34 protein-coding genes are annotated in these 41,472 nt (G+C 64.1%); 26 read left to right on the plus strand and 8 right to left on the minus strand.

The features are described from left to right. Positions 1–139: 139 nt before the first annotated feature. The 4 genes from ACVOLV_RS12330 to ACVOLV_RS12345 form a co-directional block, all read right to left on the minus strand. On the minus strand, positions 140–2,314 hold the full coding sequence (locus ACVOLV_RS12330) for a TonB-dependent receptor (protein ID WP_481554647.1): 2,175 nt from the start codon (positions 2,312–2,314) through the stop codon (positions 140–142). 411 nt (positions 2,315–2,725) lie between these two features. Further along, positions 2,726–3,607 (minus strand): LysR family transcriptional regulator, encoded by an 882-nt coding sequence (locus tag ACVOLV_RS12335; protein ID WP_481554648.1) that lies wholly within the window; start codon positions 3,605–3,607, stop codon positions 2,726–2,728. Between the two features lie 135 nt (positions 3,608–3,742). Then, on the minus strand, positions 3,743–6,151 hold the full coding sequence (locus ACVOLV_RS12340; protein WP_481554649.1) for a sodium:solute symporter family protein: 2,409 nt from the start codon (positions 6,149–6,151) through the stop codon (positions 3,743–3,745). A gap of 51 nt (positions 6,152–6,202) precedes the next feature. Continuing rightward, the gene (locus ACVOLV_RS12345) at positions 6,203–7,054 is read right to left on the minus strand and encodes an HpcH/HpaI aldolase/citrate lyase family protein (protein ID WP_481554650.1); all 852 of its coding nucleotides are present in this window, start codon (positions 7,052–7,054) and stop codon (positions 6,203–6,205) included. A 372-nt stretch (positions 7,055–7,426) separates the two neighbouring features. Here ACVOLV_RS12345 and xth point away from each other — a divergent pair, with 372 nt between their 5' ends. Further along, a complete protein-coding gene (gene xth / locus ACVOLV_RS12350; RefSeq protein ID WP_481554651.1) occupies positions 7,427–8,200 on the plus strand; it encodes an exodeoxyribonuclease III in 774 nt (257 codons plus the stop codon). A gap of 56 nt (positions 8,201–8,256) precedes the next feature. Here the strand turns inward: xth and ACVOLV_RS12355 are convergent, their stop codons facing one another. Beyond that, the gene (locus tag ACVOLV_RS12355) at positions 8,257–8,511 is read right to left on the minus strand and encodes a GlsB/YeaQ/YmgE family stress response membrane protein (RefSeq protein ID WP_481554652.1); all 255 of its coding nucleotides are present in this window, start codon (positions 8,509–8,511) and stop codon (positions 8,257–8,259) included. Between the two features lie 102 nt (positions 8,512–8,613). Between ACVOLV_RS12355 and ACVOLV_RS12360 the strand changes: the two genes are divergently transcribed. The 19 genes from ACVOLV_RS12360 to uvrD all read left to right on the plus strand — a co-directional run bounded on the left by ACVOLV_RS12360 (position 8,614) and on the right by uvrD (position 29,313). Further along, positions 8,614–9,204 carry a 4'-phosphopantetheinyl transferase family protein gene (locus ACVOLV_RS12360; RefSeq protein ID WP_481554653.1) on the plus strand — a complete coding sequence of 197 codons (591 nt, stop codon included), beginning with the start codon at positions 8,614–8,616 and terminating at the stop codon, positions 9,202–9,204. A gap of 249 nt (positions 9,205–9,453) precedes the next feature. After that, on the plus strand, positions 9,454–10,095 hold the full coding sequence (gene rsmG, locus ACVOLV_RS12365) for a 16S rRNA (guanine(527)-N(7))-methyltransferase RsmG (RefSeq protein ID WP_481512799.1): 642 nt from the start codon (positions 9,454–9,456) through the stop codon (positions 10,093–10,095). 684 nt (positions 10,096–10,779) lie between these two features. Beyond that, on the plus strand, positions 10,780–11,577 hold the full coding sequence (locus ACVOLV_RS12370; protein ID WP_481554654.1) for a ParA family protein: 798 nt from the start codon (positions 10,780–10,782) through the stop codon (positions 11,575–11,577). Beyond that, the gene (locus ACVOLV_RS12375; protein ID WP_481554655.1) at positions 11,577–12,491 is read left to right on the plus strand and encodes a ParB/RepB/Spo0J family partition protein; all 915 of its coding nucleotides are present in this window, start codon (positions 11,577–11,579) and stop codon (positions 12,489–12,491) included. Before ACVOLV_RS12370 ends, ACVOLV_RS12375 begins: the two co-directional genes overlap by 1 nt. A gap of 34 nt (positions 12,492–12,525) precedes the next feature. Further along, positions 12,526–12,834 (plus strand): helix-hairpin-helix domain-containing protein, encoded by a 309-nt coding sequence (locus ACVOLV_RS12380; protein WP_481512802.1) that lies wholly within the window; start codon positions 12,526–12,528, stop codon positions 12,832–12,834. Positions 12,835–12,873: 39 nt separating this feature from the next. Further along, positions 12,874–13,605 (plus strand): suppressor of fused domain protein, encoded by a 732-nt coding sequence (locus ACVOLV_RS12385; protein WP_481554656.1) that lies wholly within the window; start codon positions 12,874–12,876, stop codon positions 13,603–13,605. Beyond that, the gene (locus ACVOLV_RS12390) at positions 13,602–14,567 is read left to right on the plus strand and encodes an NAD-dependent epimerase/dehydratase family protein (protein WP_481554657.1); all 966 of its coding nucleotides are present in this window, start codon (positions 13,602–13,604) and stop codon (positions 14,565–14,567) included. The genes ACVOLV_RS12385 and ACVOLV_RS12390 overlap by 4 nt, the downstream gene beginning before the upstream one ends. Positions 14,568–14,639: 72 nt before the next feature. Further along, a complete protein-coding gene (locus tag ACVOLV_RS12395; protein ID WP_481554658.1) occupies positions 14,640–15,362 on the plus strand; it encodes a glycosyltransferase family 2 protein in 723 nt (240 codons plus the stop codon). Between the two features lie 2 nt (positions 15,363–15,364). Continuing rightward, positions 15,365–15,700 carry a lipid-A-disaccharide synthase N-terminal domain-containing protein gene (locus ACVOLV_RS12400; protein ID WP_481554659.1) on the plus strand — a complete coding sequence of 112 codons (336 nt, stop codon included), beginning with the start codon at positions 15,365–15,367 and terminating at the stop codon, positions 15,698–15,700. A 109-nt stretch (positions 15,701–15,809) separates the two neighbouring features. After that, positions 15,810–17,594, plus strand: a complete 1,785-nt coding sequence (locus ACVOLV_RS12405; protein ID WP_481554660.1) for a DUF885 domain-containing protein — start codon at positions 15,810–15,812, stop codon at positions 17,592–17,594. 242 nt (positions 17,595–17,836) lie between these two features. After that, positions 17,837–18,220 carry a hypothetical protein gene (locus ACVOLV_RS12410; protein WP_481554661.1) on the plus strand — a complete coding sequence of 128 codons (384 nt, stop codon included), beginning with the start codon at positions 17,837–17,839 and terminating at the stop codon, positions 18,218–18,220. 55 nt (positions 18,221–18,275) lie between these two features. After that, positions 18,276–19,556 (plus strand): TolC family protein, encoded by a 1,281-nt coding sequence (locus ACVOLV_RS12415; RefSeq protein WP_481554662.1) that lies wholly within the window; start codon positions 18,276–18,278, stop codon positions 19,554–19,556. Continuing rightward, positions 19,553–20,557, plus strand: a complete 1,005-nt coding sequence (locus ACVOLV_RS12420; RefSeq protein WP_481554663.1) for an efflux RND transporter periplasmic adaptor subunit — start codon at positions 19,553–19,555, stop codon at positions 20,555–20,557. The genes ACVOLV_RS12415 and ACVOLV_RS12420 overlap by 4 nt, the downstream gene beginning before the upstream one ends. A gap of 32 nt (positions 20,558–20,589) precedes the next feature. Further along, positions 20,590–23,757, plus strand: coding sequence for an efflux RND transporter permease subunit (locus ACVOLV_RS12425; RefSeq protein ID WP_481554674.1), 3,168 nt, complete (start codon positions 20,590–20,592; stop codon positions 23,755–23,757). A 394-nt stretch (positions 23,758–24,151) separates the two neighbouring features. Continuing rightward, positions 24,152–24,769: a cation efflux transmembrane domain-containing protein gene (locus ACVOLV_RS12430; RefSeq protein WP_481554664.1), complete on the plus strand. Its 618-nt coding sequence runs from the start codon at positions 24,152–24,154 to the stop codon at positions 24,767–24,769. Positions 24,770–24,993: 224 nt separating this feature from the next. Then, positions 24,994–25,230, plus strand: coding sequence for a 50S ribosomal protein L28 (gene rpmB, locus ACVOLV_RS12435; protein ID WP_057630274.1), 237 nt, complete (start codon positions 24,994–24,996; stop codon positions 25,228–25,230). A gap of 10 nt (positions 25,231–25,240) precedes the next feature. Continuing rightward, positions 25,241–25,408 carry a 50S ribosomal protein L33 gene (gene rpmG / locus ACVOLV_RS12440; RefSeq protein ID WP_172675037.1) on the plus strand — a complete coding sequence of 56 codons (168 nt, stop codon included), beginning with the start codon at positions 25,241–25,243 and terminating at the stop codon, positions 25,406–25,408. Between the two features lie 153 nt (positions 25,409–25,561). Next, the gene (locus ACVOLV_RS12445; protein WP_481554665.1) at positions 25,562–26,938 is read left to right on the plus strand and encodes an FAD/NAD(P)-binding protein; all 1,377 of its coding nucleotides are present in this window, start codon (positions 25,562–25,564) and stop codon (positions 26,936–26,938) included. Positions 26,939–27,117: 179 nt separating this feature from the next. Beyond that, a complete protein-coding gene (gene uvrD, locus ACVOLV_RS12450) occupies positions 27,118–29,313 on the plus strand; it encodes a DNA helicase II (RefSeq protein ID WP_481549065.1) in 2,196 nt (731 codons plus the stop codon). Positions 29,314–29,377: 64 nt separating this feature from the next. Here uvrD and ACVOLV_RS12455 read toward each other — a convergent pair whose 3' ends face one another. Continuing rightward, positions 29,378–29,968, minus strand: a complete 591-nt coding sequence (locus ACVOLV_RS12455) for a hypothetical protein (RefSeq protein WP_481554666.1) — start codon at positions 29,966–29,968, stop codon at positions 29,378–29,380. A 169-nt stretch (positions 29,969–30,137) separates the two neighbouring features. Further along, positions 30,138–31,757, minus strand: a complete 1,620-nt coding sequence (rtcR, locus tag ACVOLV_RS12460) for an RNA repair transcriptional activator RtcR (protein WP_481554667.1) — start codon at positions 31,755–31,757, stop codon at positions 30,138–30,140. 187 nt (positions 31,758–31,944) lie between these two features. Between rtcR and ACVOLV_RS12465 the strand changes: the two genes are divergently transcribed. The 4 genes from ACVOLV_RS12465 to ACVOLV_RS12480 all read left to right on the plus strand — a co-directional run bounded on the left by ACVOLV_RS12465 (position 31,945) and on the right by ACVOLV_RS12480 (position 37,022). Then, on the plus strand, positions 31,945–33,492 hold the full coding sequence (locus ACVOLV_RS12465) for a vWA domain-containing protein (RefSeq protein WP_481554668.1): 1,548 nt from the start codon (positions 31,945–31,947) through the stop codon (positions 33,490–33,492). A gap of 700 nt (positions 33,493–34,192) precedes the next feature. Continuing rightward, positions 34,193–35,419 (plus strand): RtcB family protein, encoded by a 1,227-nt coding sequence (locus tag ACVOLV_RS12470; RefSeq protein ID WP_481554669.1) that lies wholly within the window; start codon positions 34,193–34,195, stop codon positions 35,417–35,419. Between the two features lie 48 nt (positions 35,420–35,467). Beyond that, positions 35,468–36,484 (plus strand): RNA 3'-terminal phosphate cyclase, encoded by a 1,017-nt coding sequence (gene rtcA / locus ACVOLV_RS12475; RefSeq protein ID WP_481554670.1) that lies wholly within the window; start codon positions 35,468–35,470, stop codon positions 36,482–36,484. An 88-nt stretch (positions 36,485–36,572) separates the two neighbouring features. Next, positions 36,573–37,022 (plus strand): universal stress protein, encoded by a 450-nt coding sequence (locus ACVOLV_RS12480; RefSeq protein ID WP_481512820.1) that lies wholly within the window; start codon positions 36,573–36,575, stop codon positions 37,020–37,022. A gap of 343 nt (positions 37,023–37,365) precedes the next feature. Here the strand turns inward: ACVOLV_RS12480 and ACVOLV_RS12485 are convergent, their stop codons facing one another. Beyond that, positions 37,366–37,647, minus strand: a complete 282-nt coding sequence (locus ACVOLV_RS12485; protein WP_481554671.1) for a DUF2782 domain-containing protein — start codon at positions 37,645–37,647, stop codon at positions 37,366–37,368. A gap of 78 nt (positions 37,648–37,725) precedes the next feature. On the opposite strand from ACVOLV_RS12485, the gene polA reads away from it, so the two are divergent. Beyond that, a complete protein-coding gene (polA, locus tag ACVOLV_RS12490; RefSeq protein WP_481554672.1) occupies positions 37,726–40,494 on the plus strand; it encodes a DNA polymerase I in 2,769 nt (922 codons plus the stop codon). 400 nt (positions 40,495–40,894) lie between these two features. Continuing rightward, positions 40,895–41,377, plus strand: a complete 483-nt coding sequence (locus tag ACVOLV_RS12495) for a DUF421 domain-containing protein (RefSeq protein WP_481554673.1) — start codon at positions 40,895–40,897, stop codon at positions 41,375–41,377. The last annotated feature ends 95 nt before the right edge of the window (positions 41,378–41,472 follow it).

Here is a 41,472-nt window from a genome sequence, read left to right on the forward strand (position 1 = left end):
TCGGGTTGTCGGTGGGGGGGGGTGCGTTTTTTTTCTCCCCCTCGGCGCCGAACCCCCCGCGCCCAAAAACAACAAACAACAAACAGCAAACAAAAACGGCGCCACAGTTGCCTGTGGCGCCGCTTTCAAACTGCAGCTATCAGAACTTGAACGTGTGGGTCAGCGACACCATCCGGCCACGGCCGGAGAAGAAGTTCTGCCAGCCCGGCAGCTGCGACCAGGTCAGCACGTACTGCTTGTCGAACACGTTCTCCACGCCCAGTGCCAGCTGGCCATAACGGCCGATGTCGTAGTTCACGCTGAGGTCCCACAGCGCGTAGCCATAGGTGTTCTCTTCGTTCTTGTAGACAGCATTGTTGGCCGGGTTGACGAAGGTCTCGCGCAGGTCGCGGCTGAAGGTCTTGCTCACGCCCAGCGTTGCGCTCAGGTCATCGTTCGGGGTCCAGGTCACCGAGGCATTCACCTTGTCCGGCGAGATGTCGAGGATGCCCATTTCCTTCTTCAGGCCCGAGCCCGGGTAGTACTGGGTCTGGCCACGGATGCGCGAGTACAGGAAGCTGGCCTTCCACTGCTCGTTGAAGGTCCAGGCGCTGTTCAATTCGAAGCCTTCGATCTCGACCGGTGCGCGGGTCAGGATGAAGTCCTCGGTTACCGGGTCAATGGTCAGGCTGGAACCGAAGTCCGAGGTCGAGCGGTACACGGATGCACCCAGCTGGCCCTTGGCACCGCGCCAGTTGAAGCCGATTTCCTTGTTCTCGGTGATCAACGGCTGCAGGTCGGCGATGCAGGACACGGCCTTGCACGGGCTGCTGGCCTGGATGTTGCGCAGCGGGATGCCGACGTTGGCGATGCCGAAACCTTCGGAGTACGAAGCGAACACCGACCACTCATCGGTGATGCGCCAGATCGCACCGAAGTTGGGCATGTTGGCCTTGTAGTCCATCTTGCCGCCCTGCACCGGGGTGTGGTCGCGGAAGGCAACGGTGGTGTAGCTGTCGATCTCCAGCTGGCCGTCTTCACGACGGACGCCAGCGTCCAGCGTCACCGGACCGATGTCCCAGCTCAACTGCGCGTACGGCGCGATGCTGGTGTACTTCATCGGCGGCACCCACAGGCGGTTGGTCAGCGCCAGGCGCTGTTCGGCGGTGTCTTCGACCAGGTCCAGGCCGGCACGCAGGCGCAGGCCTTCAACCTTGAACAGGTCGCCGTAGGCGTAGCCGAAGCGCAGGCCCTTTTTCTCGCTGTTGATTTCCGACTGGTCCCAGATGCGCAGGGCGTCATCGGTCGGGGCCGGCTTGGTCAGCTGGCGGTCGTCGCCGTTTTCCGGCACGTAGCGCATGGCCTGCTCGGCCCAGTACGCGTCAACGCTCAGGTCGCCGCCGAAGAAATCGGCATTGGTGTACTTCACCGCGAACTGTTCGAAGTCGTTGAACTCGGCCAGCGAACCAGCAATCGAGCCCTTTTCGGCGGTATTGGTGGTCGGGTTCGGACACTTGATTGCATCAAAGCGGCAGCCATCAACCGGAATGTAGTTGTGCTTGCCGCCGATGTGGAAGTTGCTGTAGCTGGCCTGGATGCGCTGCATCTGGCCTTCGCCGAAGTTGTAGCCGCCCTTGAGGAACAGGTTCTTGCTATACGAATCGGACAGCGAACCGGAGGTGTTCAGGCCAACGCGGCGACCGTCGCCGTCATAGGCGATGCCGCGGTCGATGTAGGCACCGCTGATCAGGTAGTCGACCGCGTCGCCCTTGAAGGTGTGGGTGACGCCGATCTTGGACTGGCCGCTGTCGTCCTTGAACTGGGTGCCGTAGCGGGTGGTGACTGTGGTTTCGTGGCCAGCCACGTCCGGGTTCTTGGACAGGTAGTTGATCACGCCGCCGGCGCCGCCGATGCCTTCAGCAGCGGACGGGCCGTTGATGACTTCGATGCGGCCGATGACGCCCATGTCGGTGAAGGTGCCGTTGCGGCTGCCTTCGCGCAGCGGCGAGCCCTGCGGCACGCCGTCGAACAGGCGCAGCGCGACGCGACCACGCAGGGTCTCACCGGAGTTGCTCATCGCCTGCGAGGATTCGGAATAGCCCGGCACCGTGCGTGCGAGCACGGCAGTGGCGTCTTCGGTCAGGTTCAAGGTGCGCTGCACCTGCTCCGGGCTGATCAGGGTGACAGCACCCGGGACCTTGTCGATGGCAACCGGCGTGCGGGTACCGGTGACGATCACCTGGTCCAGCGTGGTTGCAGCGTCTTGTGCAAAGGCCGGGCTCATCGCGCTGGCGAGCAGCACGGCGCTGATGGCGGCCGAAAGTGGCTTGATCATGTTGTTCTCTCCCCCAGGTTTGAATGTGTGACGCGACCGGACTGGGAGCCGGCAGAGCCAGAAAGCGACGGGGACTAGCGCCCCTTTGATCCTGCCGTTTGCTGTTTTCGGTCCCCGACCAGGCGGGCACCGGGCGCAACTCCGACGTTGGGCGAAGCCTAGGCGGGCCCTTGGCGCGATAGAAGCGCACCTGTGTATGTTCAAAGCCTAGGGTTTGTTGCGATTGGGTGACGGCGCCTGCAGCGGCATTGCCGGACAACCGACCTGTAGTGCCGAGCCATGCTCGGCAGAGGCCTTGCCAGGAAATCCAACAGGACCGGGAAGGCCCCTGCCGAGCATGGCTCGGCACTACAGGGGCTCTACGGGTAACGCCCCTGCCGAGCATGGCTCGGCACTACATGGGCATTGCGCTCAGTCGGTAGGCTGCAACAACGCCGTGCGCGCCTCGTCCAGCAGCACGTTGACCTGACGCAGGCGCACCGAGGAGCGCGACCAGACCATGCCGATACGGCGCGGCTCGCTGGGTTCAGGCAGGGGAATGCGCACCACCGAGATCCCTTCCGGCCACGGCTTGGCCCAATCCGGCACCAGCGACACACCCAATCCACGATCCACCATCACCGCGATCGCATTCAGCGCATTCAGCTCGAACCGTTCACGCGGCACGATGCCGGCCTTGCGCAGGTACTCATCGGCCTGGCGGCCGCCCCATTCGTGGCGGTCGTAACGGATCAGGGGCTCTTCGCGCAGCAGTTGGTGCGGGTCGGCACCGGCCAGGCGCGCCGGTGCCAACACCACCAGCGGCTCTTCACGCAGCAGCTGCCAGTCGCAGGTCTTGGGCAGCGAGAACGGTGCCTGCAGCACCATCGCCGCATCCAGATCACCCGCTTCCACCGCGCCGTACAGGTCAGACGAATAGCCGGGTTTGATGAAGACGTTGATCTCGGGGAACTTGGCCACCATCCGCGCCAGGATGTCCGGCACCAGCCCGCCCAGCGCGGTCGGGCAGGCGCCCAGCCGCAGTTCGCCGGCCATGCCGCTTTCGTTGGCGACGCTGCGCAGATCGGCCACGCCACGCAGCAGGTCACGCGCGCGCTGCAGGATGCGCGCACCTTCCTCGGTGACGCTGACGGTGCGGCCGGCGCGGGCGATCAGCGGAGCGCCCAGCTCGCGTTCCAGCGTGCGGATCTGCTGGGCAACGGCGGCGGGGGTGATGTGCAGCATGCGCGCCGCCGCGGCCATGGAGCCACGGTCGACCACGGTGACAAAGGTATTGAGAAACTGGGTTTCCACGCGATTAGACCTCTCAGCTGCGCGCCAAACTACACCAGCGGGCGTGGCGGCGCGATCCGACCAACGTCATGGTCTTTGCTGAAGCTGGCTTCACGCCGCCGCGGAACCGGCCCGCAGCGGCGTGCAGACGGGTCTTCACACCGCGTCCTGCTTGTAGATGGTCAGGCCCTTCAACGAACGGTTCGGGGCCGGGAAGAAAAGGCTGGCCACGTAGCCGATCACGATGCACAGGAAGATCGAGATGGCCAGGTAGAAGTACGGATGCACCAGGCTGTACCACCAGGCAACGAAGGTCAGCACGATGCTGGAGGCGACGCCGATCGCCACGCCGGCCGAGTTGGCGCGGCGGGTGAACATGCCCAGCGTATAGGCACCGGCAAAGCCACCACCGAGCAGGCCGGCCAGTTCGATCGACACGTCGAACAGCGAGTGGATGTCGTAGCGGGTCATGATCAGCGCCAGGCCAATCGCGGTCAGGCCGACCAGCACCGTGGAAATCTCGGCGAACAGCACGCTCTTGCGTGGGGTCGGGTTCTTGGCCAGGCGCTCGTAGAAGTCGACCGAGATCAGCGTGGAGACGCTGTTCATGATGCTCGACAAGGTCGCCATCGCCGCGGAGAACACGCCGGCGATGATCAGGCCGGTGACGCCGGGCGGCAACTCGGCGGCGATGAACAGCGGGAAGGTCGCATCGATCGGCAGCAGCGGGTCAAGGCGCTGCGGGTTGTTCTTGTAGAACACCCACAATGCAGTGCCGATGCCGTAGAAGATGAAGCCGCCCGGGATCATGATCGCAGCGAAGGCCCAGATCGAACGGCCGGCTTCTTTGTCCGACTTGGTGGCCAGGGTGCGCTGCATCAGCACCTGGTCCTTGGGGAAGGTCAGCACCACGTCGAACACGACCAGGAAAATGAAGCCCCACACCGTGGCCTTGGTCAGGTCGAAGCTGAAGTCGAACAGTTTGGTCTTGTCTTCCATCGCCGCGGTGGCGACGAATTCACCGAAGCCGCCCTTCAGCGTCCACACGATGAACAGGATCGCGAAGATCGCGCCGCCCATCTTCACGATCACCTGCACGAAGTCGGTCCAGATCACCGCCTTCATGCCGCCCATCGCGGTATAGAGGATGGTGAACACGCCCATCATCATAATGCTCCACACCACGCTGATGCCGGTGATGGTGGCGATGGCCAACGCCGGCAGGAACAGCACCACGCTCATGCGCGCGCCGATCTGCATGACGATGCACAGCGCGCTGGCGAGCATGCGGATGGCCGGATGGAAGCGGGTTTCCAGGTAGGAGAACACGCTCATCAAATCCAGGCGACGCAGCAGCGGCACGATCCACACCGCCACGAACATCAGGCCCAACACCGCGATCAGGTTATTGGTCAGGTACTGCCAGTTGGTTTCGAAGGCCTTGGCCGGAATGGCGATGAAGCTGATCGAACTGGTGTTGGTGGCGTACAGGCTCACGCCGGCTGCCCAGAACGGAATGCTGCGGCCACCGACGAAGAAGTCGGCGGTGCTGGCGCGCTTCTCGCGGAAGTAGAAGTAGGCGCCCATGCCCAGCATCGCGCCGAGGTAGATGATGATCACCGTCCAGTCCATCCAGCCCAGCAGATGCTTGCCGCTCTGCAGTTCAAAGGTGTGCAGACTGCCATCGGCGTTTGCCCAGGCAAGGCCATTGCCCCAGCTGGCGCTGGCCAGCGGTGCATTGGCATCGGTATCGGCCAGATCAGCCCAGGCGCTGGTGATGGTGTGGAAGGTGCGCGCGTGGCTGCTGCCAACCGCGTCGGTCACCTGCATCAGCAAGTGCGCCTGGCCGAGTGCACGCAACGAACCCGGGACAACGTCGCCACCGATGGCGGGCAGCTCGTGCCAGCCCTTCTCTGCGTTCCAGCGCAGCAGTTGCTGCGCGCCGTTGTTGCCGACCACCGCATACAGCGCGCCTTTCTGCGCCTGCAGGGCGACAACCGCGGCAGCGCCCGGCCAGATCGGCTGCGGCTGCCATTGCGCGGCATCAGCCGGCCTTTTGTACAGCTGGATCACGCCGCTGTCGTCGACACCGGCTACGAATAGTGCGCCGTCGAGCGCGGCTGCGTGTGCATTGCTCAGTGGTGATGGCAGTGCCAGCGACTGCCCCTTGCCGAGGCTTTCGCCCTTGAGGGTGAGCTGCTGCAGCTGATTGCTGTGGCTCGCATCCGGGCCGGTCAGCACCCAGGTTTTGTCGCCGTTGCGGACGATGTCCTGCACCACCTCGTTGCTGATGCCGGTAGCCGGCGTCCACGCCTTGCCATTCTTGTCGAGCAGCCAGGCCTTGTCGCCTGAGCGCGCCAGCAGGCGGCCATCGACATCCAGCAGCTGCTGCACCGGCGCGGTCTCCGGCAATGCCGGCAGCGAGCCGGGCTTCACTGCATTCAAACTCTCGTCGGCAGCCGCGGTGCCGGCCAGTGCCAGCAAGGTGGTGACAACGAGCAGGCGGAAGCCGAGCGAGAAGCGGTGCGACAGCGCGGCGAGCGCAGTGGCCATGGGCGTGGGCATGGATGGAACCCCGGTAATGAACGGCGTGGCGGCGAACCGCCGGTGGAAAGATCAGGCGCGCAGGGCGCCGGCGAGCAGGGCTTCGGCCCGGCGCAGGTAGGGCACATCGATCATGCGGCCCTCGAACAGGAACGCGCCGCGGCCAAGGTCGCTGGCCGCCTGCGCGGCGGCAACAATACGCCGTGCTTCGTCCAGTTCGGCCTCGGCCACGCTGAAGATCACATTGGCCTGGCCTACCTGGCGTGGATGGATGCAGCTCTTGCCGATATAGCCCAACTGCTGCGCGAGCATGGCCTCGGTGCGGAAGCCCTCGGCATCGGCCACATCCGGCCAAGCCCCGTCACAGGCGAACACGCCCGCTTCGGTGGCGGCCATTTTCACCGCGAACAGCACCGCATGCACATTGGCCGGGGTGCGGGCGATGCCATTGGGCGCGAACAGATCGCCCAGCCCCAGCTGCAGGCCAGCAACGCGCGGATGCGCGCCAGCCAGTTCAGCGGCCAGACGCAAGCCACGCGGGGTTTCGATATTCAGCAGCAGGCCGATCGGGCGGGTGACGCCGTTGGCGGCCTCGGCCCGTTCCAGCGCGACAACCACCTGACGCACCTGCGCGGCCGATTCCACCTTGGGGATATTGAGCAGCCACAGGCCGGGCACTGCCATCGCAGCCAGATCGGCGGCGAAGTGCGGGCTGTCGGTGGCATTGCTGCGCACGATCAGCAGCTTGTTGCTGGCAAGCACGTCGGCGCGGGCAAGGAAGCTGGCGATGGCCGCACGTGCCGCCTGTTTGCCAGCCTCGGGGACGGAATCCTCCAGATCGAAGGACAGGGCATCGGCCGCACTGGCCAAGGCCTTGTCGAACAGTTCCGGACGTGCGCCGGGCACAAACAGCTTGCTACGCATTGCTTCCCCTCACTTTGAGAGGCAGTCTGCGCGAATCGGAACGCTGAAAAAGTGTATTCCCCGACATTCACCCGATAGGTTTTGTTGTGGTTTGCGGGGTTTGGCGGGTGGGGTGACTCACGAAGCGCGGGAAACCATCGCCGTTCCCTCTCCCGCCTGCGGGGGACTGCCCCGAAGGGGTGGGTGGGGGGAGCTTTTGATCTTGCTCATGCTGTTGGCTGCAAGCCAAAGCCAAAGCCAAAGCCAAAGCCAAAGCCAAAGCACCCCTCCCCAACCCTCCCCTGCGCCTTCGGCGCAAGGGAGGGGGCTGGTTGCTGCGGCCTTCAGCTGAAAGGAGGGTCTTTGTTCCCAGCCCCGGCTAGAATCCCCTGCATGAAAATCGCTTCGTGGAACGTCAATTCGCTCAATGTCCGCCTGCCGCACTTGGAACAGTGGCTGGCCGACTTTGCCCCCGACGTGGTCGGCATCCAGGAAACCAAGCTGGAGGACCACAAGTTCCCCGATACGCGGCTGCTGGAACTGGGCTACCGCAACGTGTTCGCCGGGCAGAAGACCTATAACGGCGTGGCGCTGCTGTCGCGGCATCCGATCGAAGACGTGCAGATCGGCATTCCCGATTTCGAGGACGAGCAGAAGCGGGTGATCGCCGGCACCGTCAACGGTGTGCGCATCATCAATCTGTATGTGGTCAACGGCCAGGACGTGGGCACCGACAAGTACGCCTACAAGCTGCGTTGGTTGGAGGCTGTGCACAGCTGGATCGCAGCCGAGCTGCAGAAACACCCGCAGCTGGTGGTGATGGGTGATTTCAATATCGCGCCGGATGAGCGCGATGTGCCCGATACCAGCGTCTGGAACGAGAACCACATTCTCACCTCCACCGCGGAGCGCGCCGGCCTGCAGAAGCTGCTTGATCTGGGTCTGCACGATGCTTTCCGCCTGCACAACGACGAGGCTGGCATCTTCAGCTGGTGGGATTACCGTGCCGCGGGTTTCCGCCGCAATCTGGGCCTGCGCATCGATCTGACCTTGGTCTCCGATGCGCTCAAGCCGCGCGCTGTCGCCTCCGGTATTGACCGTGAGCCGCGTACCTGGGAACGCCCCAGCGATCACGCCCCGGCTTGGGTGCAGCTGGCACAGGGCTGAAACAACAAGGCCCGGCTGTTGCCAGCCGGGCCTTGGTCGAATCGGCGCCAGAGCGTTTAACGCACGCTTTTGCGTGTGAACAGATTGACGATGGCAAGCAGTATCACCGCGCCAACCAGTGACAACAGGAACGAGCGCAAGGTGATCGCGCCATTGATGCTGCCGCCGCTGAAGAAGAAGCCGGCGATCATGGCGCCGATGATGCCCACCACGATGTTCAGGATGATGCCCTGCTGCGCATCGCGGCGCATGATGATGCTGGCCAGCCAACCCACGACGCCACCAATAATCAACCAGATGATGATGCCCATGCGCGAACCTCCCTGCCATGAAGCACCCCGAAAGGTGCGGTGGCGACAGTCAACGCGTAGTGGCGTTAAGAACATGTTTGTCCGGGCAGGAGCCTGTTCAGCATGAGCACGGCGGGTAGCGATTGGCAGTTTGGCCAGGTCGACGTGTGGCTGTTGCCGCACACCCCGGGCACCCGCGGTGAGCCGCAGGCCCGCGAGCTGCTGGCCGGTGTTTTCGACACCACGCCGGCGGCCTTGCCACTGACCCGCGATGAGCGCAGCCGGCCCTGGCTGATCGGCGAGCTGGCGCATTACGGCACCGGCTGGAGCCACAGCGGAGGCCATTTGCTGGTGGCGCTGGGCGAGGGCGCACGCCTGGGCGTGGACCTGGAGCGGCAGCGGCCACGCAAGCAGATGCGCGAGGTGATCCGCCGCTATTTCCATCCGGATGAGATTGCCTGGCTGGATGCGTTGGACGACAGCGGTTGCGAGCAGTGGTTCTTCCGTGTGTGGTGTGCCAAGGAGGCATTGCTGAAGGCACACGGGCATGGCATTTCGTTCGGGCTGAACAAGCTGCGCTTTGCGCCGGACGCGGCGGGGGCCTTGCAGCTGGTGTGGTGCGACCCGGGACTTGGTGATGCGGCCCGCTGGCATCTATATGAGTGGCAGGCGACGGAGGATTTCCGCGCCGCGCTGGCGTGGTATCCGCTGTAGCTTTCGCCCCCCCCTTTCGACGAAGTCGAAGGGGAGGGTTGGGGAGGGGTGGTTTTGCTCCCTCCCTTGCGCGAAGCGCAGGGGAGGGGTAGCTGTCGCCGTTGCTCTTGCCCTGCGCGACAGATCAAAAGCCAGATCCAGAGCACCCCTCCCCAACCCTCCCCTGCGCTACGCGCAAGGGAGGGGGCAAAGCTACGCTTCGGCACAAGGGAGGGGGCTCAAGCAGTCACTCCTGCGATAATCCCCGCCATGAACGACACCACTCTCCCGCGCGAAGTCGCCAGCGACCTCGACCACGGCTTGAAGGCCATGGGTCTGGACGCCGCTTTGGCCAAGCCCCTGCTGGCTTACCTGACCCTGCTGGTGCGCTGGAACCGCACCTACAATCTCACCGCCATCCGCGATCCGCGCGAAATGGTCACCCGCCATCTGCTCGACTCGCTGGCCATGGCCGAGCATGTCAGCAGCGGCAGCCTGGCCGATCTGGGCACCGGCCCTGGCTTGCCGGGTATTCCGTTGGCCATCACCCATCCGCAGCTGCAGGTGACCCTGGTCGAGAGCAACGGCAAGAAGGCCCGCTTCATGCGCGAGGCCGTGCGCCAGCTCGGTTTGAGCAATGCCCGCGTCGCCGAATCCCGCGCCGAAGCGCTGGACGAGCCGGGTGCTTATGACAATCTCACTGCCCGTGCCATGGATACGCTGGCCGGCATCATCGAGGTTGGCGGTCATCTGCTGCGCCCCGGCGGCCAGCTGTTGGCGATGAAGGGTGTGTACCCGCACGAAGAGATTGCCCAGCTGCCCGCCGGCTGGCAGGTGCTGGAAGTACGCCCGCTGCAGGTGCCGGGGCTGGTTGGTGACCGGCATCTGGTGGTGGTGGAGCGCAAGGGCTAGATCGGTAGTGCCGAGCCATGCTCGGCAAGGGCTTTACCGGCCAAGGCCAAAAGCTGCCCTCACCCCAACCCCTCTCCCGCAAGCGTGAGAGGGGCTAAAGCGTAGTGCCGAGCAATGCTCGGCAGGGGCTTTACCAGCCAAAGCCAAAAGCTGCCCTCACCCCAACCCCTCTCCCGCAAGCGTGAGAGGGGCTAAAGCGTAGTGCCGAGCCATGCTCGGCAGGGGCTTTACCGGCCAAGGCCAAAAGCTGCCCTCACCCCAACCCCTCTCCCGCAAGCGTGAGAGGGGCTTTGAGCAAGGGCGGAGCGTAGTGCCGAGCCATGCTCGGCAGGGGCTTTAGCGGCCAAGGCTAAGAACTGCCCTCACCCCAACCCCCGCTCCGCGCCCCGGCCCTTGCGCTGGCGCAAGGGCGTTCGATGGGCAGCGAACCGGTGGTTCGCAAGCTGCCCCTCTCACCCCGTAAACGGGAGAGGGGCTAAAGCAGTAGTTCCGGGCAATCCCCGCGGCCAAGGCCAAAAGCGCCCCCTCCCCAACCCTCCCCTTGGCTGCGCCAAAGGGAGGGGGTATGGCCAAATCAGGGCACATTCCCACCCCAAAGCCGCCCGTTACCCGGAAACCGATTTCCGCCTGCGCGCCGCTACCCCCATAATGACCAGTCCAACTTCGCCAACGAGGCTCTCCTGCATGGCTCGCATCATCGCCATCGCCAACCAGAAAGGCGGCGTCGGCAAGACCACGACGGCTGTCAATCTGGCTGCTTCCCTTGCCGCCGCGCCCAAGCGCGTGCTGCTGGTCGACCTGGACTCGCAGGGCAACGCGACCATGGGCAGTGGTGTGGACAAGCGTGAGGTGGCTGCGTCCACCTGTGACCTGCTGCTGGGCGAGATCACCGCCGCCGAAGTGCGCGTCACCACGCCGGAAGGCTTCGACCTGCTGCCAGGCAACATCGACCTGACCGCGGCCGAGATCCAGCTGATGGACCAGGGCGAGCGCGAACAGCGCCTCAAGCGCGCGCTGGCGCCCATCCGCGATCAATACGACTACATCCTGATCGACTGCCCGCCGGCGCTGTCGCTGCTGACGCTCAATGCGCTGGCCGCCGCCGACTCGGTGATCGTGCCGATGCAGTGCGAGTATTACGCGCTGGAAGGCCTGAGCGCGCTGGTCGAGACCATCGACGCGTTGAAGATCAACCTCAACCCGGCGCTGGAAATCGAAGGCGTGCTGCGCACCATGTTCGATGTGCGCAACAACCTGGCCAACGCGGTGTCGGCGCAGCTCACCGAGTACTTCGGCGACCGCGTGTTCCGCACCATCGTGCCACGCAACGTGCGCCTGGCCGAGGCGCCCAGCCATGGCCAGAGCATCGTCGGCTATGACCGCGCCTCGCGCGGCGGCGTTGCCTACCTGGGCCTGGCCGGCGAGATCATCCGCCGCAACAACGAACGCAAGCAGCCCTCCCGGGCCGTGGAGGCTGTCTGATGAGTGCAGCGAAAAAGCGCGGTCTTGGCCGTGGTCTTGATGCATTGCTGGGCCCGAAGGGCGCAGTCACCCCGGTCACCGTCGCTGCCGTCGCCGAGCCGCAACCCGGCGAAGTGCTGCGCAAGCTGCCCATCGACCAACTGCAACCCGGCAAGTACCAGCCGCGTCGCGACATGGACGAGGGCAAGCTGGCCGAACTGGCCGACTCGATCAAGGCGCAGGGCATCATCCAGCCCATCCTGGTGCGCCAGATCGAAGGTGGCCGCTACGAAATCATCGCCGGTGAGCGCCGTTGGCGCGCCTCGCGCCTGGCCGGGCTGGACGAAGTGCCGGCAGTGGTGCGCGAGCTCGAAGATCGTACCGTCATCGCGATGGCGCTGATCGAGAATATCCAGCGCGAAGACCTCAATCCGCTGGAAGAAGCCGAAGCACTGGCACGGCTGGTCAGCGAGTTCACCCTGACCCACGCCGAAGCCGCGCAGGCGGTTGGCCGCTCGCGCGCCTCGGTGTCCAACCTGCTGCGCCTGATCGATCTGCCGATCGGCGTGCGCGTGCTGCTGGAAACCCGCCGCCTGGAAATGGGCCATGCCCGCGCGCTGCTGACGCTGGCGCCGGAACTGGCCACCAAGCTGGCCGAAGAAGCCGCCGAGCAGGGCTGGTCGGTGCGTGAAGTCGAGCACCGCGCGCAGCAGTTCGCTGCCGGCAAGGTGCCGGGCGCACGCAAGGCCAAGCCGTCGCCGAGCGCGCCGCAGGCCGATATCGCATCACTGGAAACCGAGCTGTCCGAATCGCTGGGCGCGAAAGTCGCCATCAGCCACGGCCGCGGCGGCAAGGGCAAGCTGGTCATCCATTACACCGATCTGGACACGCTGGACGGCGTGCTGGAGCGGTTGCGCGTCCGCCAGAACGGCTGACGCAGTTCTTCCCCAACGAGGTGCACGCAAGGCAATGAACCCAACCAAGGTCGACCGCAATCATCTATTGCGTCTGACCGACCTGCCGAATGTCGGGCCGGCCTGTGAAAAGGATCTCCGCTTGATCGGAATCCGGGTTCCCGCGCACCTGCGCGGGCGTGATGCCTACGATATGTATGCACAGCTATGCCTGAAAACCGGCGTGGTGCACGATCCCTGCGTGATCGATGTGTTCCTGTCGGTGGTGCGCTTCATGGGCGGCGACGCGCCGCAGCCGTGGTGGGCGTACAGCAAGGAACGCAAGGAAACCCTGGCCAAGGACGCGCCGCTCACCCTGTGGTGAGGCAGGGGCGATGCTCGTGGCCACCAACCGGAGCAGTGCATGAGCAACACAGGTGACGAAATGAGCCCCGGCGGCAGCCGCATGCTGGGTCACGGCCATGCCAGTGATTTTCAGCCCGCACGCGGCCATTCGCATGTTGGGGCGATCAGCGCACACATCGAGCACCATCTCGGGCCGATAGCCAGCGTGCTGCATGAAATCATCTCCGACACCGTGCACGTGGACATCCATGTGGTGCCGCCGTGCGGGGACTGCCCGAATACGCGCCTGGTCACCTCCGGCATGAGCGATCTGCCGATGCAGCTGCCGGATGATGTTGAGGTCTCGCCCTATCTGGAGCTGATGCTGACCTTGCAGGGCGATTGGCCGCTGGAGCATGCCCAGCTGCAGGACGAGCGCAATTACTGGCCCATCCGTCTGCTCAAGACGCTGGCGCGGCTGCCGCACAAGCACAACACCTGGCTGGGCTTGACCCACACGGTACCTAACGGCGATCCGGCCCAGCCGTATGCGCCCGGCGTGGAGTTCGATGGTGCGATCCTGTTGCTGGCATTGTCGGCACCGGAGGATTTCGACACCCTGGTGATCGATGACGACACCAGCATCGAGTTCCTTTCCGTGGTGCCGTTGTACCCGCAGGAAATGGCCTTGAAGCTGCGCGAAGGTGCCGATGCCTTGATCGACCTGCTGAGCGACAACGACATCGGTGATGTCATCGAGCCGGGCCGGCATAATCCGGCCCGCGAACACCTGTCTGGACTTCCTGCATGACCATACTCGTCACTGGCGCCGCCGGTTTCATTGGTGCCTATACCTGCCAGGCCCTGATCGCACGCGGCGAGCGTGTGGTCGGGCTGGACAACTACAACGACTACTACGATCCGCAGCTCAAGCGCGATCGCGTGGCCGCGCTGTGCCCGCAACTGGACCTGCGCACACTCGACCTCACCGACCGCGATGGCCTGGCTGCGTTGTTCGATGAGATCCAGCCGACGCAGGTGATCCACCTGGCCGCGCAGGCCGGCGTGCGTTATTCGCTTGAAAACCCGCACGTCTACGTCGAAAGCAACCTGGTCGGCTTCGTCAACATGCTGGAGCTGTGCCGGCACCGCGGCGTGCAGCATCTGGTCTATGCGTCCAGCAGCTCGGTGTATGGCAACTCGGCCACGCCGCCGTTCTCCGAAGACCAGCGCGTGGACCAGCCGCGCTCGTTGTACGCGGCCACCAAGGCCGCCAATGAATTGATGGCCTATACCTATGCGCAGTTGTATGGCCTGAAGGCCACCGGCCTGCGTTTCTTCACCGTCTACGGCCCCTGGGGCCGGCCGGACATGGCACCGCTGCTGTTCTCGCGCGCGGTGCTGGCCGGACGCAGCATCGACGTGTTCAACAACGGCCACATGCGGCGTGACTTCACACATGTTTCTGACATCGTCGCCGGTATCCTCGGGGCGCTGTCGCATCCCTCCGCCCAGGCCACACCCCACCAGGTGTTCAACCTGGGCAACCACACCCCGGTGGAGCTGGAACACTTCATCGACGTGATTGCCTCGGCCGCGGGGCACCCGGCGCACAAGGTCTACAAGCCGATGCAGCCGGGCGACATGGTGGAAACCATGGCCGACACCTCGCGCGCCCAGGCCGCCTTCGGCTACGTGCCGGACACGCCGATCGAACTGGGCCTGCCGCCGGTGGTGGAGTGGTGCCGTAGCTACTTCGGGTCAAGCGCCTGACTCACCTTCCGCTAAGTTGAGTTTTGGAAAATGCGTGACCTTTCTTCAAATGCACAACCTGCGGAACCAGCAATGAACCAGCCCAGCCTCTCGGTGGTTGTTCCCGTCTTCAACGAACGCGACAACGTCGCGCCGCTGGTCAATGAAATCACCGCCGCGCTGCGTGGCCAGATCGATTTCGAGATCGTCTACGTCGACGACAACTCCAAGGACGACAGCCTGCAGGTGCTGCAGGCGTTGAAAACCGCCAACCCGGAACTGCGGGTGCTGCACCACGTCAGCCAGAGCGGGCAGAGCACGGCAGTGCGCACCGGCGTCAAGGCAGCTCGCGCGCCGTGGATCGCCACCCTCGATGGCGACGGCCAGAACGACCCGGCCGACATCCCCAAGCTGTTGGCCGCCCGCGCCAAGGCCGAACCGCAGGTCAGGCTGTTCGCCGGCTGGCGCGTCAACCGCCAGGATTCGGGCAGCAAGCGCTGGGCCAGCAAGTGGGCCAATGCCATCCGCGCGCGCATGCTGCGCGATGACACCCCGGACACTGGCTGCGGCATCAAACTGTTCGAGCGCGCTGCCTTCCTCGACCTGCCGTACTTCGACCACATGCACCGCTACCTGCCGGCACTGATGCAGCGTGCCGGCTGGCAGACGGTCAGCGTGCCGGTCAACCATCGTCATCGCACCGCCGGTGTGTCCAAGTACAACAATCTTGGCCGGGCGCTGGTCGGCATCCGCGACCTGCGCGGCGTGGCCTGGCTGATCACCCGTTCCAAGCGCACTGCGGTGGAAGAGGTCTGAGCATGGATTTCATGAACCAACCGCTGGTGTGGCTGGAGTGGACCGGCGTGCACATGTCGCCGTGGAAGCTGATCGGCCTGACCGGCGCGTTGATGTTCGGTGGCCGCTGGCTGGTGCAGTTCGTCGCCTCGCGGCGCGCCGGCAAGCCGGTGATCCCGCGCCTGTTCTGGTACATGAGTGTGCTCGGCAGCCTGATGACGCTGAGCTACTTCCTGTTCTCGTCCAAACAGGACGCGGTAGGCGTGGTGCAGAACCTGTTCCCGGCATTCACCGCCTTGTACAGCCTGCGCCTGGACATCAAGCACCGTGGTTGGCAGCGCGACAAGGCCAGCCACTGAGCGGGTGACTGTGCCCAAATCCGGCGGTTTGCCGCCCGAATCCGTCTAGGTCGGGTGGCAGCTTCAATGCGATGATCGGGGTGAATGAATCACCTGGGGAATACCGATCGTGAAATCACCGTTGACCGTTGCGCTGCTGCTCACCCTTGGCCTGAGCGCCACCCCGGCCTTTGCCGCCGCACCGTCGGCCCCGGCCACGCTGGCCACCCAGTCGCTGGATGAGCAGTTCAAGGCCATCTACGAGAAAGAATGGGCCTGGCGTCAGACCGGCGGCGGTGAAGCCAGCGAAGACAGCGACGCACCGGCCAACAGCACGCGCCTGCCCGACGTCAGCGCCGCTGCACAGCAGGCACGCCTGAAGGTATGGGACGAGGTGCTGGGCCAGCTCAAGGCCATCGACCCGGCCAAGCTCTCGGCCGAAAACCAGATCAGCTACGCCATCTATCACTACCAGGTCGAAAGCCTGGCCGATGAAGTGCGGCTTGGTAGCTACGAGATGCCGTTCAATTCGGATTCCTCGTTCTGGTCCAACCTCAGCTTCATGGCCCGCCGTGAGATGAAGACCGCGGACGACTACCGCAACTACATCGCGCGCTTGAACGATGTGCCGCGCTACTTCGACCAGCAGATGGTCAATATGCGCGCCGGTCTTGCCCGTGGTTTCAGCGTACCGCGTGCGGTGCTGGAAGGCCGCGATGTGTCCATCTCGACCGTGGCCGAGTTGAAGGACCCGACCGAGTCGCCGTTGTACGAGCCGCTGAAGAAGCTGCCCAACAGCATTCCTGCCGCCGAGCAGGCCAAGCTGCAGGCCGAGGCCAGGCAGGCCATCAGCGGCAGCGTGGTGCCGGCGTTCGGCAAGCTGCTGACCTTCTACCGCCAGGAATACGTGCCGCAGTCGCGCACCACCCTGGCCGCCGAGAAAATGCCGGGCGGCAAGGAGTTCTACCGCCAGCAGATCCGCGAATACACCACCCTGGACCTGAGCCCGCAGCAGATCCATGCACAGGGCCTGGCCGAGGTGAATCGCATCCAGCAGGAAATGAACGCCATCATCGACAAGGTCGGCTTCAAGGGCAAAAGCGAGCAGACCCGCTTCGCTGACTTTCTCGAATTCCTGCGCACCGACCCGCAGTTCTACGCCAAGACGCCGGACGAACTGCTGTGGCGTGCGGCGTGGATTTCCAAGCGCGTGGACGGCGTGATCGGCAAGTTCATGACCTTGCCGCGTGCGCGCTTCACCATCGTGCCGGTGCCGCCGGATATCGCCCCGTTCTGGACCGCCGGCCGTGGCGGCATGGGCACCTACTGGCTCAACACCTACAACCTGCCGGCGCGCCCGCTGTACAACCTGCCGGCACTGACCCTGCACGAGTCCGACCCGGGCCACGCCCTGCAGGGCGCGCTTGCCGCCGAGCAGACCGGTCAGCCCGAGTTCCGCCGCACCGCGTACATCTCGGCCTATGGCGAAGGTTGGGGCCTGTACACCGAGAAGCTCGGCGTCGACATGGGCATCTACCAGACCCCGTACGAAGACTTCGGCCGCCTGACCTATGAAATGTGGCGCGCCTGCCGGCTGGTGATCGATACCGGCGTACACCACTACGGCTGGGACCGCGACCGCGCGATTGCCTACCTGCGTGATCACACCGCGCTGAGCGAGCACGAAGTCACCACCGAAGTGGACCGCTACATCTCCTGGCCGGCACAGGCGCTGAGCTACAAGCTGGGCGAGATCACCATCGTCAAGCTGCGTGCGCAGGCCGAGAAGGAACTGGGCGACAAGTTCGACATCAAGGGCTTCCACGACGCCGTGCTCAAGCAGGGCTCGGTGCCGCTGCCGGTACTGGAACAGCAGATCCAGGCCTACATCGCCGAGCGCAAAGCAGCGAAGTAAGGCCTTGCTCCCTCCCTTGCGCAACGCGCAGGGGAGGGCTGCTTCTGGCTCCCTCCCTTTGGCGTAGCCAAGGGGAGGGCTGGGGAGGGGTGCTCTTCGCCGTGACCCAAAGCCACAAGAAAAGCCCCCCCTCCCAACCTCCCCCTTGGCTGCGCCAAAGGGGAGGGGCAACAGCCTTCAGCTGAACCACCCCGCAGCTCTTGCGATTGTGTAACCCCACAAGCACCCGCTAACCTGCGCCGATGCTGCACGCCCTGCGCCACCGCCGCCTCCACCTGCTACGCCTGCTGATGCTGGCGCTGGTCGGCATAGGCGTGTTCGGCACGTCGCTGGCCGCAGCACTGACCGACATCCACATGCTGGCGCACACCGACATCGGTGCCGACGTGCATGAGCACGACGACGCCAAGCTGGCGACTGCCCCGGATGCCGAGGACAGCGCCAATGCATTGCTGCACGCGCTTGTGCATTGCGTAGACTGCCACGGTCACGGCGGCGTGTTGCCCACCGTCACTCCCGCCTGGATCGTGGCATCGCCGCCTGCACAGCAGGCCGTCGCCATCCTGGGCACGCAAGCGGTCTCGCACCCGACCGAGAGTCTGTTCCGCCCCCCGATAGCCGTCTGACGTCCCGGCCCCTTGGCCGGTCCCCACGTCTGAACCTGCTATCTGGAGAAACCCCATGTGGATGCGCCTGGCGGCTGTTGTCGCCTTTGCGCTGGTGCCGCGCGTGTATGCGCAGGTGCCGGCGTCTGCTGTGCCGTTGACGCTGGACGATGCCATCGTTCGCGTTGCCCTTGATCACCCCGAACTGCGCCTGATCGACGCGCAGCGCCCCGTACTTGAAGCCCGTCGCGATGCAGCGCTGCTGCGCCCGCCGATGCAGCTGGGCGTGGAACTGGAGAACCTGCTCGGCAGCGGTGATACCCGCGGCGTGCAGGGCGCCGAAGCCACGGTCAGCCTGTCCGGCGTGCTGGAGCGCGGCGACAAGCTCGACGCCCGCCGCATGCTGGCCCAGGCCAATATCGATGCCTTGGCGCCGCAACGTGCCACCGCCAGACTCGATCTGCTGGCAGAGACCGCGCGACGCTATCTCGCCGTAGCGCAAGCGCAGTCGGCATTGCAGATCGCCAACACCGATATCGAGCAGCGCCGCCGCGCGGTTGCCGCTGCTCGCCTGCGGCTACAGGCTGGCGCCTCGCCGGAGTCGGTACTGTTCACCGCGCAGGCAATGCTGGCGCAGGCCGAACTGGATCGCGATCGCGCAATCGAAGAAGCCAGCGCAGCGCGGCTGTCGCTGGCCGCGTTGTGGGGCGCACGTGCGCCAGACTTCAAGGCGGTGAGTGGCGATGCGCTGCAACTGCCCGCACTGCGCGATTTCGCATTGCTCAATGAAGAGCTGCAACGCGCACCGGAACTGGCCGAACTGCTCGGCGAACAACGCATCCGCGAAGCCCAGCTGCAGCTGGTGCGTACCCGCAGCCGTCCGGATTGGAACTGGCAGGTTGGCGTGCGCAACAGCCGCGCCGACAATGCGACGTCACTGGTCGGTGGCTTCAGCGTTCCACTGGGCAGTGCCCGCCGCGCCGCGCCTGAAATCCGCGAGGCAGAAGCCGATCTCGCCCTGCTGCCGTATCAACGCCAGGCCCGCCAGCAGCAGCTGTACGCCACCCTTGCCGAAGCACACGGCCGCTATGTCGCCGCAAGACTGGAAGTGCAGCGCATGCAGGCCGATGTTCTGCCGCAGCTGCAGAAGGCCGAGCGCGCCGCCGAACGCGCCTGGCGCGCCGGTGCCGCCAGCTACATGGAGTGGGCGCAGCTGCAGGCCATGCGCATCGAGGCGCGCCAGCGCCAGTTGGATGCAGCCATCGCCGCACAAACCGCGCTGATAGAGATCCAGCGTCTTACCGGCCAGGGAATGCTGGCCACCGATGCAACCGTTGCCGTGGAGAACGCACGATGAGCCGTCCGATGAATGTTGTAGCCGCCGGCGTGCTGGCAATGAGTTTGTTGTTGGTGGGCTGCGGCGCAAAGCCGGCAGCTGAAGCCGGCGCGGGCGCCGCGGAAGAAGCTGGCCACGGCCATGACGAAGAGAAGGGTGGTGAAGCAGCGGGCCACGCCCACGAAGAGGGCGAGGAGGCCGAAGCTGAAAGCACCACCATCAAGGCCGCCATGGCCGAGCAGGCCGGCATCCGCAGCGCTGCCGTGCAGGCCGGTACCATCGCCGATGAGCACGAAGTGCAGGGCTTGTTGACGCCGGTCGATGGTCGCGTCGCGCAGGTGACGGCGCGCTTTCCTGGGCCGGTACGCACACTGCGGGCCAATGTGGGCGACCGCGTCAGCGCCGGCCAGGCCCTGGCCAGCATCGACAGCAATCTCAGCCTGACCACCTACAGCGTCAGCGCGCCGATCAGCGGCGTGGTGTTGTCGCGGCAGGCCCAGGTGGGTGCTGTGGCGGGCGAGGGCGCGCCACTGTTCGAAATCGGCGACCTGTCCGAGTTGTGGGTGGACCTGCATATCTTCGGCAAGGACACCCAGCACATCACCGCCGGTGTGCCGGTCACGGTGACCCGCATGACCGATGGCGTCAGCCAGACCACCACGCTGGAACGCGTGCTGCCAGGCACCGCCACCGCAAGCCAGAGCACCGTGGCCCGCGCCAGCGTGCGCAATGACGATGGCCTGTGGCGGCCCGGCGCCGCGGTGAAGGCACGCATCGTGGTGGCGATGCAGCCTGCGGCGGTTGTGGTGCCGCTCTCCGCACTGCAGACCATGGAAGGCAGCGATGTGGTGTTCGTGCGTGACGGCGATACCTATACCGCGCGCCCGGTGGTCTTGGGCGCACGCGATGCCGGCAAGGTCGAGATCAAGGACGGCCTGCGCGTTGGCGAGCAGGTCGTGGTCGAGCAGAGCTATGTGGTCAAGGCCGATATCGGCAAGGCGGGGGCCGCGCATGAACATTGATCATGGCCGCAAGCAACGCGGAGGACGCCGCCATGCTTGAGCGCATCATCCGCAGTGCCATCGCCCATCGCTGGATGATGATGGTGCTTACCTTCGCGTTGATCGCGATCGGCAGCTGGAGCTTCACCCGCCTGTCCATCGACGCCACGCCCGACATCACCAACGTACAGGTACAGATCAACACCGCTGCCGACGGCTATTCGCCGTTGGAGACGGAACAACGCATCACCTATCCAGTGGAAACGGTGATGGCGGGTCTACCGAAACTCGAACAGGTGCGTTCCTTGTCGCGTTACGGCCTGTCGCAGGTGACGGTGGTGTTCAAGGATGGCACCGATCTGTACTTCGCCCGCCAGCAGGTGGCCGAGCGCCTGCAGCAGGTGAAGTCGCAATTGCCGGAAGGCCTGGACCCGCAGCTGGGGCCGATCGCCACCGGTCTTGGCGAAATCTTCATGTACACCATCGACGCCGATCCCAAGGCGCGCAAGCCCGATGGTTCGCCGTATACCGCCACCGACCTGCGCACCTTGCAGGACTGGGTGGTGCGGCCGCAGCTGCGCAATGTGCCCGGTGTTACCGAGGTCAATACGATTGGTGGCTACCAGCGGCAGATCCACATCACCCCGGATCCGGCCAAGCTGCGTGCACTCGGCTTCACCCTGGATGATGTTGCCGAAGCGGTGGAAGGCAACAACCAGAACATCGGTGCCGGCTATATCGAGCGCAACGGCCAGCAGTTCCTGGTGCGCGTGCCCGGGCAGGTCGCGGGACTGGAGGAAATCGGCAACATCGTGCTGGCCCGCCGCGAAGGCGTGCCCATCCATGTGCATGACGTTGCCGATGTCGGCGAAGGGCCGGAACTACGCAGCGGTGCCGCCACCCAGAATGGCCACGAAGTGGTGATGGGTACGGTGGTGATGCTGGTCGGGGCAAACAGCCGCGAGGTGGCACAGGCCGCTGCGGCGAAGCTGGAACAGGCGCAGCGCAGCCTGCCCGAAGGCGTCACCGTCACCGCAAGTTATGACCGCACCGCGCTGGTCGACCGCACCATCGAAACCGTCGCCAAGAACCTGCTGGAAGGCGCGTTGTTGGTGATCGTGGTGTTGTTCCTGTTGCTGGGCAACTTCCGTGCGGCGCTGATCACCGCGGCGGTGATTCCGCTGGCGATGCTGTTCACCCTGACCGGCATGGCGCGTGGCGGTGTCTCCGCCAATCTGATGAGCCTTGGCGCATTGGACTTCGGCCTGATCGTCGATGGCGCGGTGATCATCATCGAGAACTGCCTGCGTCGCTTCGGCGAACGCACGCACGCGCTGGGCCGGGCGATGACCCGCGAGGAACGCTTCGCCGAAACCGCCAGTGCCACTGCAGAAGTCATCCGGCCGAGTCTGTTCGGGCTGGGCATCATCACCGCGGTGTACTTGCCGATCTTCGCGCTGACCGGTGTCGAAGGAAAGATGTTCCACCCGATGGCGATTACCGTGGTGCTCGCACTGAGCGGCGCGATGCTGCTGTCGCTGACCTTCGTTCCTGCGGCGATTGCAATGTTCCTCGGTGGTCGCGTGGAGGAGAAACAAAACCGGCTGATGGCATGGCTGCGTGCACGCTACGAGCCGCTGTTGGCTTGGGTGATGCGGCGAGGGCGTCTGGTGGTTGCCGGTGCCTTGCTGCTGGTGGTTGGTTGCGGTTTGTTGGCGACGCGGTTGGGCAGCGAGTTCGTGCCCAATCTTGATGAAGGCGATGTCGCCATGCACGCGATGCGCATCCCCGGCACCAGCCTCACCCAATCGGTGAACATGCAGAAGCAGGTGGAAGCGCGCCTGCAGCAGCTGCCGGAAGTGGAGAAGGTGTTCTCCAAGATCGGCACGCCGGAAGTCGCCTCCGACCCGATGCCGCCCTCGGTCGCCGATACCTTCATCATGATGAAGCCGCGCAAGCAGTGGCCGGACCCGCGCAAGCCGCGCAGCCAGCTGCTGGCCGAACTGGAAGCTGCGGTGGAGGAGTTGCCCGGCAACAACTACGAGTTCACCCAGCCGATCCAGATGCGCATGAATGAGTTGATCTCGGGCGTGCGTGCCGACGTGGCGGTGATGCTGTTCGGCGATGACATGGAGACCCTGGCGCAGGTCGGCCAGCGCATCGTCGTGGTCGCCAACAAGGTGCCGGGTGCGGCTGATGTGCGGCTGGAGGAAACCAGTGGCCTGCCACTGCTGACGGTTACGCCCAATCGTGCGGCTTTGGCCGGTTACGGACTCAACCCGGGCCAGCTGCAGTCCACGGTCTCCACCGCGGTTGGCGGGCGCGTGGCCGGGCAGTTGTTCGAAGGTGATCGTCGTTTCGACATCGTCGTACGCCTGCCCGAAAACATCCGCCAGGATCCGGCGGCACTGGCTGATCTGCCGGTGTCGTTGGAACCTGCGTTGGCACAGGACAGCGCCGACGAATCCAGCCGCGCGGGTGGCTGGCGCAGTGGTGATGCGCGCACGGTTCCGTTGCGTGAATTGGCGAGCATCGAAAGCAGCGAAGGTCCAAACCAGATCAACCGCGACAACGGCAAGCGCCGCATCGTGATCACCGCCAACGTGCGTGACCGCGACCTCGGTGGCTTCGTCAGCGAGTTGCAGCAGGCCATCGATGCGCAGGTAAAGGTGCCGGCTGGTTACTGGGTGGAATACGGCGGCAGTTTCGAGCAGCTTATCTCGGCCAGCCAGCGTCTGGCGGTAGTGGTGCCGGTGACCTTGTTGCTGATCTTCGCCTTGCTGTTCTGGGCCTTCGGCTCGGCGCGCGATGCCAGCATCGTGTTCAGCGGTGTGCCTCTGGCACTGACTGGCGGCGTCTTGGCGCTGGCGTTGCGTGGCATTCCCCTGTCGATCTCGGCTGGCGTCGGCTTCATCGCGTTGTCCGGTGTGGCCGTGCTCAACGGGCTGGTGATGATCAGCTTCATTCGCCATCTGCGCGAGCAGGGCCGCAGTCTGGATGTGGCGGTGCGCGAAGGCGCGCTTGGCCGCTTGCGACCGGTGCTGATGACTGCGTTGGTGGCATCGCTGGGCTTCGTGCCGATGGCCTTCAACGTAGGCGCGGGTTCGGAAGTTCAGCGGCCGCTGGCAACGGTGGTGATCGGCGGCATTGTCTCTTCCACGTTGTTGACGTTGTTGGTGTTGCCGGTGCTGTATCGCTGGCTGCATCGGAATGGAAAGTAGCGCCTGCTTGGCTTGAGGCTTTTGCTTTTGCTTGAAGCCTTTGCTCCGCTTGTAGCCCCTCTCCCGTTTACGGGAGAGGGGTTGGGGTGAGGGCAAGCTTTTCGCTGGCAAGGCCTCTGCCGAGCATGGCTCGGCACTACCGTTTCCGCCCCTCTCCCGTTTACGGGGTGAGAGGGGCAGCTTGCGAACCGCAGGTTCGCTGCCCATCGAACGCCCTTGCGCCAGCGCAAGGGCCGGGGCGCGGAGCGGGGGTTGGGGTGAGGGCAGCTCTTGCTGGTAAGGCCCCTGCCGAGCATGGCTCGGCACTACCGCTTCAGCTTTTGCTGTTGCTTCACCTGTATCTACAAGCCCACATCAGCGCGATAATCCAGCAGAACATTCTTCCGGAACCAAGATGAGCGACTGCTGCGGCTGCGGCAAAACCCTGGAAGTCGAACGCATGCAGGCGCAGCAGCGTCGCGTGCTGTACCAGGTGCTGGCGATCAACCTGATCACCTTCGTGATGATGATGCTCGCCGCCTGGCATAGTGGCTCGGCCTCATTGCTGTCCGGCAGCCTGGACAACCTCGGTGATGCGCTCACCTACGCACTCAGCCTGGCCGTGGTCGGCGCCAGCCTTGCTGCCAAGGCGCGCGTCGCCATGCTCAAGGCGGTCTTCATTCTGTGCGCGGCAATCGCGGTCGCCGCAGGCATCGCCTGGAAGCTGGCCCATCCACATCTGCCCTTGTTCGAGAGCATGGGTATCGCCGCCCTGCTCAACCTTGCCGCCAATCTGTTCTGCCTGCGCCTGCTGTGGCCGTACCGGCAGGGCGACATCAACCTGGCCTCGGCCTGGGCCTGTTCGTTGAATGACGTCTACGAAGGCAGCGCGGTAATCCTGGCCGCACTGGCGGTATGGGCCTTTGGCGCCGGCTGGCCGGACCTGCTGATTGCCGTGGCCTTGCTGCTGCTGTTCCTGCGCTCGGCCTGGAACGTGGCGCGGGCGGCATGGCGGGAGCTGCGCTCAGCCTGAATGGGGCAAGGGCCGCCCGCACGGGCTTGGATTTGCAAGCCGGGCCTGGTCTGGGCATAATACGCGGCTCGCTGTGTCCGGAATTCTCCGGATCGGTGGCCGGGAACACGTCATCTGGCCATCCTCGTCAGCGTAACCCTTTGATTCCCATGACGCGTGGCGGGTAACCGCCGGGGCCGCCGTCTTCCTGGCTAAGGAAGTCATCAACATTACCGAGGTGCGCAATGTCCCGCGTATGCCAAGTTTCCGGCAAGCGAGTGCAGACGGGTAACAACGTCTCGCACGCCAACAACAAGACCCGTCGTCGTTTCCTGCCGAACCTGCACGAGCGCCGTTTCTGGGTTGCCAGCGAAAACCGCTGGATCAAGCTTCGTGTTTCCGCGCATGCACTGCGCACCATCGACAAGAACGGTATCGATTCCGTTCTGGCTGAGCTGCGTGCGCGCGGCGAAAAGGTCTGAGGAGTAGACGATCATGGCAGGCAAGCGCGATAAGGTCCGTATGATTTCCTCGGCCGGTACTGGCCACTTCTATACGACCGACAAGAACAAGAAGAACACCCCGGGGAAGATGGAATTCCTCAAGTACGATCCGGTTGTTCGTAAGCACGTGATGTACAAGGAAGGCAAGATCAAGTAATCCCCAGGGATTGTTTGAGCTGCTGTTCCAAGCAGAACCCGCCGAAAGGCGGGTTTTGTGTTTCAGCTGTGTGAAAAAGTTCCCGCCCTGCCAGCATGAATACATGCCCGTGCAGCATCAGGCAGGGGTACGGCATCGCCTACAATCGGGCAGATGAGTGTTATCGATACCCCCGCATTGTGTGATCTGGCCATCATTGGTGGTGGCGCAGCCGGCGTACTCGCCGCCATCGGCGTACTGCGTGGCGCAAGCCAGCCGCTGCGCCTGCTGGTGATTGAACCGAACCTGCCGTTGGCCCGAGGCGTGGCCTATGCCACCACCCGCGAGGAGCACGTACTGAACGTGCCGGTCGCGAAGATGAGCGGCTTCCCTGAACAGCCCGATGACTTCCTCGATTACCTGTGCGACGCGCAGGCATTCCCCGCGCTGACGCGTGAGCAGATTGCGCCGATGTTTGTGTCGCGTGGTCTCTACGCCGCCTATCTGCGGCAACGGCTGCAACAGGCCGTGGATGCCAGCCCGGTGCAACTGGAGATCGTCGCCGCGCGCGTGCAGGCGCTTGAGCCTGGTACGGGCGGCGTGCTGCTGACCTTGGATTCGGGCCGGCCGTTGCGCGCCGGCCGCGTGATCATTGCTGTTGGCAATGCGCTGCGGCCATTGCCTGCGCGTGGCGCCAGCAGCCTGGCTGCGGACAAGCGTGTGGAGGCCTGGGATTACGAAGCGCTTGCCGGTATTGCCGGCAATGTCGACGTGGCGATCATCGGTTCCGGCCTGAGCATGGCCGACACGGTGGCGAGCCTGCGGGCGAGCGGCCATCGCGGAAAGATCCACGTACTGTCGCGGCACGCCTTGTTGCCGTTGCCACACGCCAAGGGCGCAGCGGCCGACTACGATCCCGAGCCCTTGCTGGCGATGAACCTGCGCCAGCGCCTGCACGCGCTGCGCCGTCATGCAGCCGAGGCTGCTGCGCGCGATATTCCCTGGCAGAGCGTGATGGAGCGTATCCGTCCGTTGGGCCAGCAGCTGTGGCAGACGCTGTCCGAAGATGACCAGCGCCGTTTCCTGCGGCATGTGGTGCGGTACTGGGATGTGCATCGGCATCGGATTGCGACGCATCTTTACGCACAGTTGATCGAACTGCAGCAGCAAGGCCGCCTGCAGCTGCATCGTGGTCGGCTGGAGACCGCTGTCGCCGAGGGCGCCTGTGTCTGCCTGTATGCGCAGGACCGCAAACGTCGCCCGCTGCAGCTGGAAGTGCAATGCGTGGTCAATGCCACCGGCGTGGAGATGCGTGCACAGGCGATGCGCAATCCACTGCTGCAGCAGTTGCTGGGCAGTGGCGTGGGTCGTGCCGGCCCGCATGGGATTGGTCTGGATACAGCGCCGGACGGCAGCTTGATTGATGCCGATGGCGTGGTTGAGCCGCGCGTGCAGGTGCTCGGCAGTCTGCGCATTGGTCGCCTGTGGGAAAGCCTGGCGATTCCTGAATTGCGCGGGCAAGCGGCAGTGGCGGCAAAGCAGGCGCTGTAATGCTGTTGCCCCCTCCCTTTTGCGCAGCAAAGGGGAGGGTTGGGGAGGGGTTGGCTCTTAAGGCCTTTCCAACACTGCCGGCTTCGCGGCTTACGCCGCTCCTACAAAACGGGTTCCTGGTAAAGCCCCTGCCGAGCATGGCTCGGCACTACCGGGACGCCTTCCCGTAAAATGGGCGCATGGATGTCTCCCACTTGCTCGACGGGCTGAACGCAGCCCAGCGCGAGGCCGTTTCCGCGCCTCTTGGTCACCACCTGATTCTTGCCGGCGCCGGTTCCGGCAAGACGCGCGTGCTTATCCATCGCATCGCCTGGCTTACCGAAGTCTGCGGTGTGCCCGCGCACGGCATTTTTGCAGTCACCTTCACCAACAAGGCGGCCGGCGAAATGCGCCACCGCATCGACCTGCAGCTGAGCAAGGGCAGCCGCGGCATGTGGATCGGTACCTTCCACGGTCTGGCCCATCGCCTGTTGCGCCTGCACTGGGCCGATGCCAGGCTGCCCGAAGCCTTCCAGGTGATGGATTCGGACGACCAGCTGCGCATGGTCAAGCGCGTGGTCCAGCAGCTGGAGCTGGACGACAGCAAGTACCCGCCGAAGCAGGTGATGTGGTGGATCAACACGCAGAAGGATGAGGGCCGCCGTCCGCAGCACATCCAGCCCGAACCGCATGATCAATGGGGCGAAACCCTGCGCCAGGCCTATGCGGCCTACCAGGAACGCTGCGACCGTGCCGGCCTGGTCGACTTCGCCGAGCTGCTGCTGCGCGCGCACGAACTGCTGCGCGACAACCCGGCGCTGCTGGCGCATTACCGCGCCCGCTTCCGTGAAATCCTGGTCGACGAGTTCCAGGACACCAACGCCATCCAGTACGCCTTCGTGCGCGTGCTGGCCGGCGACAGCGCGCATGTGTTCGTGGTCGGTGACGATGACCAGGCCATCTATGGCTGGCGCGGCGCCAAGGTCGAGAACGTGCAGCGCTTCCTCAAGGATTTCCCCGGCGCGCAGACCATTCGCCTGGAGCAGAACTACCGCTCCACCGCCAACATCCTTGGCGCCGCCAATGCGGTGATCGCGCATAACCCGGACCGTATCGGCAAGCAGCTGTGGACCGATAGCGGCGACGGTGATCCGATCGATCTGTTCGCCGCCTACAACGAAATGGACGAAGCGCGTTACCTGGTCGAGCGTGCGCGGCAGTGGGTGCGTGACGGCGGCAGTTACGGCGACGTTGCCGTGCTCTACCGCAGCAACGCGCAGTCGCGGGCCTTCGAAGAAGCGCTGCTCAGCGAGCAGGTGCCGTACCGCGTCTACGGCGGCATGCGCTTCTTCGAGCGTGCTGAAATCAAGGACGCGCTGGCCTACCTGCGCTTGATGACCAATCGCAACGACGATGCGGCCTTCGAGCGTGCGGTGAATACGCCGACGCGCGGCATCGGTGAGCGCACCCTGGACGAAGTGCGGCGCATCGCGCGGCAGCAGGCGCTGCCGTTGTGGGAAGCCGCGATGCTGGCCACGCAGGGCACCGACCTGACCTCGCGCGCGAAGAACGCTCTGGCCGGCTTCATCAATCTGGTGCAGCAGATCACCGCCGAAACCGGCGAAATGGATCTTTCCGAACGTATCGATCACGTATTGTCACGTTCGGCATTGCGTGAGCATTGGGGCAAGGAAAGTCGCAACGCGCTGGATTCGGAATCGCGTACCGACAACCTCGACGAATTGATCTCGGTGGCTTCACGCTTCGTGCGTCGCGAAGACGATATCGAAGAAGGCGCCGAGGACATGAGCGAGCTGGTTGCGTTCCTGTCCTACGCCTCGCTGGAAGCTGGCGAAGGCCAGGCGCAGGCAGGAGAGGAGGGCGTGCAGCTGATGACGTTGCATTCGGCCAAGGGCCTGGAGTTCCCGCTGGTGTTCCTGGCCGGCATGGAAGAAGGATTGTTCCCGAGCGCACGTTCGCTGGAGGAAAGTGGGCGTCTGGAAGAAGAGCGCCGTCTGGCTTACGTCGGCATCACCCGCGCACGGCAGAAGCTGGTGCTGGGCTATGCCGAGTCGCGTCGCATCCACGGCCAGGACAACTACAGCTTGCCGTCACGCTTCCTGCGCGAGATCCCGCGCGAGCTGCTCAACGAAGTTCGCCCCAAGGTGCAGGTCTCGCGCCCGGCCTCGCTTGGTGCAAGCCGGTCGATGGGCGGTCACGCCAATATCGAAGCGCCGCCGATCAAGCTCGGTGCCTTGGTCAATCACCCGAAGTTCGGCGAAGGCATGGTCACCGACTACGAAGGCAATGGCCAGCATGCACGCGTGCAGGTCGAGTTCGCCGACGCCGGCAGCAAGTGGCTGGTGATGGCGTATGCGAATTTGACAGTTATATAGGGGCGACGCGGGCCTTGGGGTCCGCGTCGCCAGATGAGAGATTTTGATTGGATCTACTTGGAGGCTAGTCAACTGCGTCGTTGCTGTTGTAGTCCTCGCCCTGGGATGCGCGCCGAATGACGTGGATGGGGACGTTCTTGGCAATCAAATGTTCTTTGTCGAAGATCCGTGAGAAGTTTTCTTTCGCCAGGTCTTCACGGATGTAGGCCTTTGATCCCCATATGGCGCGCCAGGCGATCAGCTCTCGCTTGGATTCGATCACATATATGGGAAAGCTGGAGATCAATCTAAGTGGCTCAACTGATGCGCTCCCTGAAAGAGGGCGTGGCACCCGAACCTCCTTGCCGTTCCTGTCCCATCCAATCCAATGGCTGTAATGGCCAATGCCTGATGGAAGGACTTGCATCTCATAATAGGGAAGCCGGTCATGAGCAGGGGCTTTCGTTGCGCAAATTTGTCGCATCAGCTTTAGCGAAAAATTGGCAAGTTCATCCCTCGGCATCCTTTCCAGTTGGATCCGAAAATCAACGAAGCTTCGGAACCCCAATGCCTTTGCACGGACATTAAGCATCTGGCAGTGACTCTCGGAATGAGAGGTCGCAATGCTCTGTGACGCACTTTTGAAATTGGTGATGAGTTCGCTGGCTGTGTACATCGCAGACTCCAATAGGGCCGCCACCAGGGTTGCTGGCTTTGTCGGCACGCTGCTTGCCGAATGGCGACATGGGTCTGGAAGTTGAGAGTTGGGCTGAGTTTTCCCTTGCAGCGGGGAGGCGTTCAGCGGCCCGATGTGGACGCTATCAACTCTCTCGCCTTGTGTAAAGTCAGTCCAACATGGAACGGGTTGTTCCCACTGTCAGGTTTTGCAGCTGCTCCCAATCCAGATCGAACTTGGCCAGGTATTTGCGCAGGCGGTCGGCGTCGTTGGTGCTGGCACGCTGGGTGCGGGATACCGCGAACAGTTCACGGCCGGCTGCAGACAGGCTTTTTGAGCGCAGGCAGACGCGCACCACTTCTTCCAGCTGCACGCGATCGAAGCGGTCCAGCTGGTTGGCCGCATCACCCAGCAATGCCTGCAATGGCGATGCATCATCGCCGCCATGCCACTGCGTGCGCAGGCGGTTGATCTCTTCATCTACGCCATCGGTCTGGATGCGGCCGGCATTGGCCAGCGTCGCCATGCGCACCACGCTGGCGCCGAGGTCGCGGAAGTTGCCGCGCCATGCCGCTTCGTTGCTGGTGGCAAAGCTCAGGTAGCGGCTGCGCGCTTCGGCGTTGAAGCGCACGCGTTCGTGCTGTTCGCGCGACCAGCGCTCCAGTTCGAATTCCAGGTTGGGCTCGATATCCTCGCTGCGCTCGGCCAGGCTGGGCAATTGGTAGGTCCACAGGTTCAGGCGCGCCAGCAGGTCTTCGCGGAAGCGGCCTTGGCGGACGTCGTGCTGCAGGTCGCGGTTGGTGCCGGCAATCAACTGGAAATCACTTTCCACCTCGCGGTCACTGCCCACCGGCAGGAAGCGCTTCTCTTCCAGTGCGCGCAGCAGCATGGCCTGTTCGTCGGCGCCGAGTTCGCCGATCTCGTCCAGGAACAGCAGGCCCTGATGGGCCGAGCGCAGCAGGCCGGCGCGGTCGCTGCTGGCGCCGGTGTAGGCGCCCTTGGTATGGCCGAACAAGGTGCTCATCGCGCCATCGCCACGCAGGGTGGCGCAGTTCACTTCGACGAAACGCCCGGGCAGCTGGTGCTTGAGCTTCTTCAGCTCGAACACGCGCTTGGCCAGTTGGCTTTTGCCGGCGCCGGTGGGGCCGGTCAGCAGCATCGGTGCGCGCGAGCGCGTGGCCACTTTCTCGATCTGCTCGATCATCCGGTTGAAGGCCGGGTTGCGGGTGGCGATGCCGCTCTTGAGCAGGTCGCGGTCCTGCAGCTGCTGTTGGGCGAAGCGCTGGGCGATGTGGTCGTAGCGCGACAGGTCCAGGTCGATCACCGCATGGCTGCCGGGGTCGCCATTGGCCTGTTTGCGCGGCGGTGAGGTCTGCAACAGGCGGCCGGGGAAGTGGCGGCTCTCGGTCAGCAGGAACCAGCAGATCTGGGTGACGTGGGTGCCGGTGGTGATGTGGACGTAGTAGTCCTCTTCGTCCGGCTGGAACGGGTACGCCGCCAGGAAGTCGTGCATGCGGGCGTATACGCCCTCGAACTCCCAGGGGTCGATCAGGTAGGTGTCATGCAGGCGCACCTCGGTGGCTGGAGATACCAGTGCCAGGTCTTCCTGTACCTGCGTGGCCAACCGGTTGAAGCGGCGCCGGTCCAGCATCAGCTCGATGCGGTCGGGCTGGAAGTCCTCGTGCATACCCAGGGCAACCGTGGGCCGCCATTTCTCCCAGCGGCCGGGGCCGCTGCCCAGGTCGAGCTGGGTGCCGAGCATGCCGAAGACTACCTGGCGCTTAGTCATATCAATTCCTATAAATGACGCGCTGAAAGTATACGTAATATCCGATTGTGGATGCGCGATCGTTCTTCTGAATCACATAAATATCTTTATGAATCAATGAATTGATCCGGTTCTCGAAAAGTTGGCACGGCCATTGCGTTGTATAGGGCCAAGAGAGAGGCGGGCTGTTCCCGCCAAGGAGTACGAAATGGCCAACGCAAACCTGTTCGCATCCTTCCGTGGCGCCCTGCTGCCGAAGGCGACGGTCCGCAACGAAGCCGGTGGATCGGCCTATGCCCGTGACCCGCGTGCGGCCTTGGCCCTGTTCGCTGCCACCGGTTGCCTGAACAGCACCTTCTACGCCAGCGCTGATGCGCAGTTGGAGCAGGTGCAGGCGCTGTGCAGCGAAGTCGATGCCGGCTTCATTGCCCGCACTGCTGCCTATGCTCACGGCGTGGCGCATATGAAGGACGTGCCGGCACTGCTGTTGGCGATGCTGAGCGTGCGTGATGGCGAGGCGTTTGCCGCGGCCTTCCCGCATGTGATCGACAACGGCCGCATGCTGCGCACCTTCGTGCAGATCATGCGCAGCGGTCGGGTGGGTCGCCGTTCGCTGGGCTCGTTGCCGAAGCGCCTGCTGCGGCAGTGGCTGGAGCAGGCCTCGCCGAAGGCGATCATCCGCGCTGCGATCGGCAACCAGCCGTCGCTGGCCGATGTGATCCGCATGGTCCACCCCAAGCCGCAGGACGCCGCGCGTGAGGCGCTGTATGCCTGGGTGATCGGGCGGCCCTACGACGAGGCGCTGTTGCCGGCAGAACTGCGTGCCTACGAAGCGTTCAAGCGCGATCCGCGCGGGATGCTGCCGGACCTGCCGTTCCAGTACTACAGCGCGCTGGCATTGGATGCGGCGCAGTGGTCGGTACTGGCACGCAACTCAAGCTGGCAGCAGCTGCGGATGAACTTGAACACCTTTGCCCGTCATGGTGTGTTCGAGAACGAATCCATGGTTGCCGAAGTGGCGGCGAAGCTGCGTGACCCGCAGCAGATCGCCCGCTCGCGGGTGCTGCCCTACCAGCTGCTGATGGCCTACCACGCCGGTGCGGCACTGCCGCGTCCGATCCTGGACGCGCTGCAGGACGCGATGGAAGTGGCGACCGCTTCGGTACCGGCATTGCAGGGCAAGGTGGTGGTGGCGGTAGACGTCTCCGGTTCGATGCAGTGGCCGGTGACCGGCTATCGCAAGGGCGCAAGCTCGGCGGCGCGGTGCGTCGACGTCGCGGCCCTGATCGCGGCCTGTGTGTTGCGCGGTCACCCACAGGCGCAGGTGTTGCCGTTCGATACCGAGGTGCATCCGCAGCAGTTGAACCCGCGTGACAGCGTGATGACCTTGGCACAGCAGTTGGCGATCAATGGCGGCGGCACCTCGGTAAGCGCACCGCTGGCCTATCTCAACCGCAAGCGGGCGCAGGTGGATCTGCTGGTGTTGGTGTCGGACAACGAGAGTTGGCGTGACACCCGCGGCAACCGTGAGACCGCAACCATGCGTGAGTGGGCCGCGCTGAAGGCGCGCTGCCCGCAGGCGCAGCTGGTCTGCATTGATCTGCAGCCGGTGTCCAGCAGCCAGACGGTTGAGCGCGAAGACGTGCTGCATATCGGTGGCTTCAGCGATGCGGTGTTCGAGTTGCTGGCCAATGCCAGCCTGCCGGCGGCACAGCGTCCGCGCTGGGTGGAGCGGATCGCGGCAATGGATTTGTAAGGGCGATACGGATGTCGCCGCAGTGATGCCCGGCCGGCAATGGGGCCGGCCGGGCCTGGAGAATTCTTTCATGGGAGAAGGCGGATGCCGGCCTGACTACATTGGTTGTTCACTCCGGTTCGAATCCGGAGGGTCAGTCCAACCCTTGCCGTCTGCTCCCCCCCCTCAATGTCGGCGTGTACGAATGCCGATGGAACTACAGCCAAGCACGCTCCAGGTCGCGGGTTCGATTCCCGCCCGATGCCGCAATGCATCGGTAGCTCAGTGGATAGAGCAGGATCGCCGCCTTGCCCTCGTGGCACAGCGGTGAAACGTTCCATCATTCTTGTCGTACAAGCCGGCACCTTATTCGCAATGCCTCATGCCTCGGCATGAACACGTTTCAACGTCGGCACGCACGAATGCCGAAGGAACTACAGCCTATTAAGCTCCGGGTCGCGGGTTCGAATCCCGCCCGCTGTGGAAACGCAGCGGTAGCTCAGTCTGGTTAGAGCAGGATGTTCCTTCAAACCTCGTCGTGCAGGCCGGCACCTTTCGTAGCTGTTTCATGCGGTGAATGCAGGTGGAATTACAAAGGCAGCCCTGCGGGGTCGGGTTCGACTCCCGGCCGCAACGCCAGAAGTTGCTTCTGGCGTTGCGGACACTTCCACCACTGTTTGTCACCGCACCTTTGGATTTGAAGATGACAGGAAAGCCATCAATGAACGACACCAATTACAACGTCATCCAGGAGCCGGGTGCGGCACCGATCAAGCTGTGGACGCGCGGCGTGCCACTGGAAGATGAAGCCCGCGAACAGCTGAAGAACATCGCGCGCCTGCCCTTCATCCATCAGTGGGTGGCAGTGATGCCCGACGTCCACCTGGGCAAGGGCGCAACCGTGGGCTCGGTGGTACCGACCATCGGTGCCATCATCCCGGCAGCGGTCGGCGTGGACATCGGCTGCGGCATGATTGCCACCCGTACCACGCTGACCGCCAGCGACCTGCCGGACAATCTGTCGGCGCTGCGCAGCGCGATTGAACGGGCAGTGCCGCACGGCCGCAGCGTGACCCGTGGTGGCCGCGACAAGGGCAGCTGGGACACCGCGCCAGAGCTGGCAGTTGAAGGCTGGTCGCAGCTTGCTGCCGACTTCGCCCTGATCTGCGAGCGCCACCCCAAGCTGAAGAACACCAACAACCTCAAGCATCTGGGAACGCTGGGCACCGGCAACCACTTCGTCGAGGTGTGCCTGGACGAAGACCAGCGCGTGTGGTTCATGCTGCACTCCGGCTCGCGTGGCGTCGGCAATGCCATCGGCACCTACTTCATCGAGCTGGCCAAGCAGGAGATGCGTCGCTGGATGATCAACCTGCCGGACCAGGACCTGGCGTACCTGCCGGAAGGCAGCGCGCATTACGGTGACTACGTGTTCGCGGTGGATTGGGCACAGCGCTTCGCCCGCATCAACCGTGAGGTGATGATGCGCAACGTGGTGGCCGCCGCACGTACGGTGATCAGCAAGCCGTTCGAGGCGCAGGCCGAGGCGGTCAACTGCCACCACAACTACGTCAACCGTGAGCACCACTTCGGCAAGGACGTGCTGGTGACGCGCAAGGGCGCAGTGAGTGCGCGCAAGGGCGAGATGGGCATCATTCCCGGCAGCATGGGCGCCAAGAGCTTCATCGTGCGCGGGTTGGGCAACGCGGACAGCTTCCACAGCTGCAGCCACGGTGCTGGCCGCGTGATGAGCCGCACCAAGGCGCGCAAGCTGATCAGCGTGGATGACCACATCAAGGCCACCGCGCACGTGGAGTGCCGCAAGGATGCCGAGGTGGTGGATGAGTCACCGGCCGCCTACAAGCCGATCGAGGCGGTGATGGAGGCGCAGCGCGATCTGGTTGAGATCATGCATACCCTGCGTCAGGTGGTGTGTGTGAAGGGATAAGACAAAATGGCGCTCCACTGCGGTGGGGCGCCACAGGAAGGCAAGACAATGGAAATGATTGAAATCGATGGAAGCCAGGGCGGCGGGCAGTTGCTGCGCTCTGCGCTGAGTTTGAGCCTGTGCACCGGGATTGGCTTTGCCATGCAGGACATCCGTGCCAAGCGCTCACGGCCCGGCTTGATGCGCCGGCATCTGACCGCGGTCAATGCTGCGGCACGGATCAGCACTGCGCACGTAGAGGGCGCAGCCCTGGGCGCGACCACGCTGCGCTTCGTGCCGGGAGCTGTGCAGGCCGGTGACTACCACTTCGCCATCGGTAGCGCCGGTTCGGCCACGCTGGTATTGCAGACGCTGCTGCCTGCCTTATGGCAGGCAGCAGCGCCATCGCGTGTGCGGTTGGAGGGCGGTACGCATAATCCGATGGCACCGAGTGCTGACTTCATCAGCAGCTGCTATCTGCCGGCATTGGCGCGCATGGGCGTGCAGGCGGAGTTGCAGTTGCATGTGCCGGGCTTCCATCCGGCCGGTGGTGGGGTGCTGGAGGCGACCGTGCAGGCATGTCCGCAGCTGCAGGCACAGGAGTTCAGCGTGCGCGGGCTGGTGTGGGCGCTGGAAGCGCAGGTGCTGGTGTCGGGCCTGCCCGCCGCCATCGGCCAGCGCGAGCTGGATGTGCTGGCCAAGCGCTTCGGCCTGGACGCGCATCCACGCCATGTGCGGGTGGTGCGGCCGGCGCTGGGACCGGGCAACGTCGCCTCGATGACGGTGCGCCATGACAACCACGTCGAGCATTTCGACAGCCACGGCGAGCGCGGGCTGGCTGCCGAGGGCGTGGCGGGTCGGCTGGCCGACACCGTACAGGCCTATCTGGATGGCGGCGCCTGTGTGGGCGAGCACCTGTCCGACCAGTTGCTGCTGCCGATGGCCCTGGCAGGCGGCGGTCGCTTCACCACCGTCACGCTCAGCGACCATCTGCGCAGCAATGCCAGGCTTATCGAGAAGTTCCTGCCGGTGGAGTTCGACTGGCAGCAGCGTGGACCACACTGGGAGGTATGGGTCAGCGCCTGATCGGCCCGGTTTGATCTTGCGCAAGGCATGGGGGCAACATCGGGTGTGCAATGGTGTCACCACCACCCTTCATCCAAGGAGAACTGCCATGTACAAGCGCATCCTGATCGCCACCGACGGTTCCGAGCTTTCCGCCAAGGGTCTGGCCAAGGGCTTGGAGCTGGCCGCGCAGCTGGGCGCGCATGCCGACATCGTCACGGTTTCCGAGCCGTGGGCGGTGGGCATGTACGACGCCATGGGCTGGAGCGCCGGCTACGAGGCCAGCCCGGAGTACAAGAAGGACCGTGAGGATGCCGCGCAGAAGATCCTGCAGCCGGCGCTGGCCGCCGCACACGCGGCCGATGTGGCCGACGTGCAGACCCATCATGTGCTGGATCGTTACGCCGCCGACGGCATCATCGATACCGCCAAGGCCTGCAACAGCGACCTGGTGGTGATGACCTCGCACGGCCGCCGCGGCGTCACCCGGGTACTGCTGGGCAGCCAGACCTCCGAAGTGCTGGCCCGCAGCACAGTGCCGGTGCTGGTGATCCGCTGAGGCTTTCACCCCCTCCCTTTCGCGCAGCGAAGGGAGGGCTGCGGAGGGGGCTCTTGGCTGGAAGCACAAAAGCCCAAAGCAAAACCACCCCCTCCCAACCTCCCCCTTGGCTACGCCAAAGGGGAGGGGCAAAGCTTGGCTCCCTCCCTTTCGCGTAGCGAAGGGGAGGGCTGTGGAGGGGTGCTTGTTGCCGTGTCCCCAAAGAAACCAGCAAGCAGAATCAACAAAGCCCTCGGTCGAGGGCTTTTCTGCAGGTGTAGGGATGTTGGCGCTCATATCTGGCCGCTAAAAGCACCCCTCCCCAGCCCTCCCCTGCGCTTCGCGCAAGGGAGGGAGCGGAAGATCACCAGCTATACAGCTTCCAGTACACCGGCTTGGTGCCGTCCTTGTCGCTGTCCATGCGGCCGTCGCCATCGCGGTCGTACATATAGAACGGGGCGCCACGGGCCGGGGTCACCTTGACCATGCGCAGGGTGCCGCCGACGCGGTATTCCTCGATGGTGTCGCCGTTGTCCATCGCCTTGCGCGTGATATCCGCACCTTTGACATCTACTGGAGGCGAGCCGCCGCCGAGGGAGGCGCAGCCGGCGAGGGCCAGCAGGGGAATCAGCAGCAGGGATTTCATGGGGTCGCTTCCTTCGGTGGGAATGGTTCGATTATGCCTGTCCACATGCGGCAACGGTCCGCCGCGTAGAATCAGCGCATGAGCAGATTAGTCCTTATAGACGGTTCCAGTTACCTGTACCGCGCGTTCCACGCGCTCCCGCCACTGACCAACGCCAATGGCGAGCCGACCGGTGCGCTGTTCGGCGTGGTCAACATGCTGCGTTCCACGCTGAAAGAGAAGCCCGAGTACGTCGCCTTCGTGGTCGATGCGCCGGGCAAGACCTTCCGCGACGACATGTATGCCGAGTACAAGGCCAACCGCCCGCCGATGCCCGATGACCTGCGTTCGCAGGTGCAGCCGATGTGCGACATCGTGCAGGCGCTGGGCATCGACATCCTGCGCGTAGACGGCGTCGAAGCCGATGACGTGATCGGCACGCTGGCACTGGCCGCCGCCGCCGATGGACTGGAGGTCACCATCTCCACCGGCGACAAGGATTTCGCCCAGCTGGTGCGCCCGGGCGTGGTGCTGGTCAATACCATGACCGGCAGCCGTACCGATTCGGACGCAGCGGTGATCGACAAGTTCGGTGTGCGCGCCGATCAGATCATTGATTACCTGGCGCTGATGGGGGATACCGTCGACAACGTACCGGGCGTGGAGAAGTGCGGCCCCAAGACCGCCGCCAAGTGGCTGGCCGAGTACAACGATCTGGATGGGGTGATTGCTGCCGCACCTTCCATGAAGGGCAAGATCGGCGAGAATCTGCGCGCCGCGCTGCCGCGCCTGCCCTTGAACCGTGATCTGGTCACCATCCGTACCGACGTGCCGCTGGAACAGGGGCCGCGCGATCTGCAGCTGCGCGAGCAGGACGTGGAGTCGCTGCGTGGCCTGTATGCGCGTTACGGCTTTACCCAGGCGCTGCGCGAGCTGGGCGGGGTTGCCGCGCCGGATGTTGCCGGCGACAGCAAGCCCAGTTTGCGTGGCACTGCCGCCGGTTACGCCAAGGCAGCCGACAGTGAGCCGGTTGTTGGCCTTGATCCAGCGATGGCGGCAATGGGGGAATATGAAACGGTATTCACCAGCGAACAATTGCAGGCCTGGGTTGACCGTCTGCAGGCCGCCAACGAGTTTGCCTTCGATACCGAAACCGATGCGCTGGATGCGATGCGTGCCAACCTGGTCGGTATCAGCCTGGCGGTAGAGGTCGGCAAGGGTGCCTATATCCCGGTCGGTCACATCTATCCAGGGGCGCCGATACAGCTGCCGATGCAGCAGGTGCTGGATGCGCTCAAGCCACTGCTGGAAGACGCAGGCAAGAAGAAGCTTGGCCAGCACGGCAAGTACGACATCCATGTGCTGCGCCGTCATGGCGTCGAGGTGCAGGGCTATGCCGACGACACCATGCTGGAAAGCTTCGTGCTCAATTCCACGGCGACCCGCCATGACATGGACTCGCTGGCGCAGCGCTACCTCGGTTACACCACCACCAAGTTCGAGGACGTGGCCGGCAAGGGTGCGAAACAGATTTCGTTTGCCCAGGTCGGCATTGACGAGGCCGGTGCCTACGCCGCCGAAGATGCTGACATCACCTTGCGCCTACACCGCGTGCTGGGACCGCAGCTGGCGGCCGTGCCGTCGTTGCAGAGCGTATACCGCGATATCGAAATGCCGCTGGTGCCAGTGCTTGCGCGTATCGAAGCCAACGGCGTGCGCATCGATGCGGCCGAGCTGAAACGGCAGAGCAATGATCTGTCGGCACGTATGCTGGCCGCGCAGCAGAAGGCCACCGAGCTGGCTGGCCACACCTTCAACCTGGATTCGCCCAAGCAGCTGCAGGCCGTGCTGTTCGACGAGCTTGGTTTGCCCGCGCTTGTGAAAACGCCCAAGGGTCAGCCCAGTACCAACGAAGAAGCGCTGGAAGCGATTGCCGAGCAACACGAGTTGCCGCGCGTCATCCTCGAATACCGTGGGCTGACCAAACTGCGCAGCACCTATACCGACAAGCTGCCGGAAATGGTCAACCCGGATACTGGTCGTGTGCATACCAGCTATCACCAGTCCGGTGCGGCGACCGGACGCTTGTCATCTTCTGATCCCAACCTGCAGAACATCCCGGTGCGCACCGAGGATGGCCGCCGCATCCGCCAGGCCTTTGTCGCACCGCCGGGGCGCAAGCTGATGGCCTGCGATTACTCGCAGATCGAACTGCGGATCATGGCGCACCTGTCCGAAGATCCGGGCCTGGTGCGCGCCTTCGAGCAGGGCGCCGACGTGCACCGTGCCACTGCAGCCGAAGTATTCGGTCGCGCGCTGGACGAAGTGACGCCGAATGAGCGCCGCGCCGCCAAGGCGATCAACTTCGGCCTGATGTACGGCATGAGTGCGTTTGGTCTGGCCAAGAACCTGGGCATCGATCGCGGCCAGGCGCAGGACTACGTGGCGCTGTATTTCAGCCGTTATCCGGCGGTGCGTGACTTCATGGAGCGCATGCGCGTGCAGGCGCGTGAGCAGGGCTATGTGGAAACCCTGTTCGGTAGGCGGCTGTACTTGAACGACATCAACGCCCGCAACCAGGGCCTGCGCGCCGGTGCCGAGCGTGCTGCCATCAATGCGCCGATGCAGGGCACCGCGGCGGACATCATCAAGCGTGCAATGGTCAGCGTGGATGGTTGGCTGCAGGGGCACAGTGACAAAGCCAAGATGATCCTGCAGGTGCACGATGAACTCGTGTTCGAGGCCGATGACGCATTCATTGACACCTTGCGTGCCGAAGTCGAGCAACGGATGGCCGCTGCCGCGAGCCTGCGTGTTCCGCTGGTTGTTGACACCGGAATCGGGGAAAACTGGGATCAAGCACACTGAATTTCTAGTTTCTTAACCAGAAAGTATTAGTAAATGAGACAATGCGTCGCGTTACACCGCATTTAATAAATGCCAGCGATATTGAGCTGATGAATCTGTCCTTAATTCTTTTGAAAGAGCGACAGAATCTTCACGATCCATCAAGGTTGGGAATGCTCATATAGTCCGCGACAGACGCAACGTCTGTCGCGGATCTCTCCCATCCCCTGGAGCAGATCTCGGAGCGGGGATTCCTCCCCAAATGCCCGCTCCCCGGCCCCGTCGACCCCCCCCTGGTCGGCGGGGCTTCTTTTTTGTAGCAAATGAAACTATTTCCGCCGCGCTTGTTGCCGGCGAGTTTCTCGCACCATCTTTATCCGCGTTGGCCGACGATGGCGCCATCGAGTGATGGAGGGGAATCATGTCCGACCTGTTCGCACTGGCGATGCCGTGGTGGGAGTTCATCCTGCGCGCGGTGATTGTCTATGTCGTGGTGCTGGTGATGGTGCGGGTAGCGGGCAAGCGCACGCTGGGCCAGTTCACCCCGTTCGACATGTTGTTGCTGGTGTTGTTGGGCAATGCCGTGCAGAACGCATTGCTGGGGCCGGACACATCATTGGGTGGCGGCTTGTTGCTGGCAGCCACGCTGATCGCGCTGAACTACATCGTAGGCTGGATCACCACCCGCAGCGTGTTGATGGAACAGGTGATCGAAGGCGAGCCGGTGGTGTTGGCCAGGCACGGGCGTGTGTTGCAGAACGTGCTGCAGCGCGAGCTGGTCAGCAAGGCCGATTTCGCCAAGGCGATGCGCGATGCCGGCTGCGATAACGTCGATGAAGTAGATCTGGCGCTGCTGGAAACCAACGGCCACATCACCATCATCCTCAAGAAGGACAACAGGTAGTGCCGAGCCATGCTCGGCAAAGACGTCAGCCGTGGTGTTGGGGGAGCGGCGTCAGCCGCGAAGCTCGTGATACATCCGATTGCAGGCATCGCAGC

It is taken from the genome of Stenotrophomonas sp. STEN023, assembly GCF_056760135.1.

What these genes read in the sequence shown, in the direction of transcription:
- ACVOLV_RS12330 (WP_481554647.1), bottom strand. Translation starts at nt 2,314, where the DNA reads ATGATCAAGCCACTTTCGGCCGCCATCAGCGCCGTGCTGCTCGCCAGC.
- ACVOLV_RS12340 (WP_481554649.1), bottom strand. Translation starts at nt 6,151, where the DNA reads ATGCCCACGCCCATGGCCACTGCGCTCGCCGCGCTGTCGCACCGCTTC.
- ACVOLV_RS12345 (WP_481554650.1), bottom strand. Translation starts at nt 7,054, where the DNA reads ATGCGTAGCAAGCTGTTTGTGCCCGGCGCACGTCCGGAACTGTTCGAC.
- xth (WP_481554651.1), top strand. Translation starts at nt 7,427, where the DNA reads ATGAAAATCGCTTCGTGGAACGTCAATTCGCTCAATGTCCGCCTGCCG.
- ACVOLV_RS12355 (WP_481554652.1), bottom strand. Translation starts at nt 8,511, where the DNA reads ATGGGCATCATCATCTGGTTGATTATTGGTGGCGTCGTGGGTTGGCTG.
- ACVOLV_RS12360 (WP_481554653.1), top strand. Translation starts at nt 8,614, where the DNA reads ATGAGCACGGCGGGTAGCGATTGGCAGTTTGGCCAGGTCGACGTGTGG.
- rsmG (WP_481512799.1), top strand. Translation starts at nt 9,454, where the DNA reads ATGAACGACACCACTCTCCCGCGCGAAGTCGCCAGCGACCTCGACCAC.
- ACVOLV_RS12370 (WP_481554654.1), top strand. Translation starts at nt 10,780, where the DNA reads ATGGCTCGCATCATCGCCATCGCCAACCAGAAAGGCGGCGTCGGCAAG.
- ACVOLV_RS12375 (WP_481554655.1), top strand. Translation starts at nt 11,577, where the DNA reads ATGAGTGCAGCGAAAAAGCGCGGTCTTGGCCGTGGTCTTGATGCATTG.
- ACVOLV_RS12380 (WP_481512802.1), top strand. Translation starts at nt 12,526, where the DNA reads ATGAACCCAACCAAGGTCGACCGCAATCATCTATTGCGTCTGACCGAC.
- ACVOLV_RS12385 (WP_481554656.1), top strand. Translation starts at nt 12,874, where the DNA reads ATGAGCAACACAGGTGACGAAATGAGCCCCGGCGGCAGCCGCATGCTG.
- ACVOLV_RS12390 (WP_481554657.1), top strand. Translation starts at nt 13,602, where the DNA reads ATGACCATACTCGTCACTGGCGCCGCCGGTTTCATTGGTGCCTATACC.
- ACVOLV_RS12395 (WP_481554658.1), top strand. Translation starts at nt 14,640, where the DNA reads ATGAACCAGCCCAGCCTCTCGGTGGTTGTTCCCGTCTTCAACGAACGC.
- ACVOLV_RS12400 (WP_481554659.1), top strand. Translation starts at nt 15,365, where the DNA reads ATGGATTTCATGAACCAACCGCTGGTGTGGCTGGAGTGGACCGGCGTG.
- ACVOLV_RS12410 (WP_481554661.1), top strand. Translation starts at nt 17,837, where the DNA reads ATGCTGCACGCCCTGCGCCACCGCCGCCTCCACCTGCTACGCCTGCTG.
- ACVOLV_RS12415 (WP_481554662.1), top strand. Translation starts at nt 18,276, where the DNA reads ATGTGGATGCGCCTGGCGGCTGTTGTCGCCTTTGCGCTGGTGCCGCGC.
- ACVOLV_RS12420 (WP_481554663.1), top strand. Translation starts at nt 19,553, where the DNA reads ATGAGCCGTCCGATGAATGTTGTAGCCGCCGGCGTGCTGGCAATGAGT.
- ACVOLV_RS12425 (WP_481554674.1), top strand. Translation starts at nt 20,590, where the DNA reads ATGCTTGAGCGCATCATCCGCAGTGCCATCGCCCATCGCTGGATGATG.
- ACVOLV_RS12430 (WP_481554664.1), top strand. Translation starts at nt 24,152, where the DNA reads ATGAGCGACTGCTGCGGCTGCGGCAAAACCCTGGAAGTCGAACGCATG.
- rpmB (WP_057630274.1), top strand. Translation starts at nt 24,994, where the DNA reads ATGTCCCGCGTATGCCAAGTTTCCGGCAAGCGAGTGCAGACGGGTAAC.
- ACVOLV_RS12445 (WP_481554665.1), top strand. Translation starts at nt 25,562, where the DNA reads ATGAGTGTTATCGATACCCCCGCATTGTGTGATCTGGCCATCATTGGT.
- uvrD (WP_481549065.1), top strand. Translation starts at nt 27,118, where the DNA reads ATGGATGTCTCCCACTTGCTCGACGGGCTGAACGCAGCCCAGCGCGAG.
- ACVOLV_RS12455 (WP_481554666.1), bottom strand. Translation starts at nt 29,968, where the DNA reads ATGTACACAGCCAGCGAACTCATCACCAATTTCAAAAGTGCGTCACAG.
- rtcR (WP_481554667.1), bottom strand. Translation starts at nt 31,757, where the DNA reads ATGACTAAGCGCCAGGTAGTCTTCGGCATGCTCGGCACCCAGCTCGAC.
- ACVOLV_RS12465 (WP_481554668.1), top strand. Translation starts at nt 31,945, where the DNA reads ATGGCCAACGCAAACCTGTTCGCATCCTTCCGTGGCGCCCTGCTGCCG.
- ACVOLV_RS12470 (WP_481554669.1), top strand. Translation starts at nt 34,193, where the DNA reads ATGAACGACACCAATTACAACGTCATCCAGGAGCCGGGTGCGGCACCG.
- rtcA (WP_481554670.1), top strand. Translation starts at nt 35,468, where the DNA reads ATGGAAATGATTGAAATCGATGGAAGCCAGGGCGGCGGGCAGTTGCTG.
- ACVOLV_RS12480 (WP_481512820.1), top strand. Translation starts at nt 36,573, where the DNA reads ATGTACAAGCGCATCCTGATCGCCACCGACGGTTCCGAGCTTTCCGCC.
- ACVOLV_RS12485 (WP_481554671.1), bottom strand. Translation starts at nt 37,647, where the DNA reads ATGAAATCCCTGCTGCTGATTCCCCTGCTGGCCCTCGCCGGCTGCGCC.
- polA (WP_481554672.1), top strand. Translation starts at nt 37,726, where the DNA reads ATGAGCAGATTAGTCCTTATAGACGGTTCCAGTTACCTGTACCGCGCG.
- ACVOLV_RS12495 (WP_481554673.1), top strand. Translation starts at nt 40,895, where the DNA reads ATGTCCGACCTGTTCGCACTGGCGATGCCGTGGTGGGAGTTCATCCTG.